Annotated in this window: 46 protein-coding genes, 2 tRNA genes and 2 pseudogenes (1 of these 50 running past the window's edge); 33 read left to right on the top strand and 17 right to left on the bottom strand. The window is 72.3% G+C overall.

The window, feature by feature from the left end; genetic code table 11:
• On the bottom strand, positions 1-1,190 hold the 5' portion of the coding sequence (locus AC0VY3_RS28650) for a DEAD/DEAH box helicase (RefSeq protein WP_475550921.1). It extends 1,078 nt beyond the left edge of the window; 1,190 of the gene's 2,268 nt are visible here — the first part of the coding sequence; the start codon lies at positions 1,188-1,190; its stop codon lies off the left edge, out of view.
• 451 nt (positions 1,191-1,641) lie between these two features.
• Here AC0VY3_RS28650 and AC0VY3_RS28645 point away from each other — a divergent pair, with 451 nt between their 5' ends.
• Positions 1,642-2,388 (top strand): ferritin-like fold-containing protein, encoded by a 747-nt coding sequence (locus AC0VY3_RS28645; RefSeq protein ID WP_103507808.1) that lies wholly within the window; start codon positions 1,642-1,644, stop codon positions 2,386-2,388.
• 7 nt (positions 2,389-2,395) lie between these two features.
• Here AC0VY3_RS28645 and AC0VY3_RS28640 read toward each other — a convergent pair whose 3' ends face one another.
• The 4 genes from AC0VY3_RS28640 to AC0VY3_RS28625 all read right to left on the bottom strand — a co-directional run bounded on the left by AC0VY3_RS28640 (position 2,396) and on the right by AC0VY3_RS28625 (position 4,262).
• Positions 2,396-2,668, bottom strand: coding sequence for a hypothetical protein (locus AC0VY3_RS28640; RefSeq protein ID WP_103507809.1), 273 nt, complete (start codon positions 2,666-2,668; stop codon positions 2,396-2,398).
• A 201-nt stretch (positions 2,669-2,869) separates the two neighbouring features.
• Positions 2,870-3,097, bottom strand: coding sequence for a DUF3107 domain-containing protein (locus AC0VY3_RS28635; protein ID WP_003966467.1), 228 nt, complete (start codon positions 3,095-3,097; stop codon positions 2,870-2,872).
• A gap of 140 nt (positions 3,098-3,237) precedes the next feature.
• Positions 3,238-3,879 (bottom strand): TetR/AcrR family transcriptional regulator, encoded by a 642-nt coding sequence (locus tag AC0VY3_RS28630; RefSeq protein ID WP_010061601.1) that lies wholly within the window; start codon positions 3,877-3,879, stop codon positions 3,238-3,240.
• A 167-nt stretch (positions 3,880-4,046) separates the two neighbouring features.
• Positions 4,047-4,262: a hypothetical protein gene (locus AC0VY3_RS28625; protein ID WP_475550920.1), complete on the bottom strand. Its 216-nt coding sequence runs from the start codon at positions 4,260-4,262 to the stop codon at positions 4,047-4,049.
• A gap of 112 nt (positions 4,263-4,374) precedes the next feature.
• Between AC0VY3_RS28625 and AC0VY3_RS28620 the strand changes: the two genes are divergently transcribed.
• From AC0VY3_RS28620 to moeZ, 8 genes and pseudogenes are all read left to right on the top strand, one after another.
• Positions 4,375-5,340 (top strand): alpha/beta fold hydrolase, encoded by a 966-nt coding sequence (locus AC0VY3_RS28620; protein WP_475550919.1) that lies wholly within the window; start codon positions 4,375-4,377, stop codon positions 5,338-5,340.
• 8 nt (positions 5,341-5,348) lie between these two features.
• Positions 5,349-6,779 carry a DUF3152 domain-containing protein gene (locus AC0VY3_RS28615; RefSeq protein WP_475550918.1) on the top strand — a complete coding sequence of 477 codons (1,431 nt, stop codon included), beginning with the start codon at positions 5,349-5,351 and terminating at the stop codon, positions 6,777-6,779.
• Between the two features lie 43 nt (positions 6,780-6,822).
• Positions 6,823-7,064: pseudogene (locus AC0VY3_RS28610) on the top strand (ABC transporter ATP-binding protein); the annotation flags it as partial.
• A gap of 190 nt (positions 7,065-7,254) precedes the next feature.
• On the top strand, positions 7,255-9,180 hold the full coding sequence (locus tag AC0VY3_RS28605; RefSeq protein ID WP_475550917.1) for a DUF3492 domain-containing protein: 1,926 nt from the start codon (positions 7,255-7,257) through the stop codon (positions 9,178-9,180).
• A 34-nt stretch (positions 9,181-9,214) separates the two neighbouring features.
• On the top strand, positions 9,215-10,384 hold the full coding sequence (locus AC0VY3_RS28600) for a hypothetical protein (RefSeq protein ID WP_475550916.1): 1,170 nt from the start codon (positions 9,215-9,217) through the stop codon (positions 10,382-10,384).
• 175 nt (positions 10,385-10,559) lie between these two features.
• Positions 10,560-11,525 (top strand): NAD-dependent epimerase/dehydratase family protein, encoded by a 966-nt coding sequence (locus tag AC0VY3_RS28595; protein WP_030087305.1) that lies wholly within the window; start codon positions 10,560-10,562, stop codon positions 11,523-11,525.
• A complete protein-coding gene (locus AC0VY3_RS28590; RefSeq protein ID WP_475550915.1) occupies positions 11,513-12,346 on the top strand; it encodes a spherulation-specific family 4 protein in 834 nt (277 codons plus the stop codon). The genes AC0VY3_RS28595 and AC0VY3_RS28590 overlap by 13 nt, the downstream gene beginning before the upstream one ends.
• 100 nt (positions 12,347-12,446) lie before the next feature.
• Positions 12,447-13,625 (top strand): adenylyltransferase/sulfurtransferase MoeZ, encoded by a 1,179-nt coding sequence (moeZ, locus tag AC0VY3_RS28585; RefSeq protein WP_103507873.1) that lies wholly within the window; start codon positions 12,447-12,449, stop codon positions 13,623-13,625.
• A gap of 70 nt (positions 13,626-13,695) precedes the next feature.
• Here moeZ and AC0VY3_RS28580 read toward each other — a convergent pair whose 3' ends face one another.
• The 3 genes from AC0VY3_RS28580 to AC0VY3_RS28570 all read right to left on the bottom strand — a co-directional run bounded on the left by AC0VY3_RS28580 (position 13,696) and on the right by AC0VY3_RS28570 (position 19,885).
• The gene (locus AC0VY3_RS28580) at positions 13,696-15,291 is read right to left on the bottom strand and encodes an alpha/beta hydrolase (protein WP_475550914.1); all 1,596 of its coding nucleotides are present in this window, start codon (positions 15,289-15,291) and stop codon (positions 13,696-13,698) included.
• Between the two features lie 103 nt (positions 15,292-15,394).
• Positions 15,395-16,987 (bottom strand): alpha/beta hydrolase, encoded by a 1,593-nt coding sequence (locus AC0VY3_RS28575; RefSeq protein WP_475550913.1) that lies wholly within the window; start codon positions 16,985-16,987, stop codon positions 15,395-15,397.
• Between the two features lie 141 nt (positions 16,988-17,128).
• The gene (locus AC0VY3_RS28570; protein ID WP_475550912.1) at positions 17,129-19,885 is read right to left on the bottom strand and encodes a lysylphosphatidylglycerol synthase domain-containing protein; all 2,757 of its coding nucleotides are present in this window, start codon (positions 19,883-19,885) and stop codon (positions 17,129-17,131) included.
• Positions 19,886-20,106: 221 nt separating this feature from the next.
• Here AC0VY3_RS28570 and AC0VY3_RS28565 point away from each other — a divergent pair, with 221 nt between their 5' ends.
• The 5 genes from AC0VY3_RS28565 (at position 20,107) to nudC (ending at position 30,149) form a co-directional block, all read left to right on the top strand.
• On the top strand, positions 20,107-20,601 hold the full coding sequence (locus AC0VY3_RS28565) for an MGMT family protein (protein WP_475550911.1): 495 nt from the start codon (positions 20,107-20,109) through the stop codon (positions 20,599-20,601).
• Between the two features lie 227 nt (positions 20,602-20,828).
• Positions 20,829-24,191, top strand: a complete 3,363-nt coding sequence (locus AC0VY3_RS28560) for an ATP-dependent helicase (protein WP_475550910.1) — start codon at positions 20,829-20,831, stop codon at positions 24,189-24,191.
• A 54-nt stretch (positions 24,192-24,245) separates the two neighbouring features.
• Complete coding sequence (locus tag AC0VY3_RS28555; RefSeq protein WP_475550909.1) at positions 24,246-27,722, top strand: UvrD-helicase domain-containing protein; 3,477 nt, start codon at positions 24,246-24,248, stop codon at positions 27,720-27,722.
• Between the two features lie 10 nt (positions 27,723-27,732).
• Positions 27,733-29,130 (top strand): dipeptidase, encoded by a 1,398-nt coding sequence (locus AC0VY3_RS28550; RefSeq protein ID WP_242741222.1) that lies wholly within the window; start codon positions 27,733-27,735, stop codon positions 29,128-29,130.
• 62 nt (positions 29,131-29,192) lie between these two features.
• Positions 29,193-30,149, top strand: coding sequence for an NAD(+) diphosphatase (gene nudC, locus AC0VY3_RS28545; RefSeq protein ID WP_242741221.1), 957 nt, complete (start codon positions 29,193-29,195; stop codon positions 30,147-30,149).
• A 104-nt stretch (positions 30,150-30,253) separates the two neighbouring features.
• Here the strand turns inward: nudC and AC0VY3_RS28540 are convergent, their stop codons facing one another.
• Entirely contained in the window at positions 30,254-30,508 is a 255-nt protein-coding gene (locus tag AC0VY3_RS28540) for a glutaredoxin domain-containing protein (RefSeq protein ID WP_006127421.1), read from the bottom strand.
• Between the two features lie 239 nt (positions 30,509-30,747).
• Here AC0VY3_RS28540 and AC0VY3_RS28535 point away from each other — a divergent pair, with 239 nt between their 5' ends.
• The 5 genes from AC0VY3_RS28535 to AC0VY3_RS28515 all read left to right on the top strand — a co-directional run bounded on the left by AC0VY3_RS28535 (position 30,748) and on the right by AC0VY3_RS28515 (position 34,667).
• Complete coding sequence (locus AC0VY3_RS28535) at positions 30,748-32,967, top strand: ATP-dependent DNA helicase UvrD2 (RefSeq protein WP_242741220.1); 2,220 nt, start codon at positions 30,748-30,750, stop codon at positions 32,965-32,967.
• Positions 32,968-33,134: 167 nt separating this feature from the next.
• Positions 33,135-33,464 (top strand): hypothetical protein, encoded by a 330-nt coding sequence (locus tag AC0VY3_RS28530; protein ID WP_078611275.1) that lies wholly within the window; start codon positions 33,135-33,137, stop codon positions 33,462-33,464.
• Between the two features lie 176 nt (positions 33,465-33,640).
• Positions 33,641-34,009, top strand: a complete 369-nt coding sequence (locus tag AC0VY3_RS28525) for a WhiB family transcriptional regulator (protein WP_006127424.1) — start codon at positions 33,641-33,643, stop codon at positions 34,007-34,009.
• Complete coding sequence (locus AC0VY3_RS28520) at positions 34,006-34,365, top strand: hypothetical protein (protein ID WP_103507863.1); 360 nt, start codon at positions 34,006-34,008, stop codon at positions 34,363-34,365. The genes AC0VY3_RS28525 and AC0VY3_RS28520 overlap by 4 nt, the downstream gene beginning before the upstream one ends.
• 98 nt (positions 34,366-34,463) lie before the next feature.
• Positions 34,464-34,667, top strand: a complete 204-nt coding sequence (locus AC0VY3_RS28515; RefSeq protein ID WP_242741219.1) for a hypothetical protein — start codon at positions 34,464-34,466, stop codon at positions 34,665-34,667.
• A 184-nt stretch (positions 34,668-34,851) separates the two neighbouring features.
• Here the strand turns inward: AC0VY3_RS28515 and AC0VY3_RS28510 are convergent, their stop codons facing one another.
• Both AC0VY3_RS28510 and AC0VY3_RS28505 read right to left on the bottom strand, forming a co-directional pair.
• Positions 34,852-36,312, bottom strand: coding sequence for an ABC1 kinase family protein (locus tag AC0VY3_RS28510; protein WP_475550908.1), 1,461 nt, complete (start codon positions 36,310-36,312; stop codon positions 34,852-34,854).
• Between the two features lie 64 nt (positions 36,313-36,376).
• Positions 36,377-37,615, bottom strand: a complete 1,239-nt coding sequence (locus tag AC0VY3_RS28505; RefSeq protein ID WP_475550907.1) for a ThiF family adenylyltransferase — start codon at positions 37,613-37,615, stop codon at positions 36,377-36,379.
• A 242-nt stretch (positions 37,616-37,857) separates the two neighbouring features.
• Here AC0VY3_RS28505 and AC0VY3_RS28500 point away from each other — a divergent pair, with 242 nt between their 5' ends.
• The 4 genes from AC0VY3_RS28500 to AC0VY3_RS28485 all read left to right on the top strand — a co-directional run bounded on the left by AC0VY3_RS28500 (position 37,858) and on the right by AC0VY3_RS28485 (position 41,715).
• Positions 37,858-38,481 carry a M48 metallopeptidase family protein gene (locus AC0VY3_RS28500; RefSeq protein ID WP_242741216.1) on the top strand — a complete coding sequence of 208 codons (624 nt, stop codon included), beginning with the start codon at positions 37,858-37,860 and terminating at the stop codon, positions 38,479-38,481.
• A gap of 120 nt (positions 38,482-38,601) precedes the next feature.
• Positions 38,602-40,248 (top strand): TerD family protein, encoded by a 1,647-nt coding sequence (locus AC0VY3_RS28495; RefSeq protein WP_475550906.1) that lies wholly within the window; start codon positions 38,602-38,604, stop codon positions 40,246-40,248.
• An 11-nt stretch (positions 40,249-40,259) separates the two neighbouring features.
• On the top strand, positions 40,260-40,940 hold the full coding sequence (locus AC0VY3_RS28490) for an AIM24 family protein (protein WP_103509273.1): 681 nt from the start codon (positions 40,260-40,262) through the stop codon (positions 40,938-40,940).
• Positions 40,941-40,959: 19 nt separating this feature from the next.
• Positions 40,960-41,715: an AIM24 family protein gene (locus tag AC0VY3_RS28485; RefSeq protein WP_103509274.1), complete on the top strand. Its 756-nt coding sequence runs from the start codon at positions 40,960-40,962 to the stop codon at positions 41,713-41,715.
• Positions 41,716-41,801: 86 nt separating this feature from the next.
• Here the strand turns inward: AC0VY3_RS28485 and AC0VY3_RS28480 are convergent, their stop codons facing one another.
• Positions 41,802-42,359, bottom strand: a complete 558-nt coding sequence (locus AC0VY3_RS28480; protein ID WP_475550905.1) for an NUDIX hydrolase — start codon at positions 42,357-42,359, stop codon at positions 41,802-41,804.
• Positions 42,356-43,792 carry a zinc-dependent metalloprotease gene (locus AC0VY3_RS28475; protein WP_475550904.1) on the bottom strand — a complete coding sequence of 479 codons (1,437 nt, stop codon included), beginning with the start codon at positions 43,790-43,792 and terminating at the stop codon, positions 42,356-42,358. The genes AC0VY3_RS28480 and AC0VY3_RS28475 overlap by 4 nt, the downstream gene beginning before the upstream one ends.
• A gap of 190 nt (positions 43,793-43,982) precedes the next feature.
• Here AC0VY3_RS28475 and AC0VY3_RS28470 point away from each other — a divergent pair, with 190 nt between their 5' ends.
• The 4 genes from AC0VY3_RS28470 to AC0VY3_RS28455 all read left to right on the top strand — a co-directional run bounded on the left by AC0VY3_RS28470 (position 43,983) and on the right by AC0VY3_RS28455 (position 47,217).
• Positions 43,983-45,134: an SDR family oxidoreductase gene (locus tag AC0VY3_RS28470; protein WP_098026620.1), complete on the top strand. Its 1,152-nt coding sequence runs from the start codon at positions 43,983-43,985 to the stop codon at positions 45,132-45,134.
• A 107-nt stretch (positions 45,135-45,241) separates the two neighbouring features.
• Positions 45,242-45,703: a molybdenum cofactor biosynthesis protein MoaE gene (locus AC0VY3_RS28465; RefSeq protein WP_030087249.1), complete on the top strand. Its 462-nt coding sequence runs from the start codon at positions 45,242-45,244 to the stop codon at positions 45,701-45,703.
• Between the two features lie 126 nt (positions 45,704-45,829).
• The gene (locus tag AC0VY3_RS28460) at positions 45,830-46,000 is read left to right on the top strand and encodes a hypothetical protein (protein ID WP_015611229.1); all 171 of its coding nucleotides are present in this window, start codon (positions 45,830-45,832) and stop codon (positions 45,998-46,000) included.
• Positions 46,001-46,101: 101 nt separating this feature from the next.
• Positions 46,102-47,217 (top strand): YlbL family protein, encoded by a 1,116-nt coding sequence (locus AC0VY3_RS28455; RefSeq protein WP_103509278.1) that lies wholly within the window; start codon positions 46,102-46,104, stop codon positions 47,215-47,217.
• 48 nt (positions 47,218-47,265) lie between these two features.
• On the opposite strand, the gene AC0VY3_RS28450 is transcribed toward AC0VY3_RS28455, so the two are convergent.
• Positions 47,266-47,826: a PPA1309 family protein gene (locus tag AC0VY3_RS28450; protein WP_240805885.1), complete on the bottom strand. Its 561-nt coding sequence runs from the start codon at positions 47,824-47,826 to the stop codon at positions 47,266-47,268.
• Positions 47,827-47,961: 135 nt separating this feature from the next.
• Between AC0VY3_RS28450 and AC0VY3_RS28445 the strand changes: the two genes are divergently transcribed.
• The 4 genes from AC0VY3_RS28445 to AC0VY3_RS28430 all read left to right on the top strand — a co-directional run bounded on the left by AC0VY3_RS28445 (position 47,962) and on the right by AC0VY3_RS28430 (position 53,650).
• Positions 47,962-50,988 (top strand): UPF0182 family protein, encoded by a 3,027-nt coding sequence (locus AC0VY3_RS28445; RefSeq protein ID WP_103509280.1) that lies wholly within the window; start codon positions 47,962-47,964, stop codon positions 50,986-50,988.
• Between the two features lie 42 nt (positions 50,989-51,030).
• Positions 51,031-51,104: transfer RNA gene (locus tag AC0VY3_RS28440), tRNA-Met, on the top strand.
• Between the two features lie 225 nt (positions 51,105-51,329).
• Entirely contained in the window at positions 51,330-53,432 is a 2,103-nt protein-coding gene (locus AC0VY3_RS28435) for a tetratricopeptide repeat protein (protein WP_475550903.1), read from the top strand.
• A 144-nt stretch (positions 53,433-53,576) separates the two neighbouring features.
• Positions 53,577-53,650 (top strand) — tRNA-Met (locus tag AC0VY3_RS28430).
• Between the two features lie 107 nt (positions 53,651-53,757).
• Here the strand turns inward: AC0VY3_RS28430 and AC0VY3_RS28425 are convergent.
• Positions 53,758-54,177 (bottom strand): Fur family transcriptional regulator, encoded by a 420-nt coding sequence (locus AC0VY3_RS28425; RefSeq protein ID WP_103510554.1) that lies wholly within the window; start codon positions 54,175-54,177, stop codon positions 53,758-53,760.
• A gap of 189 nt (positions 54,178-54,366) precedes the next feature.
• Between AC0VY3_RS28425 and AC0VY3_RS28420 the strand changes: the two genes are divergently transcribed.
• Complete coding sequence (locus tag AC0VY3_RS28420) at positions 54,367-55,818, top strand: catalase (protein ID WP_475550902.1); 1,452 nt, start codon at positions 54,367-54,369, stop codon at positions 55,816-55,818.
• A 79-nt stretch (positions 55,819-55,897) separates the two neighbouring features.
• Here AC0VY3_RS28420 and AC0VY3_RS28415 read toward each other — a convergent pair whose 3' ends face one another.
• Positions 55,898-56,299: a CBS domain-containing protein gene (locus AC0VY3_RS28415; RefSeq protein WP_030087235.1), complete on the bottom strand. Its 402-nt coding sequence runs from the start codon at positions 56,297-56,299 to the stop codon at positions 55,898-55,900.
• Positions 56,300-56,435: 136 nt separating this feature from the next.
• Positions 56,436-57,236 carry a histidinol-phosphatase gene (gene hisN, locus AC0VY3_RS28410; RefSeq protein WP_103510552.1) on the bottom strand — a complete coding sequence of 267 codons (801 nt, stop codon included), beginning with the start codon at positions 57,234-57,236 and terminating at the stop codon, positions 56,436-56,438.
• A 124-nt stretch (positions 57,237-57,360) separates the two neighbouring features.
• On the opposite strand from hisN, the pseudogene AC0VY3_RS28405 reads away from it, so the two are divergent.
• Positions 57,361-57,462 (top strand): annotated as a pseudogene (locus tag AC0VY3_RS28405) (TetR/AcrR family transcriptional regulator); the annotation flags it as partial.
• Between the last annotated feature and the right edge of the window lie 209 nt (positions 57,463-57,671).

Here is a 57,671-nt window from a genome sequence, read left to right as displayed (position 1 = left end):
TCCGCGCGGAGCCCGGCCCGGGTCCGCTCGGCGCGCGGCAGCACACCCTTGGTGCCCGCCGGGATGCCCAGCTCCTCGAAGAGGTGCGGCGAGGTGGAGTACGTCTCCGGCGGGTCCGGGAACTTCAGGTCCAGGGCCTTGTTGATCAGCTGCCAGCGCGGGATGTCGTCCCAGTCGACCAGCGTGATCGCGATGCCCTTGGCGCCCGCGCGGCCGGTTCGGCCGATGCGGTGCAGGTAGGTCTTCTCGTCCTCGGGCGACTGGTAGTTGACGACGTGGGTCACACCCTCGACGTCGATACCGCGCGCGGCGACGTCGGTGCAGACCAGGACGTCGACCTTGCCGTTGCGGAAGGCGCGCAGCGCCTGCTCGCGGGCGCCCTGGCCGAGGTCGCCGTGGACCGCGCCGGAGGCGAATCCGCGCTTCTCCAGCTGCTCGGCGATGTCGGCGGCGGTGCGCTTGGTCCGGCAGAAGATCATCGCGAGCCCGCGGCCGTCGGCCTGGAGGATGCGGGCGAGCATCTCCGGCTTGTCCATGTTGTGGGCGCGGTAGACGTGCTGGACCGTGTTCTTGACGGTCGTGCCCTCGTCGTCGGGCGACGTGGCGTTGATGTGCGTCGGCTGCGACATGTAGCGGCGGGCGAGGCTGATGACGGCACCGGGCATGGTGGCCGAGAACAGCATCGTCTGGCGCTTGGGCGGCAGCATCGTGATGATGCGCTCGACGTCGGGCAGGAAGCCCAGGTCCAGCATCTCGTCGGCCTCGTCGAGGACGAGCCCGCGGATGTGGGAGAGGTCGAGCTTGCGCTGGCCCGCCAGGTCCAGGAGGCGGCCCGGGGTGCCGACGATCACGTCGACGCCCTTCTTGAGGGCCTCGACCTGGGGCTCGTACGCCCGGCCTCCGTAGATCGCGAGAACGCGTACGTTCCGGACCTTGCCGGCGGTCAGCAGGTCGTTGGTGACCTGCTGACAGAGCTCACGGGTGGGGACCACGACGAGCGCCTGCGGCGCGTCGGTCAACTGCTCGGGCGTGGCGCGGCCCGCCTCGACGTCGGCGGGGACGGTCACGCGCTCCAGGAGCGGAAGACCGAAGCCGAGCGTCTTGCCGGTTCCGGTCTTGGCCTGGCCGATGACGTCGGAGCCGGAGAGGGCTACGGGGAGCGTCAGCTCCTGGATGGGGAAGGGGGACATGATGCCGACCGCCTCGAGGGCTTCGGCCGTCTCGGAAAGAATACCGAGGTCGCGGAACGTAGTCAGGGTGCTGCCTCTTCTGTGAGACGCGGCCCGAGGCGAACGCTGGGGGTCGTACCGTGCCGGGGTTGGTCATCCGGCCGTGGATGGGCCGGGTGGCGCGGGACCACTGCCGTCGCTCGAGCGCTCGTGCCGCTGAGGGGGCCCCTCATCTGCAGTCGTACGTGTCGTACGCACCGCGTGGAGGGCTGTCGGGTCGGAGCCGATCGGGCCACCGACCGGGCATCCTCATTCAAAGGGCGCGCCTCTGGCACAGCACAGTGCTCAGTAGACGCATTACCACTGTACCCCGGATTCGCGCATGTGTGTTGGACGAATTCATCGGAACGGTATGAGGTCCCCGGCTGACCAGGCCCTTCCGCCCTGCGCTGAGCGGGCTATCGTTCCGTTCATGGAGACGCCTGACCACGCCACAGAGAACCCCGCCGAAGCTTCCGCAGCCACCGGGATCGCCGCCCAGGACTGGGCCACCGCGGCCGCCGACCCGCAGTACCGCGCCGCGGTCGTGGACCTGCTCGGCGCCCTCGCCTACGGAGAGCTGGCGGCCTTCGAGCGGCTGGCCGAGGACGCGAAGCTCGCACCGACGCTCGGCGACAAGGCGGAGCTGGCGAAGATGGCCGCCGCGGAGTTCCACCACTTCGAGCAGCTGAACCGGCGGCTCACCGAGGTGGACGAGGACCCGACCGCCGCGATGGAGCCGTTCGCCAAGGCGCTCGACGACTTCCACCGCCAGACGGCTCCGTCCGACTGGCTGGAAGGCCTGGTCAAGGCGTACGTCGGCGACTCGATCGCCAGCGACTTCTACCGCGAGGTCGCGGCCCGCCTCGACACCGACACCCGGTCCCTGGTGCTGTCCGTGCTGGACGACACGGGCCACGGGAACTTCGCCGTGGAGAAGGTGCGCGCCGCGATCGAGGCGGACCCGCGGGTCGGCGGGCGGCTCGCGCTGTGGGCGCGCCGGCTGATGGGCGAGGCGCTGTCGCAGGCCCAGCGGGTGGTCGCCGACCGCGACGCACTCTCGACGATGCTGGTGGGCGGCGTCGCGGACGGCTTCGACCTGGCCGAGGTGGGCCGGATGTTCTCCCGGATCACCGAGGCCCACACCAAGCGGATGGCCGCGCTGGGGCTGGCCGCGTAGCACCCCGCTACTGGGCCGCCGCCGACCGGGCGAGGCGGCGGCCGCGTGGGCGGATCAGGAGCGACAGCGTCACCGCCCCGACGGACACGGCTCCGATCAGCGTCGCCAGGACATGGCCGGGACCCAGCGCCGCGTGCGTCAGATACGCGCCGAACAGGGCGCCCAGCGCTCCGGTGAGATAAACCGCACGGCCGGACGGCAGCCGGTCCGGGAGTGATCGCAGGGCCGCCCAGGACAGGGCGAGCCCGAGCAGGGCGGCGGTGAAGGATTCCCAGATCACAGACGATCACCTCGCGGGGGTGTGCGGGGCGGGCAAATCGGTCGTAGGCGGTACTACCCTCCGCCCGCGGAGAACAACCCTCCGGCGGCCCGTTCCGACCCGTACGGGAACGGGAGGAGCGGTCCTCCCGCACACGACACAGGAGCGGCCCGGCGGGGAAACCCCCGCCGGGCCGCTCCTGCGATCAACGCGTCCGGTGGACTACAGCGTCCCGAACCCCACCCGCCGGGTGGTCGGCTCACCGATCTCCACATACGCGATCCGGTCGGCCGGCACCAGAACCTTGCGGCCCTTGTCGTCCGTGAGGCTGAGCAGCTCCGCCTTGCCGCCCAGTGCCGCGGCGACCGCGCTCTCGACGTCCTCGGCGGAAAGCCCGCTCTCCAGAACGATCTCGCGGGGCGTGTGCTGCACCCCGATCTTGACCTCCACGGCTATGTCCCTCCGACGGTCAGTCCTTGCGCGGCGAACCGCGCCGTACGCAGCCACATTAGCCCGGCGGGAGCGGCGCTCAGGGCCCGACCGGCAACGCCCGCAGCGAACACGGCGTCCCCCGCCCCGTCACGGAGGGCTCAGTGCTGCTCGACGCCGTGCAGCGGGAAGCCCGCGATGCCCCGCCAGGCCAGCGAGGTGAGGAGCTGTACGGCGGTGTCGCGCGGGATGGCGGACCGGCTGGAGAGCCAGTAGCGCGCCACCACCTGGGAGACGCCGCCCAGCCCCACCGCCAGCAGCATGGACTCGTCCTTGGACAGCCCGGTGTCACCGGCGATCACGTCGGAGATGGCCTCGGCGCACTGGAGGGAGACCCGGTCGACGCGCTCGCGCACGGCGGGTTCGTTGGTCAGGTCGGACTCGAAGACCAGCCGGAACGCGCCGCCCTCGTCCTCCACGTACGCGAAGTAGGCGTCCATCGTCGCCTCGACGCGCAGCTTGTTGTCCGTCGTCGAGGCCAGCGCCGTGCGCACGGCCTGGAGCAGCGACTCGCAGTGCTGGTCGAGAAGGGCCAGGTAGAGCTCCAGCTTTCCGGGGAAGTGCTGGTAGAGCACCGGCTTGCTGACCCCGGCCCGCTCGGCGATGTCGTCCATCGCGGCGGAGTGGTAGCCCTGCGCGACGAAGACCTCCTGTGCGGCGCCCAGCAGCTGATTGCGTCGGGCGCGGCGGGGCAGCCGTGTGCCCCGCGGGCGCGCCGCCTCTGTCTGCTCGATGGCTGTCACGCCGCCTCCCAAATATGTGTTCCAGCACAGCCGGTCCGTGCACGCTGCGCCGTACAGCCATCGTACTTTTGGGTAACCCTGGTATGCGCGGCGCGGACGCAGAATTTCATGGACCGGACGGCTGTGGAAGCCACAGTTCATTGTGGTCGTGAGCAAACAGGGGCGTATCAGCGGTAATCATCCTCGTCGAAGGGGATCACCCTGCGCTGGTCCGCCACATCGGCCTCATCGGCGGTGGCCAGGTCGGCGCTCTCCACCCGTTCGTCGTCCTCGGGCCGGACGTCCGTCCGCTGCTCGGCGGTGTCCGCCTCGGGGGCCTCGGGCCCCGCATCCGCCGGTTCGGCGTTGTCGAACGTGTCCGGGTCGCTCGGGTCGACCGTCATGGCGCGCTCCCTTCCTTCCCCTAGAGCCTAGGAGTTACCCGTCTACCCCGCGATGCGGGCTTGTGACGGCGAACACATGAATGAGGGCGTGATCGTCTCGTAACATTGCCGCATGTCTTCGACCGAGCTGCCGGGTGTCCAGGCCGCTGCTGCCGCGGTGGCCCCGACGGTCAGTGCCGTCCGGGTCGCCGACGGCGAACGGCTGCGCTCCGTGTCCCTGCCGGGGATCGGTCTGAACGTCCGCTGCCGGCCGGGCGACCGGACCGGACTGCCTCCCGCGCTGTACGTGCACGGGCTGGGCGGATCGTCGCAGAACTGGTCCGCGCTGATGCCGCTGCTGTCCGACCTGGTCGACGGCGAGGCGGTCGACCTGCCCGGATTCGGGGACTCGCCGCCGCCGGACGACGGCAATTACTCGGTGACCGGACACGCCCGTGCGGTGATCCGGCTGCTGGACGCGGAGGAGCGGGGCCCCGTCCACCTGTTCGGCAATTCGCTGGGCGGCGCGATCGCCACCCGGGTCGCCGCCGTCCGCCCCGACCTGGTGCGCACCCTCACCCTGATCTCGCCCGCCCTGCCGGAGTGGCGGGTGCAGCGGCCTGCCGTCCCGACCGGTCTGCTGGCCGTGCCGGGGGTCGCCTCCCTGTTCGCCCGGCTCACGAAGGACTGGACGGCGGAACAGCGGACGCGTGGAGTCATGGCACTCTGTTACGGCGATCCGGCACGGGTCTCCGACGAAGCCTTCCGTCATGCGGTGGCCGAGATGGAGCGCCGGCTGGAGCTGCCGTACTTCTGGGACGCGATGACGCGTTCGGCCCGGGGCATCGTGGACGCGTACACCCTGGGCGGCCAGCACGGACTGTGGCGCCAGGCCGAGCGGGTGCTCGCACCGACACAGCTCGTGTACGGCGGACGGGACCAGCTCGTCTCGTACCGGATGGCACGCAGGGCGTCCGCGGCCTTCCGCGACGCCCGGCTGCTGACCCTGCCCGACGCGGGGCACGTGGCGATGATGGAGTACCCGGAGGCGGTCGCCCAGGCGTTCCGGGAACTGCTGGACGATAGCGGCGGGAGCTGATCCGGGGCGTGGGACGACACAGTCGAAAGGGCTCCGGGGCGATCCGCCCGGACGCGGCGGAACCCGGCGGCGAACGCGCCGCGGCGAGGCCCGCGTCCGGCGCCGGCCGGCGCAGGCGGACCGGGTCCCCGACCGGTGACGGGCGGGGCCCGTTCACCGCGGACGCCCCGCAGGTGCGCGGCGGCCACCCCGAACAGCGTGAGCAGGGCGGCGGCTGGGGGACCGGACCTGTGCCCCGCTACGGCCAGGGCCACGACGCCCCCGCACCGCACGGCGCCCCCCAGCAGCAGCATCCGTACGCCGGTCCGGGCGGCCATCCCGCCGACGCCCGGCCGTACGACACCGGGCCGGGCGGACCCGGCGGGCCCCAGGACGCCGCCCGCCGGCAGGCCGTGGCCCGTCAGGTGTCCGCCCAGCGCGCGGCCCAGCGCGCCGCGGACGGCCGGGCGGCCCAGCAGTCGACGCTCGACGGCCCCCCGGTGCCCGGCCCGCGCCGGGAGTTCCTGGACGCCTTCGACGCCGAGGCCCCCGGCGCCGCCCCCGCCGCGCCGCCCGCCGGGCCCTCCGACGGTGCGGACGACGCCGAGGCCGGTGAGCCGGACGAACGCCCCGCGCCCCGGGGCTCCAAGGGCCGCACGTTCACCGGGATCGCCGCCGCCGCGGTGACCACCGTGCTCGCGGTCGTGGTGGCCGGACAGGTCGCCGAGGACTCCGGCGACCGTGCCGCAGCCGCCCGCGCCGCCGAGGTGGAACGGCAGGGCCAGGACGAGGATGCCTCCCGCTCCGACGCCCGCCCGACCCCGGAGCAGCCCTCGGCCAAGCCCGAGGTCAAGCCCCTCTCGTACGCCGCGAAGATGGCGCAGCCGTATCCGCTCGCCGCGGATCTGAAGGCGAGCGGCGCGTTCGAGGCCGTGCCCGGTCTGGCGAAGGCCCCCGGAAAGGGGCAGAAGCACCGCTATCGCATCGATGTGGAGAAGGGTCTCGGTCTCGACGCCGGACTTTTCGCCGAAGCCGTGCAGAAGACGCTCAACGACAACCGGAGTTGGGCGCACAACGGCGCGATGACCTTCGAGCGGATCTCGTCGGGCGCCCCGGACTTCGTGATCACGCTCGCCAGTCCCGGGACCACCGGCGACTGGTGCGCCAAATCCGGTCTGGACACCACGATCGACAATGTCTCCTGCGATTCCGCCTCGACCGACCGCATCATGATCAACGCATATCGCTGGGCGCAGGGCGCCGCCACCTTCGGCCCGGACCGGTTGCTGGCCTACCGTCAGATGCTCATCAATCACGAGGTCGGCCACCGGCTGGGTCACAACCATGTGAGCTGCCGCACTCCCGGCGCCCCGGCTCCGGTCATGCAGCAGCAGACCAAGACCCTTGAGCTGGAAGGCATCAAGTGCAAGCCCAACCCCTGGGTGCACCCCACCGGCTGACCCCTCGTACGTCTGCATGATGAGACGGCCGTCTTGTTCCGCACTCCAGCGCGAGCTGGGCATCGGCTGGTCTTCGGCGCCCATGACCTCGCCGTGGTCCGGCAGGTCGGCGACGAGGTCGCGGTGATGCGCCGGGGCGTGATCGTCGAGCAGGGCGGCGCCGACGAGGTCGACGGAAATCCGCGGGACCCGTACGCCCGGCAGCTGTCGGCGGCCGTTCCCGCCCCCGATCCCGGCCTCGCTGACCCCCGCAGGGCCGTCCGCAAGGGCCTGGCCCGGGCCTGACCCTCCGTAACAACCGACCGCTGTATCGCGACGGAACGCGACCGGGGCGGGAAAGTTACGACGGTTCACCCCTTTCGGTGGTGCGACGGACAACCGTCCGTCGCGCCACCGGCGTATCCGCTTACGGTCGTCCCGCTGCGAGTCGCCGTTTCAACGGCGGCCGCCCACAAGGGAGATCGGGGGTGTACTCGTGCGGATCGGACTGCTCACCGAAGGTGGTTATCCGTATGCGACCGGTGAGTCCAGACTCTGGTGCGACCGACTGGTGCGCGGGCTGCCGCAGCACGAGTTCGACCTGTTCGCCCTGAGCCGCTCCGCCCACCAGGAGGACCAGGGCTGGGTCCGGCTGCCGCACCAGGTCAGCCGGGTGCGCACCGCACCGCTGTGGACAACCGACGACGGCACCCTGCGCGGCAGCGGCGAACGCGGCCTGCTGGCCCGGCTGGTGACCGGCGGCGAACAGTCCTACGGACGACGCGACCGCGGACGCTTCACCGAGCACTTCACCGCCCTCGCCACCGCGATCTGCACCTCCGACGAGGCCGGTACGGAAGCGGGCACCGGCCCCGGCGCGGAACTCTTCGCCGAAGGGCTCTACGGCCTCGCCGAGCTCGCCCGCGAACGCGGCGGACTCCACCTCGCCCTGCGCTCCGAGACGACCGTCCGGATCCTGGAGGCCGCCTCCCGCGCCCACGGCACCGGCCGCACCGTGCAGAGCGCCACCGTCCCCGACCACCTCGCCCTCGCCGCCGAGCTGGAACGCGCGCTGCGCCCGCTCTCGCTGGACTGGTACGACCAGGAGAGCCTCGGCGCGGTCGACCTCTGCCACGCGGCCTCCGGCGGGGCGGCCGCCCTTCCGGGGCTCCTGGCCAAACGCTTCTTCGGAGTGCCGCTGCTGGTCACCGAGCACGGCGTCCCGCTGCGCGCACACTTCCTGGCCGCCTCCGACACCCCGTACGGCACCTCCGTGCGCGCCCTCCTCGCCGGCTTCCACGGCCGCCTCGCCACCGAGGTCTACCGCCAGGCCGCGCTCGTCACCCCCGGCAACACCCACGTCCGCCGCTGGCAGCAGCGCTGCGGAGCCGACCCCGCCAAGCAGCGCACGGTCTACCCGGGCATGGCCGCCGAGCGCTTCGGCCCGGTCGGCGAGAACGCCGAACGCCTCGGCGCGGCGGGCGGGGACGACGGACCGGGCGGCCCCGACACCCTGGTCTGGGTCGGCCGGATCGAGCCCGCCAAGGACCTGATCGCCCTCCTCCACGCCTTCGCCGAGGTCCGCCGCGCCGAGCCCGCCGCCCGGCTGCGGGTCTTCGGCGCACCGGCCGAGAGCGAGGAGGCCACCACCTACCTCGCCCACTGCGAGGCCCTGGCCGCCCAGCTCTTCCCGGACGAGGCCACCGGCGCGCACACCGAGGGCGTCAGCCCGGTCACCTTCGAGGAGATCGGCGGCCCCGAGATCCCCGACCTCGCCGAGGCCTACGGCGCGGGCGGCGTGATCGTGCTCTCCAGTGTCGTCGAGGGCTTCCCGGTCAGCCTCGTCGAAGCCATGTTCTGCGGCCGGGCCACCGTCTCCACCGATGTGGGCGCGGTCGTCGAAGTCATCGGAGGCACCGGCCTGGTGGTGCCCCCGCGCAACCCCAAGGCGCTCGCCGACGCCTGCGTAGCGCTGCTGCGCGACCCCGAGCGCCGGGCCCGGCTGGGCGCCGCCGCACGGGCCCGCGCGCTCGAACTCTTCACCGTCGAACAGAACCTCGCGGCATTTCGCGGCATTTACCTGGAGCTGATGTCGCACACCCCGGTGCGCCGGGAGTCCGACACGGTGGACGCCCACGGCGACCCGCTGCCCTTCGCCACCCCGCCGGAGGCCCGCCTCCTCGGCCACTGGACCCAGTCCGGGGCACACCTTCGGCCGGCGGCGGACCCGGACGGTTCGGGGCGGCCCGGTGCCGGTGCTGACGCAGTCGCCGCCGTCGCGGCCGCGCCGAGCTGGGCCGCCGCGCCCGGGGTCCGGCTGCCGGACCGGCCGGGCGAGCCCGAGCCGCAGCACACCCGGGAGCCGGAGCCCGAGGGCGTCTGCGCGGTCGCGGCGGGACCGGTGGGGGACGGCGATGCGTGACCACCCGACCCACCACGACCACGGAGACCACTCGATGACCCGTCCGGACGACCCGGCGGCCTTCGCCTCCGTCCCGGAGCGCCCCGCCGAGATCCTGCCCCGCTCCACGGCACGCCGGGCGCAGTCCGGCGCCGCCCGCCGCGGCCCGGCCGACCCGGTGAAGTCCCTGCTGCACCACCACCGCGACCTGTGCGAACGGGCCGTGGACCCGCTGGAGATCGCCGCCGGTCTGGAGGCGCACGGCCTCACCGACCGCACCGCCGCCCGCTACCGCCACCGGGACGTCTTCGCCCTCGCCGAGGAGCTGTACGCCCGGATGCCGCCCCGTACGCGGGAGCCCGCCGCCGGCGGGCCGCCCGGCCCCGGGCCCGACACCGACGCGCGGGCCGCCTGGACGCTCCTCGCCCTGCTGCCCGGGGCCGCCGCGCTGGCCACCGCCGGGGTGCTCCGGGTCACCGAGGGCGTCTTCGGCGACGGCACCCGGGCCCTGGTCACCGTCGTCGGCACCGTCCTGGCCTGCCTGGGACTGAGGGCCTGCCTCGGCCGGGGGCCCCTGCGCGCCCCCGAAGGAGCGGGCCGGGCCGGGATGTACGCCTGCTGGCTGCTCAGCTACGCGGTGTACGGCGAGGGGCTGCTGGGCCAGGTGATGACCGGCGGCCCGGACGGCCCCTGGGTCGGCACCCCCGGCCCGCTGCTCGGACTCGCCGCCGCCGTCGCCCCGGCCGCCTGGTGCGCCCACCTCTTCACCGTCCAGGCCCACCGCAAACTGGCCGGCAGCCGCGCCCTGGAGGAGTTCGGCGCGGGCGTGCGCCCCCTGCTGCTGGCGGCCGTCACCCTCTTCCTCGCCGCACTGCTGCCCCTGCTGTACCTGGCCGGCCTCGGCCTCGGCGGGAGCGGCACGCCCGTCGCGGCGGTCGCCCTCGGGCTGCTGTTCTTCGTGGCCCGGCTGCTCGCCGCTCACGGGCTGCCCGAGCCGGGCACCGTCGCGCTGGCCGGCGCGTGTGCCGTCGAGGCCGGCGCCCCGGCCCTCGTCCTCGCCGCCCGGCTGCCCGGACTCGAACCCCTCGCCCGGCCCGTGGGCGCCCTCGTCTCGGCAGGCGGGACGGGCGCCGTGTCCGCGCTGGCCTGCGGCGGGGCCGCCATCGGACTGCTGCTGCACGCGGCCCTCGCGCTCTCCCGGGCCTCCGCCCACACCCGGACCTGAGAGACCCGAGAACCCACGCCGCCCCACCCACGTACCACCGCACCACTCCCGCGGAGCCGACGCCGCGGGCCCTGCCCCAGCACCGTACGACCGACTGACTGACCTAGGAGAACCCCGCCATGACCCCCCAATCCCCCGCACCGGCAGCCCGCCGTCGGCACCGAGGCGGTGCGCGATGAGGGTGCTGCTGCTCGGAGCCAACGGATTCCTCGGCCGCTTCGTCGCCGACCGTCTGCTGGCCGACCCCGCCGTCCACCTCACGGCCCTCGGCCGCGGCGACGACGCCGACGTCCGGTTCGACCTCGCGGGCGGCAGCCCCGGGGCCCTCACCCGATTCCTGGACGCCGTCCACCCCGGCGTCGTCGTCAACTGCGCGGGCGCCACCCGCGGCGGCGCCCGGGACCTCACCCGGCACAACACCGTCGCCGTCGCCACCGTCTGCGAGGCGCTGCGCCGCAGCGGCTGCGGGGCCCGGCTCGTCCAGGTCGGCTGCGCCTCGGAGTACGGGCCCTCGCAGCCCGGCTCCTCCACCGCCGAGGACGCCGTGCCGCGCCCCGGCGGCCCGTACGGCGTCAGCAAGCTCGCCGCCACCGAACTGGTCCTCGGCTCCGGCCTCGACGCCGTCGTGCTGCGGGTCTTCTCGCCCGTCGGCCCCGGCACCCCGGCCGGCTCACCGCTCGGCCGGCTGGCCGAGGCGATGCGCCGGGCCATGCAGATGGGCGACGGCGAGCTGAAGCTCAGCGGGCTCGGCGTGCAGCGGGACTTCGTCGACGTACGGGATGTGGCGCGGGCCGTCCACGCCGCCTCGCTCTCCGCCGCGCAGGGCGTCGTCAACATCGGCACCGGGCGGGCCGTCCGGCTCCGCGACGCCGCCGCCGTCCTGGCCCGGGTCGCCGGGTACGCGGGCGCGCTCCACGAGCTGGACTCGCCGCCTCCGCGGCTGCCCATCGGCGCCCCGCGCACCTCCGCCGAGTCCGTCATGGAACACCTCTCCGCCACCCCGTCCCCGTATCCGGACGGCTGCGGGGCCTGGCAGCAGGCCGATGTCCGCACCGCCCGGGACCGGCTCGGCTGGCGGCCCCGGATCAATCTGGAGGAGTCCCTCGCGGACATCTGGATGGAGGCGGCGTGCCGCATCTGACCGCACCCGCCGACGCCCGCCGGACCGCGGGCGGCGAACAGCTCGGCTTCGGCGTCCCGGGCTACGCCCACCCGCTGCTCGCCCCCGCCGAATGGGCCGAGCTGGCCCGCCCCGGCACCCCGCTGCACTGGGCCGTCCTCAACATCGCCGACGGCCCAGGCACCCGGCCCGACCCGCACTGCCTGGAGGCGGCCGGCCGGCTGCGCAACGCCCGCGAGCGCGCCCTGCACGGCGAGGCCCCGGACGACACCGTCCGGGCCTCCGGCGGCCGGCTGCTCGGCCATCTCGACCTGGCCCACGGCGAGCGTCCCTTCGGCGAACTGATCGCGGACGCCCGGTCCTTCATCGACTGGTACCGCATCGGCGGCTTCTATCTCGCCCGCTGCCCCACCGAGCGGGCCGAACTGCCCGCCGTCCGCCGCCTCACCGGCACGCTCCACGCCCTGCTGGCGGAGAGCGACAGCGCGGACGGCGGAGGCCGCCTGGTGCTGGGCCACGGCGCCCACCCGTATCCCGGATACGCGGAGGCGGCCGACCAGCTGGTCACCTTCCAGGGCCCCTGGACCGACTACCGCTGGTCACAGGTGGCCGAATGGACGGCCGACTATCCACCGGAGCGGTTCGCCCACTTCGTCCACGGGGTGCCGCGCACCCATCTGGAGGAGGCCATGCGGATCGCCCGTTGGCAGGGCGCCGGGACGATCTTCTTCACCGACCGGAACGATCGCGACGACCGAAACGGACAAAGCGATCCATTTGCGACGCTGCCCAGGTACTGGGACGAAATCATCTCGCGGATCGGACCGGGTATCTCGGAATGAGAAGGGGCGTGGCAGTGTTACGGGGAGAACAACCGTACGTAGTCGACCGTAAGAAGCCGGTCTACGTAGAAATCCGACCACCTGCATTGTTGAGGTTCCTGTGTCGCTGCCACCCCTGGTCGAGCCAGCTGCTGAGCTCACCGTCGACGAGGTCCGCAGGTACTCCCGCCACCTGATCATCCCGGATGTCGGGATGGACGGACAGAAGCGCCTGAAGAACGCCAAGGTGCTGTGCGTCGGCGCCGGCGGCCTCGGCTCGCCGGCCCTGATGTACCTGGCCGCGGCCGGTGTCGGCACGCTCGGCATCGTGGAGTTCGACGAGGTCGACGAGTCGAACCTGCAGCGCCAGATCATCCACAGCCAGGCCGACATCGGCCGGTCCAAGGCGGAGTCCGCCAAGGACTCGGTGCTGGGCATCAACCCGTACGTCAACGTGGTCCTTCACGAAGAGCGGCTCGAAGCCGAGAACGTGATGGAGATCTTCGCGCAGTACGACCTGATCGTGGACGGCACGGACAACTTCGCCACCCGCTATCTCGTCAACGACGCCGCGGTGCTGCTGAACAAGCCGTACGTCTGGGGCTCGATCTACCGCTTCGACGGCCAGGCCTCCGTGTTCTGGTCCGAGCACGGGCCCTGCTACCGCTGCCTCTACCCGGAGCCCCCGCCGCCGGGCATGGTCCCCTCCTGCGCCGAGGGCGGCGTGCTGGGCGTGCTCTGCGCGTCCGTCGGCTCCATCCAGGTCACCGAGGCCATCAAGCTGCTCGCCGGGGTCGGCGACCCGCTGGTCGGCCGGCTGATGATCTACGACGCCCTGGAGATGCAGTACCGCCAGGTCAAGGTCCGCAAGGACCCCGACTGCGCGGTCTGCGGCGAGAACCCCACCGTCACCGAACTCATCGACTACGAGGCCTTCTGCGGCGTCGTGTCCGAGGAGGCGCAGGAGGCGGCGCTCGGCGCGACGATCACTCCCAAGCAGCTCAAGGAGTGGATCGACGGGGACGAGAAGATCGAGATCATCGACGTCCGTGAGAAGAACGAGTACGAGATCGTCTCGATCCCCGGCGCGAAGCTGATCCCGAAGAACGAGTTCCTCATGGGCACCGCCCTCCAGGACCTCCCGCAGGACAGGCGCATCGTCCTGCACTGCAAGACGGGGGTCCGCAGCGCCGAGGTCCTCGCGGTCCTCAAGTCCGCGGGCTTCGCCGACGCGGTGCACGTGGGTGGCGGCGTGATCGGCTGGGTCAACCAGATCGAGCCCGAGAAGCCCGTGTACTAGAGCATTCGGTACGGGCGGGGGCCCGGTCCGCGCACCGCGGTCCGGGCCCCTTTCCCGTGCGCGCGTCCGGTCACCCGCAGGTCCTGCCGTCCGCCGGGACCTTGCCGTCCAGGAAGTATTCGTCGATCGTCGAGGTCACACAGTCGTTGGAGCCGTAGGCCCCGTGGCCCTCGCCCTTGTTGGTCAGCAGGACGCCGACGCCCTCGCCCAGCTCGTCCGCCATCCGCCGCGCCCCCTCGTACGGGGTCGCCGGGTCGCCGGTCGTCCCGACGACCAGGACCGGCCCCGCGCCCGGCGCACTGGTCTCCGGCGTCTCGTGCTCGCCCTCCACGGGCCACCGGGCACACCAGCCCGCGGTGTCCCAGGCCAGGAACGGGCCGAAGACCGGCGACAGCTTGCGGAACTCCGGCAGCAGCGCACGGGCCTCGTCCACGGTGGGACGTGACGTCGAGTCGGCGCAGGAGATCGCCCGCTGGGAGTGGCTCTGGGTGTCGTAACGGCCCTGCTCGTCCCGGCCGTTGTACGAGTCGGCGAGCCGGAGCAGACCGTTGCCCGTGCCGTTGTTCTCCGCCTCGTCGAGGGCGGCGGTCAGGGCGGGCCAGGACGACTCGGAGTACAGCGGGGTGACGATGCCGGTGATGGCGAGCGACTCGCTCAGCTCGCGGCCCGAGTCGGTCGGCAGCGGGCTCCGGTCGATCCGGGCCAGCAGCCGGGCGATGCGCTCGGAGCCCTCCTTCGGTTTCTGGCCCCGGTCCTTCAGGTAGTTCTCCAGGGCGCGCTGGAAGCCCATGGCCTGGTTCCGGGCGTGCCCGATCCCGTCGGCCGTCGGGTCGACAGCAGCGTCCAGCACGGTGCGCCCCACCGCGTGCGGGAAGAGGTGCGCGTACGTCCCGCCCAGCTCCGTACCGTAGGAGAAGCCGAAGTAGGACAGCTTCTCGTCGCCCAGGACCTGGCGGATCAGGTCCAGGTCGCGGGCGGCGTTGCCGGTGCCGACGTGCGGCAGGACCGTGCCCGAGCGGCGTTCGCAGCCGGCGCCGAACGCCGCGGCGTCCTCGATGAAGGCCGCCTCCTCCGCCGCCGTGTCCGGGGTCATGTCGACGTTGCGATGGGCCTGTTCCTGCTCCTTGTCGGAGCGGCAGCGCACCCCGGAGCTGGCGGCGACCCCGCGCGGATCGAAACTCACCAGGTCGTAGCGGGTGTTGAGCTTCGCGTACGACCGGGCAGCGCGCGGCAGGGTCTCGACGCCGGACCCGCCGGGGCCGCCGAAGTTGAACAGCAGCGAGCCGAGCCGCCGCCCCTTGTCACGGGCCTCCTTGCGGATCAGCGCGACGGACAGCGTCTCCCCGGACGGATCCGCGTAGTCCAGCGGTACGTCCACCCGTGCGCAACGCCAGGCGGAGCCGGGGGCGCTGCCGCCGCGCGGGGCCGTGCAGCGCTTCCAGTCCAGGCGCTGGGAGGTGAGTTCCGAGGGCAGCTCCGGCGTCTTGGGGGAGTCCTCGAGGCCGGTCGGCGCGGGCGCGGCCGAGGCGTCGCCGGGGCGGCCGTCGGCGGGCGCGTCCACATCCGGCTCCGAGCTCAACAGCCCGCAGCCGGCGAGCAGTCCCGCCGCGAGCAGGGCCGCTCCTGTCGTGACGGCGGTCCGCTGGGCACGACGGTGCGCACGCATGATCCGGCTTCCCTCTCTCGGAGGCCCGGTGGCGAAGCGTCGGGCGGCTGTGGTGTGCGGCCATGCTAACCGCCTTGCGTGGTACGGGAGTCGGGCCCCTGGGTCAGCCGCAGACCGTTCCGGACTCGGGTACCTTCCCGTTCAACAGATAGCCGTCCACCGCCCGTTGCACGCAGGCGTCCTTGCTGTTGTACGCCCCGTGCCCCTCGCCCTTGTAGGTGAGCTCGACGCCGACGACCTTGCCCAGCTTCTCCACCATCGCCTTCGCGCCCGCGTACGGGGTCGCCGGGTCGCCGGTGTTGCCGATGACCAGGATCGGGGCGGCGCCCGGGGCGCTGACGTCCGGGGTCTGCCAGGCGCCCGCGACCGGCCAGCCGGTGCAGCTCATCAGGCCCCAGCCCAGATAGTCCCCGAACAACGGGGACGCCTCGCGGAACGCGGGCAGGGCCGCCTTCGTCTGCTCCAGCGAGAACCGCTGCTTGCTGTCGGCGCAGTTGATGGCGATGTTGGCGGCGTTGGAGTTGTCGTAACGCCCGTCCTCCGAGCGGCCGTTGAGTGAGTCGGCCAGCGCCAGCAGCAGCCCGCCGTTCTTGCCGTCCGCCTCGTCCAGCCCCTGCTCCAGCAGCGGCCAGGTCTCCTTGGAGTAGAGCGCGGACGCGATACCGGTGGTCGCCAGCGTCTGGGTCAGCGCCCGGTCGCCCAGCCCGTCGATGGGCTGCTCCTCCAGCTCGGCCAGCAGATCGGCGATGAACTGCTCGACCTCCTCCTGGGTGGCCCCGGGCAGTGCGCAGTCGTCGCGCTCCGCGCAGTCCTCGGTGAAGTTGTCCAGGGCGAGCTGGAAGCCCTCGGCCTGGCCGAGGGAGGACTGCTCGGCGTTCTTCGTGGGGTCGACCACCGCGTCGAAGACCGCCCGCCCGACCTTGTCCGGGAAGAGGTGGGCGTACACGCCGCCCAGCTCGGTGCCGTACGAGATGCCGAAGTAGTGCAGCTTCTCGTCGCCCAGCACCGTGCGCATCAGGTCCATGTCGCGGGCGGCGTTCGTCGTGCCCACGAAGGGGAGTTCGGCACCGGAGTTCTCCTCGCAGGCCGCGATGTAGTCCTTCTGCCCCTGGACGAACTGCTTCTCCTCCGCCGCGTCGTCCGGGGTGGCGTCCTCCTGGTAGAAGGCGTCCAGCTGGGCATCGTCCGCGCATTGGACCCCCTCGCTGCGGCCCACCCCGCGCGGGTCGAAGCTCACCAGGTCGTAGCGGGTGCGGAGCTTGTCGTACTCGGTGCCGAACGCGGGCAGCGTCGCCACCCCTGACGCCCCGGGCCCGCCGAAGTTGAACACCAGCGAGCCGATCCGCCGCTGCTGGTCCTCGGCCTTCGCCCGCACCAGCGCCAGCTCGATCGTGCGGCCGTCAGGCTTCGCGTAGTCCAGAGGGGCGTCCATGAAGGAGCACTCCCACACCACACCGCCGGGCAGCGGTGACGGCGACTCCCCGCCGCCCTGGGACGTGTTCGGCGGCGGACAGGGGGACCACTCCAGCTTCTGCGAGGCCAGGTCCTCGGCGGTGGCGGTCGGCGAGGCGGTCGAGGCACCGGTGGGCGTCGAGGACCCCTCCCCGTCGCCGTCGTCCGAACAGGCGGCCAGCGGCAGCAGCACGGTGGCGGTGGCGGCGAGGGCGGCGGCACGCAGAGCGGGGGAAGTCCTCATGCCCCCATCGTGCGGTGGGGCGCCGGGGAGCGCGGCCGGGCGCGGTCCATGCGGGTGGCGGCGGGGCCGGTACGGGCGGCCGGCCCCGCCCGCCCGGACCTGGCGGCTACCGCTCGCCCGGCCACCGGATGTGCGTGCGGATCACAGCTCGCCCTTGCGGGTCAGCTGGTTGAAGGCGAGCCACCCCGGCAGCACCGGCAGCCACAGCGTCATCACGCGGTACAGCAGCACCGCCGGAGCCGCGACCTCCTTCGGTAGCCCGACCGCGATCAGGCCCAGCGTCAGAGCGCCCTCGACCGCGCCCATACCGCCCGGCGTCGGGGCGGCCGAGCCGAGCGCGTTCCCGGCGAGGAAGACCACCGCGATGCTCGCGTAGCTCAGCTGCGGCACGTCCGGGCCGCTGAACGCCCTGATCGAGGCGTCCAGGCAGAGCACGAACAGACCGGTCAGCAGCAGCATGCCGCCGATGCCGGTGAGCAGCTTCTGCGGCCGCTGCACCACGTCCAGCATGCGCGGCACGACCCCGGCGAACAGCGAGCGCACCCGGGTCACCACGAACTTCCGCAGGAACGGAATCGCCGTCACCACCAGCACCAGCACCGCGACCGTCAGCAGACCCGCGATCACGGTCCGGGACGGGGTCAGCGAGTCCGGGGTCTTCTCCGTGCCCGTGAGATAGCCGAACAGCGCCAGCAGCATGATGTGGGCGCCAAGACCGAACAGCTGCGAGGCCCCGACGCTCGCCACCGCCAGACCGGGGCGCACCCCGGCCCGCTGGAGGAAGCGGGTGTTCAGCGCCACGCCCCCGACCGCGGCGGGCGCCACGATCTTCACGAACGAGCCGGCCACCTGCGCCTGGACCGTCTTCAGGAACGACACCCGCTCCGGCACGAAGCCCAGGAGGCTCATCGCCGCCGCCACGTAACTCAGCGCCGAGAAGCCGAGGGCGGCCGCCACCCAGCCCCACTCCGCCTGCTCCACGACCGCACCGAAGTCGGCCTGGGTGACCTGCGAGATCAGGAAGTACGCGGCGATGGCGCCGGCGATGAAGCTGAACAGGGTGCGCGGCTTGATGCGCTCCAGACGGACCGGTTCGACCGGGGCCTGCGGGCGGATCAGCAGCACCTGGCGGCGGATCTGGGCGAGCAGATCCTCCTCGCGGGCCTCCTCCAGCGCATCGTCCATGGCGCGCTTCTCGGCCTGCTTCTCGGTCCGCAGCGACTTGCGCTCCGCCTTGGAAGCCGCCTTGCCGTCCGTCCCGGGGGCGGCCAGCTCGGCCCTCGCCTGCTTGGCCGCGTGGGAGGCCTCCAGCACCGCCTCCCGCTCGCGCTGCGAACGCTCGCGGGCGATCCGGCGCAGCGTCGCCCGGGTGGAGCGGCTCAGCGCGATCGGCTGGAGCAGCGGCAGACAGTCCGCCACCGCGTCCGGGCCGAGCACGGCCAGCGCCCCGGTCACCGACCGCTCGGCGCCCACCCGCAGCCCCAGCGTGGTCAGCAGCTGGGCCACGTCCATCCGCAGCACCAGATCACCGGCGGCGATCTCACCGCCGCGCAGATCCGTCACGAACGCCCTGCCGGAACGATCCACCAGGAGGGCGTCACCGGTCAGCCTGCGGTGCGCGATCCGCCGCGACTGGAGGGCCTTCACCTGACGCCAGGCGCTGCGCACCAGATCGTCGGTGATCTCCTCGTCCTCCATCGAGTCCAGCGACCGGCCGCCGATGTGCTCGTAGACGAGCATCACCGCGTCCGGGCCCAGCTCCGACGTGGCGATCAGCTTGGGCGCGTTCGCCCCGGCGGCGATGGCCGCGTACGCGAGCAGCGCCTCCTGCTCCAGCGCCTGGCGCAACGACTGGATGGAGCGCCGCTGGGTGATCCCGCGCAGCGTGAGCCGCCGCCAGGCCCGGTAGTAGAACCCCTGGGCCTGCTGCTCCCGGTCGACGACGGTGACGTCCAGCGGCGGCCCGTCCTCCAGGGTGACCAGATAGCGCCGTCCCCGGTCGCCCTGGTCGGTGCCGTCCTTGTCCGGGGCGTCCTCGGTGCGCATCGCCGCGACCGGGCGGAAGCCCACGTGCCGCAGACCGGCCATCAGGTGCTGGCCGGTGGGGCGGACGTTCGGCGAGCCGACCGCGTACAGCGTTCCGTACGCCACCGTCCAGCCGATCAGCACGGTGAGGATGATCGAGAACGGGGTGGTGTACCCGCCGACGAGCATCGCGAACGCGTCGAGCAGCAGCACCACCCACAGCACCACGCGCCAGCGCGGCCGCCGGGCCATGCCGACCGCCGTCATGTACGCGATGACCGGTGCGAGATAGCCGTGCACCGGGTCGGTCAGCCCGCCGGCCGTCTGCGGCTGGGTCAGCGCGTCCTGGATGGTGCCGGGAGCGGTCCGCGACACCCACAGATCGGTGGCGAGCGTCACCCCGTGGGCGAGCACGGCGGCGAGCACCCCGTCCGCGATCCGCAGCCCGTCGCGTTTGATCAGGCGTTCGATGGCGAAGGCGACCGGCACCAGCAGCACGGCGATGCTGGAGACCAGACCGGCGATCTTGATCAGCAGATCGGGCGCCTGCTCGGTGCCCTTGGAGATGTCGTCCTCGAGACCGGTGGTGGTGCCCTGGGCGAACGCGGCGATCGAGAACAGGACCGCGATCGCGAGCACCCCGATGAGCAGCCGCATCAGGTCGGAGGGGCGGTGCACCCGGGCGGGGAGCAGCGGTTCGTCGCCGGAGACGCGGTCGGTCAGGGCGGCCTCGGCGGAGGCGAGCGTCGAGCCCGCCAGATGTCCGGTGGTGGACGTCGTGGGGCCGTCGGCGCGGGGGGCTCCGGGGGACTCGGGACCGCCCTGCGGGCGCTCCCCGGCATCGGAGGCGTTCGCCGCCTTCGGTGGCTGCACGCCCTGCTCCTTCGTCGCCTCTGGTTCGTCTTCGTGTTCTGGTATCACCGGTCACCGCCCGCATGATGGTGGCACGGCCCGTTGACGGAGGAGGGCATCAGGGTGCATCGCACGGGCGCGGGAAGCGCAACATACGCCCCTTTGCACCCGCACGCACGCTGTGTGCGCGGACGGACACCGTTTCGGCCGGGCTGTCGGTGGCGTACGGCAGGATGGGCCGGATGAGCCAGCACCAGACGGACGGGGGCGGCCCCGGCACCGCCCCGGCCGGCGGCGGTCCGCCGGAGTACGCGGAGCTGCCGGAGTACGCGGAGCGCGTCCTCGACGTGGCCGATCTCATCCCGCCCGGCCGGGTGATGACGTACGGCGACATCGCGGAGTGGCTGGGCGAGGGCGGGCCCCGCCAGGTCGGCCGGGTCATGGCGCTGTACGGATCGGCCGTGCCGTGGTGGCGCGTCGTCCGCGCCGACGGGACGCTGCTGCCCGCCCACGAGCTGAGGGCACTGGACCACTACCGCGCGGAGGGCACCCCGCTGCGCGAGGCGTCGCGCCAGGCGGAGGGGCACATCCCGCGGATCGACATGCGCCGCGCCCGCTGGGACGGGCACGCGCGTGGCGACGGGGGCGGTCCGGGCGCTTCCGCTGACCCGGTCGGTCCCGGCGGTCCGGTCGGTCCCGGCGGTCCGGGCGGTCCGGGCGAGAAAGCTCACACCTGACAGCTTCCGCCATCGGCCCGCCGAGGCGGCGCCCCGACGCGGCAGCGCACGTGACGAGGGACGCAGCGCGGCCGCCGCCTCCCGCGCCGTCGCTGGCGTAGCGTCGTCATCGCGCGGCACGCTCCGCCCCTTCCTCTTCCCCGTCTGCACCGACCCTGATCCTCTTCACCCGTACACCCACGCACACCCACGCACACCCACGCATATCCACAGGACCGGCGATCCACGTGAGTTCCTCCTCCACCCGGCACAGTCCGCACCGTGAGTCACGGCCGCGGACCACGGGTGCGTACCGGCTGGTGCGCACTCCGCCGGGTTCGGTGGATCCTCCTCTGCTGGACGCAGGCCAGCGCGCGGTGGTTGACCACCCGGGCGGCCCGCTGCTGGTCCTCGCCGGCCCCGGCACCGGCAAGACCACCACCCTCGTCGAGTCCGTCGCCGCCCGGGTGAACCGGGGCGCCGACCCGGCCCGCATCCTCGTCCTCACCTTCAGCCGCAAGGCCGCCGTCGAACTGCGGGACCGGATGGCCGCCCGTCTCGGCGCGGCGCGGGGCCCGCAGGCCACCACGTTCCACTCGTACTGCTACGCCCTGGTCCGGGCCCACCAGGACGCCGATCTCTTCGCCGATCCGCTGCGGCTCCTCTCCGGGCCCGAGCAGGACGTCACCGTCCGCGAACTGCTCGCGGGCCAGCTCGACCTGGAGAAGGAGGGCCTGGCCCATGTCCGCTGGCCGGACGAGCTGCGGTCCTGCCTGACCACCCGCGGCTTCGCCGACGAGGTGCGCGCCGTGCTGGCCCGCAGCCGTGAGCTGGGCCTCGGCCCGGACGCGCTGGCCGCCTTCGCCCGCCGCACCGGCCGCCCGGACTGGAGCGCGGCGGCCCAGTTCCTCGCCGAGTACCTCGACATCCTCGACGCCCAGGGCGTCCTGGACTACGCGGAGCTGGTGCACCGCGCGGTGCTGCTCGCCGAGCGCCCGGAGGTGGCGGCGCAGCTCGCGGGGAACTACGACGCGGTGTACGTCGACGAGTACCAGGACACCGACCCCGCCCAGGTGCGCCTGCTGCACGCGCTGGCCGGGAACCGGGGGCGCGGCGAGGACCCGAGCGGCGGGCGGACGCTGATCGCCTTCGGCGACCCCGACCAGTCGATCTACACCTTCCGGGGCGCCGATGTGAACGGCATCCTCGACTTCCCGGACACCTTCCGCCGGGCGGACGGGGGCCCCGCGCCGGTGGGCGTCCTCACCACCTCCCGCCGCTCCGGGGCCGAACTTCTGGCGGCGACCCGGCTGCTCACGCGCCGGATGCCGCTGACCCGGCTGCCCGGCGACACGGTCCGCGCCCACCGCGACCTCCATGCCGTCCGGGACGGCGGCCGCGTCGAGACGTACACCTACCCGACCGCGTCCACGGAGCTGGAGAACATCGCGGACCTGCTGCGCCGCGCCCACCTGGAGGACGGGGTGCCGTGGCAGGAGATGGCCGTGCTGGTACGGGCCGGAGGCCGCTCGCTGCCCGCCGTCCGCCGCGCCCTCACCTCCGCCGGCGTCCCCCTGGAGGTCGACGGCGACGATCTCCCGCTGCGCCACGAACCGGCCGTCGCCCCGCTGCTGACGGCCCTGCGGACGGTGGCGACGGCGGCACTGCGACGCCTCCCCGACCTCCCCGACCTCCCCGACCTCCCCGAGGGAGACCCGGGGGAGGCCGGAGCGCCGTCCTGGCTCGACACCGAGACCGCCCTCACCCTCCTCACCTCCCCGCTCGGCGCCGTGGACGCCGCCGACCTGCGCCGCCTCGGCCGGGCCCTGCGCGACGAGGAACGCGCCGCCGGAATCCGGGTGCCCGCGCCCTCCGACGACCTGCTGGCCCGCGCGCTGGCCGAGCCCGAGCGGCTCGTCACGCACGACCCGGCGTACGCCCACGGAGCGCAGCGCCTCGGCGCGCTCCTGCGCAAGGCCCGCGAGCTCCTCGAAGGCGGCGGCACCGCCGAGGAGGCCCTGTGGATCCTGTGGAACGGCACCCCCTGGCCGGGCAGGCTGGCGCGGGCCGCGCTGCGCGGCGGTGCGGGCGGGCGCAACGCCGACCGTGATCTCGACGCGGTGTGCGCCCTGTTCGACACGGCCGCCCGCGCCGAGGAGCGCACCGGCGGGCGCGGGGCGCTCAACTTCCTGGAAGAGGTCGACGCCCAGGACATCGCCGCCGACACCCTCTCCCGGCGGACCGCCCGCCCCGACGCCGTACGCCTGATGACCGCCCACCGTTCCAAGGGCCTTGAGTGGCGGCTCGTCGTCCTCGCCGGGGTCCAGGAGGGCCTCTGGCCCGACCTGCGCCGCCGGGGCTCGCTCCTGGAGGCGGACCGGATCGGCCGCGACGGACTCGCCGAACCCCTCTCGCCCGGGGCCCTCCTCGCCGAGGAGCGCCGGCTCTTCTACGTCGCCGCCACCCGCGCCCGCGACCGCCTGATCGTCACCGCCGTGAAGGCCCCCGCCGACGACGGCGACCAGCCCTCCCGCTTCCTCACCGAGCTCGGCGTCGAACCCCGCGACGTCACGGGCCGCCCGCGCCGCCCGCTCGCCGTGGCCGCGCTCGTCGCCGAACTGCGCGCTACCACGGTCGACCCGGCAGCCTCCGACGCGCTGCGCGAGGCCGCCGCCCACCGCCTCGCCCGGCTCGCCGCGCTCACCGACGACGAGGGGCAGCCGCTGGTGCCGGCGGCCCACCCGTACCGCTGGTGGGGTCTGGAGGAACCGACCCGCTCCGCCGTCCCGCTGCGCGACCGCGACCAGCCCGTCACCCTCTCCGGCAGCGCGCTGGACCAGCTCGCCAACACCTGCGCCCTCCAGTGGTTCCTGGGCCGCGAGGTGAAGGCCGACGCCCCGGCCACCGCCGCCCAGGGGTTCGGAAACGTCGTCCACGTCCTCGCCGACGAGGTCGCCTCCGGCCGCACGCCCGCCGACCTCGACGTCCTCATGGAACGCCTGGACTCCGTGTGGAACGGCCTCGCCTTCGACGCCCCCTGGAAGTCCGAGCAGGAGAAGGACCAGGCCCGCGCCGCCCTGGAACGCTTCCTGCACTGGCACGTCCTGGACCGCGGCGGCCGCACCCCCACCGCGAGCGAGCACGACTTCGACGTGACTCTGGAGGCGGGCGCGTACGCCGTGCGCATCCGGGGCTCGATGGACCGGGTCGAACAGGACGCCGAGGGCCGGGCGTACGTCGTCGACTTCAAGACCGGCAAGGGCGCGCCCACCAAGGACGAGGTCGCCGCCCACCCCCAGCTCGCCGTCTACCAGCTCGCCGTCCGGGAGGGCGCGGTCGACGAGGTCTTCGACGGAAGGCGCCCCGAGCCGGGCGGCGCCGAACTGGTCCAGCTCCGTCAGCCCGCCCCCAAGAAGGAGGGCGGCGACGCCTTCCCCAAGGTCCAGGCCCAGGAACCGCTGGCGGGGGAGTGGGTCTCCGACCTGCTCGCCACCGCCGCCGGAAAGGTCCTGGACGAACGCTTCACGCCCACCACCGGCGCCCACTGCGCCCACTGCGCCTTCCGCGCCTCGTGCAGCGCACAGCCGGAGGGGCGGCAGGTGGTGGAGTAGCCGTCGCATCCGGTTCGTGCCGGGTTGTCAGTGGCTCCGGTTACCGTTTCTCACGTGTCCCCACGCATCACCGATCCCGAGCAGCTCAAGGAGCTCCTCGGGATCCCGTTCACCCCGGAGCAGACGGCCTGCATCATCGCGCCGCCCGCCCCGCAGGTGATCGTGGCCGGAGCCGGGTCGGGCAAGACCACGGTGATGGCCGCCCGCGTGGTCTGGCTGGTGGGCACCGGACAGGTCGCGCCCGAGCAGGTCCTCGGCCTCACCTTCACCAACAAGGCGGCGGGCGAGCTGGCCGAGCGCGTCCGCAAGGCGCTGATCGCCGCCGGGGTCACCGACCCCGAGGCCATCGACCCGGACAACCCCCCGGGCGAGCCCACCATCTCCACGTACCACGCCTTCGCCGGCCGTCTCCTCACCGAGCACGGCCTGCGCATCGGCCTGGAGCCGACCACACGCCTCCTCGCCGACGCCACCCGCTACCAGCTCGCGGCCAAGGTGCTGCGCGAGGCCCCGGGCCCGTATCCGGCGCTCACCCGCTCCTTCTCCACCCTGGTCAGCGATCTGCTCGCGCTCGACGGGGAGCTGTCCGAACACCTCGTACGCCCGCAGACGCTGGAGACGTACGACACCGAGCTGCTGCACGAACTGGCCACCGCCAAGCTCAGCAACGCCGAGCTGCGCAAGATCCCCGAGACCGCCGAGGCCCGCCGCTCCCTCCTCGGCCTCACCGAGCGCTACCGATCCGCCAAGCGCGGCCGCGACCTCATGGACTTCGGCGACCAGATCGCCCTCTCCGCCGAGCTGGCCCTCACCCGGCCCGAGGTGGGGGCGATCCTGCGCGAGGAGTTCCGGGTCGTCCTCCTCGACGAGTACCAGGACACGTCGGTGGCCCAGCGGCTGCTGCTCTCGGCGCTGTTCGGCAGTGGTACGGAGTCCGGAGCGGGCGGCCACCCGCCTCCCACCGGCCACGCGGTGACCGCCGTGGGCGATCCCTGCCAGGCGATCTACGGCTGGCGCGGCGCGTCCGTCGCCAACCTCGACGACTTCCCCGAGCACTTCCCGCACGCCGACGGCACCCCCGCCACGCGCTACAGCCTCAGCGAGAACCGCCGCAGCGGCGGCCGCCTCCTCCAGCTCGCCAACGGCCTCGCCGCACCGCTGCGCGCGATGCACGAGGGCGTCGAGGCGCTGCGCCCCGCCCCGGGCGCCGAGCGGGACGGCACGGTCCGCTGCGCCCTGCTGAGCACGCACACCGAGGAGATCGACTGGCTCGCCGACTCGCTCGCCCACCTCGTGCGCACCGGCACCCCGCCCGGCGAGATCGCCGTCCTGTGCCGCACCGCAGGGGACTTCCCCGAGATCCAGGCGGCCCTGGTCGCCCGGGACATCCCGGTCGAGGTCGTCGGCCTCGCCGGGCTGCTGCATCTGCCCGAGGTCGCGGACCTGGTCGCCGTCTGCGAGGTCCTCCAGGACCCGGGGGCCAACGCCTCGCTGGTCCGCCTCCTCACCGGACCGCGCTGGCGCATCGGCCCCCGTGACCTCGCGCTGCTCGGCCGCCGTGCCCGCCTCCTCGTGCACCGGGCGGGCCACGCGGACGAGGCCGACGCGGACCAGCGGCTCGCGGACGCCGTCGAGGGCACGGACCCGGCCGAGGTGATATCGCTCGCCGACGCGCTGGACACCTTCCTGGTCGCGGGGGACGAGGGCGACGACGGGCTGCCGTTCTCCGCCGAGGCCCGCGTCCGCTTCGCCCGCCTCGCCCGGGAGCTGCGCGACCTGCGCCGCTCGCTCGCCGACCCCCTGATGGACGTGCTGCACCGGGTCCTGGCCACCACCGGCCTGGAGGTCGAGCTGTCCGCATCCCCACAGGCGCTGGCCGCCCGCCGGCGCGAGACCCTTGCCAACTTCCTGGACACAGCGGCCCGGTTCGCCTCGCTGGACGGCGAGGCGTCGCTGCTCGCCTTCCTCGGCTTCCTGCGGACCGCCGCGCAGTACGAGAAGGGCCTGGACAACGCGCTGCCCGGCGGTGAGAACACCGTCAAGGTCCTCACCGCCCACAAGTCCAAGGGCCTGGAGTGGGACGTCGTCGCCGTGCCCGGACTGGTCACCGGCCAGTTCCCCGGCGACCGCTCCCGGGACGCCTGGACCGCCCAGGCCAAGGTGCTCCCGCACGCCCTGCGCGGCGACGCGGCGACGCTCCCGGCCGTCGACAGCTTCGACGCCAAGGGTCTGAAGGCGTTCAAGGAGGCGATGAAGGAGCACCAGCACACGGAGGAACTGCGCCTCGGCTACGTCACCTTCACGCGCCCCCGCTCCCTGCTCCTCGGCTCCGGCCACTGGTGGGGCCCGTCCCAGAAGCGGACGCGCGGCCCGTCCGCCTTCCTGGACGCGCTGTACGAGCACTGCGCCGCGGGCCACGGCGAGATCGAGGCCTGGGCGGACGAGCCCGCCGAGGACGAGGAGAACCCGGCCCTCGCGGAACGGGACGCCGACCTGGCCTGGCCGCTCCCACTGGACGCCGACGCCCTCGCCCGCCGCCGCGCCGCCCGCGACACGGTGCTGGCCCACCTGGAACGCCTGGCCGTCCGGGGGGACGAGCAGCCACCGGCGTACGCCCCCGGACCCGACGACGTACCGGCGCACGATCCCTGGGACGACGGGCCACCGGTCGACGAGCCCCCGGCCGACGAGGACTGGGACTGGGACGCCCTCCCCACCGAGCGACCTGAGGGCGCCCCGGACACCTCGGCCACGGCCCCGGAGCCCGTACGGGACCCGGCACCGCACATCCCCGCCGCCCGCCACCCGCAGGAAGAACCGGCGGACCACCTCACCCCCGAGGAGGCCCGCACCCTCGCCTCCTGGGACCGGGACCTGGACGCGCTGGCCGGGGAGCTGCGCCGTGCCCGCGCCACCGTGCGCGAGGTCCACATCCCCGCCGCGCTCTCCGCCACCCAGCTGCTCCGCCTGGCCGAGGACCCCGACGCCTTCGCCCAGGAGCTGGCCCGGCCCATGCCCCGTCCGCCCGGTGCCGCCGCCCGCCGGGGCACCCGCTTCCACGCCTGGGTGGAGTCGCGCTACGAGGAGCTGCCGCTGCCCCTGCTCGGCCCCGACGAGCTGCCCGGGGGCGACGAGAACGACACGGAGATCGCCGACGAGCGCGACCTCGCCGAGCTGAAGGAGGCGTTCGAGCGCACCGCGTACGCCCGGCGCACGCCGTACCGCGTGGAGACCCCCTTCCAGATCACCCTGGCGGGCCGGGTGATCCGGGGCCGGATCGACGCGGTGTACCGCACGGGCGACACCTACGAGATCGTCGACTGGAAGACCACCCGCCACCGCACCGCCGACCCGCTCCAGCTCGCCGTCTACCGCCTGGCCTGGGCCGAACTGCACGATCTGCCGCTCGACGCGGTCACCGCCACCTTCCTCTACGTACGCAGCGGGGAGACCGTCCGACCGCGGCGGCTGCCCGGCCGGGCCGAGCTGGAGCGGATCCTGCTGGACGAGCCCGCCCCCGAGGGCGGATAGGCTCAAGAGCATGAGCGAGACCCCGGACAGCGCCGTCCGTACGTACACCGAACAGCACCGTGCAGCCTTCCTCGACGACCTCGCCGAGTGGCTGCGCATCCCGTCCGTATCCGCGCAGCCGGAGCACGCGGGGGACGTACGGCGCAGTGCCGAATGGCTGAGCGCCAAGCTCAAGGAGACCGGCTTCCCGGTCGCCGAGATCTGGGAGACCCCCGGCGCCCCGGCGGTCTTCGCCGAGTGGCCCAGCGAGGACCCCGGCGCCCCGACCGTCCTGGTCTACGGCCACCACGACGTGCAGCCCGCCGCCCGCGAGGACGGCTGGACGACCGACCCGTTCGAGCCGGTGATCCGGGACGGCCGGATGTACGGACGCGGCGCGGCCGACGACAAGGGCCAGGTGTTCTTCCACACCCTCGGCGTCCGCGCCCACCTCGCCGCGACCGGCCGCACCACCCCCGCCGTGAACCTCAAGCTGCTGATCGAGGGCGAGGAGGAGTCCGGCTCGCCGAACTTCCGCGCCCTGGCCGAGCAGCACGCCGACCGGCTCGCCGCCGACGCGGTGATCGTCTCCGACACCGGCATGTGGGACGAGGACACCCCGACCGTCTGCACCGGCATGCGCGGCCTCGCCGAATGCGAGATCCAGCTGTACGGGCCCGCCCAGGACATCCACTCCGGATCGTTCGGCGGCGCCGTCCCCAACCCCGCCACCGAGATCGCCCGCCTGGTCGCCGCCCTGCACGACGCGGACGGCAAGGTCGCGATCCCCGGCTTCTACGACGGGGTCACCGACCTCACCGACACCGAGCGGGCCCTCTTCGCCGAGCTGCCCTTCGACGAGGCCACCTGGCTGCGCACCGCCAAGTCGGGTGCCGCCTCCGGTGAGGCCGGATACTCCACGCTGGAGCGCGTCTGGGCCCGCCCCACCGCCGAGGTCAACGGCATCGGCGGCGGCTACCAGGGCGCCGGCAGCAAGACGATCATCCCCTCCTCCGCCCTGGTGAAGATCAGCTTCCGGCTGGTCGACGGCCAGGACCCCGACCACGTACAGCAGGCCGTCCGGGGCTGGGCCGAGTCCCGTATCCCGGCGGGCATCCGCCACCGGATCACCTTCCAGCCCGCCACCCGCCCCTGCCTGACCCCGCTGGACCACCCCGCCCTCCAGGCCGTGGCCCGCGCGATGGGCCGGGCATTCGGAAGCAAGATCCTCTTCACCCGCGAAGGAGGCTCGGGCCCCGCCGCCGACCTCAGGGACGTGCTCGGCGCCCCCGTCCTCTTCCTCGGCATCTCCGTACCCTCCGACGGCTGGCACGCCCCCGACGAGAAGGTCGAACTGGACCTCCTCCTCAAGGGCGTGGAGACGACCGCCCACCTGTGGGGCGACATGGCCACGGCGCTGGGCCGATGAATCCGGCGCACCTCCACGTACCTCCGCACACCCGATCCACCCAGGGGGAGTAGGAAGCACCTGTGAGCACCTTCGACAACGCCACCGCAGACCGCCCGATCGGCCTCACCGCGCCGAGCGGCATCGACCGCGCGGCACACCACCGCCTCGACGAGGCGTGGCTGGCCGTGGCGTGGAGCCACCCGACGACCCGCGTCTTCGTCGTCTCCGGCGGGCAGGTGCTGATCGACGACACCCCCGACGGGGGCACCGAGATCGTCATGACCCCGGCCTTCGAGGCCCCGGTCACCGAGACCCACCGGTATTTCCTCGGCACCGATGAGGACGGCGTCAGCTACTTCGCGCTCCAGAAGGACTCGCTGCCCGGCCGCATGGACCAGTCGGCCCGGCCCGCCGGACTCCGCGAAGCGGGCCTGCTCCTCGGCCCCCGCGACGCGGGCCTGATGGTGCACGCCGTCGCCCTGGAGAACTGGCAGCGCCTGCACCGCTTCTGCTCCCGCTGCGGCGAGCGCACCGTCATCGCGGCGGCCGGCCACATCCGCCGCTGCCAGGCCTGCGGGGCCGAGCACTACCCGCGCACCGACCCGGCGGTCATCATGCTGGTCACCGACGACCGGGACCGGGCCCTGCTGGGACGCCAGGTGCACTGGCCGGAGGGCCGCTTCTCCACGCTCGCCGGGTTCGTCGAGCCGGGGGAGTCGATCGAGCAGTCCGTGGCCCGCGAGGTGTACGAGGAGGCCGGGATCACCGTCGGCGAGGTCGAGTACATCGCCAGCCAGCCGTGGCCCTTCCCCTCCAGCCTGATGCTCGGCTTCATGGCCCGGGCGACCTCCTTCGACATCAACGTCGACGGCGAGGAGATCGAGGAGGCCCGCTGGTTCTCCCGCGAGGACCTCACCGCAGCCTTCGAGTCCGGCGAGGTCATGCCCCCGTTCGGCATCTCGATCGCGGCCCGCCTGATCGAGCTCTGGTACGGCAAGCCGCTCCCGAGGCCGGGCGCCGTGCGGCGGACCGCCTGAGGTCCGCACCCCCGGACACACGACTGCCCCCGGCGGTGCCGGGGGCAGTCGTACGCGCGACGGGCGGTGGCTCCACGCGACGAACGGTCGGTCTCTCCGCCGGATCAGGCGGCGAGCGCCTGCTTCACCTGGGCGAGAGACGGGTTCGTCATGACCGACTCGGTGCCCGAGGGGGCCACGATCAGCAGCGTCGGGACCGTCTGGTTTCCGCCATTCGCCTTCTCGACGAACGCCGCCGACTCCGGGTCGTGCTCGATGTTGACCTCGTTGTACGCGATGCCCTCGCGGTCCATCTGGCTCTTCAGCCGACGGCAGTAACCGCACCAGGTGGTGCTGTACATCGTCACAGTGCCCGCCATGTCGCTGGCGCTCCTTCGTCTCGTCCGTCCGCTGCGCGGCCGGCAGCGTCACTCGCGGTTCCGGCCACCGTCCGCGGCCGTCCCGCACCATCAAGGAACGTACGGGACGCCGCCACCATTCCCACACCGCCGGTACCGGGCCGGTACCGGACCCCGCACCGCACCGGCCGGTACGACGAATACCTCACCCCTGTGGACAACCGCCGCATCCGCCCCCTGGGACCTGGCAGCATGGCGGGGTGACAGCAGCAACGCACTCCACTCTCTTCCCTCAGGTTCCCGAGACCCCGGACGCCGTGCTCGACGGGCTCGACCCCGAGCAGCGCGAGGTGGCTCTCGCCCTGCACGGACCGGTGTGCGTGCTGGCCGGAGCCGGTACGGGCAAGACCCGCGCGATCACCCACCGCATCGCGTACGGGGTGCGGGCGGGCATCCTCCAGCCGGCCACCGTGCTCGCCGTCACCTTCACCAACCGGGCCGCTGGAGAGATGCGCGGCCGCCTCCGTCAGCTCGGCGCGACCGGCGTCCAGGCGCGGACCTTCCACTCCGCCGCCCTCCGGCAGCTCCAGTATTTCTGGCCGAAAGCAGTCGGTGGCGAACTGCCCCGGCTGCTGGAGCGGAAGGTGCAGCTGGTCGCCGAGTCCGCCGCCCGCTGCCAGCTCCGGCTCGACCGCAACGAGCTGCGGGACGTCACCAGCGAGATCGAGTGGGCCAAGGTCACCCAGACCGTCCCCGCCGACTATCCGGCCGCCGTCGCCAAGACCCAGCGTGACGCCCCCCGCGACCCGGCGGAGCTCTCCCAGATCTACTCCACGTACGAACAGCTCAAGCGCGACCGGTCGGTGATCGACTTCGAGGACGTGCTGCTGCTCACCGTCGGCATCCTCCAGGACCGGAGCGACATCGCCGAGCATGTGCGCGGTCAGTACCAGCACTTCGTCGTCGACGAGTACCAGGACGTGAGCCCGCTCCAGCAGCGGCTGCTCGATCTCTGGGTCGGCGACCGGGAAGACCTCTGCGTCGTCGGCGACGCCAGCCAGACGATCTACTCCTTCACCGGGGCCACCCCCGACCACCTGCTGAACTTCCGCACCCGCCACCCCGGGGCGACCGTGGTCAAGCTGGTGCGCGACTACCGCTCCACCCCCCAGGTCGTCCACCTCGCCAACGGCCTGCTGAGCCACGCCCACGGCAAGGCCGCCGACCACCGTCTGGAGCTGGTCTCGCAGCGCGACAAGGGCCCCGAGCCGGTCTACGCGGAGTATTCCGACGAGCCCACCGAAGCCGAGGGCACCGCCCGGCGCATCCGCGACCTCATCGCCGCAGGCGTGCCGGCCGGCGAGATCGCCGTGCTCTACCGCGTCAACTCCCAGTCCGAGGTCTACGAACAGGCCCTGGCGGACGCCGGGGTGCCCTACCAGCTGCGGGGCGCCGAGCGGTTCTTCGAGCGGGCCGAGGTCCGCGAGGCGGGCACCGCCCTGCGCGGCGCGGCCCGCGCCGGGCGCAACGACTCCCTGCTCGACGGTGCCGAGGACCTGGCCTCCCAGGTGCGGGCGGTCCTCTCCACCAAGGGCTGGACCACCCGGCCGCCCGCCGGATCGGGGGCCGTGCGCGACCGCTGGGAGTCGCTGGCCGCGCTGGTGCGCCTCGCGGAGGACTTCGAGACGGCGAAGCCCGGGGCGACCCTGACCGACCTGGTCCGTGAGCTGGACGAGCGGGCGGCCGCCCAGCACGCCCCGACGGTCCAGGGGGTGACCCTGGCGTCGCTGCACTCCGCGAAGGGCCTGGAGTGGGACGCGGTGTTCCTGGTCGGCCTGACCGAGGGCATGATGCCGATCGCCTACGCCAAGACCGACGAGCAGGTCGAGGAGGAGCGGCGCCTGATGTACGTGGGGATCACTCGCGCCCGCGTCCACCTCTCGCTCTCCTGGGCGCTGTCCCGGTCGCCGGGCGGCCGGGCGAGCCGACGGCCGACCCGCTTCCTGAACGGGCTGCGGCCGGGCTCGGCGGCCTCGGGCGGGCGCGGCGGGGCGGGTGGCGGCGGAGGGATCGACCGGGGCACCGGCCGGGCCGCGACGGCCGGGCGGACCCCGGCCGTCGAGCGCAAACCCCGGAGCCCGGTGCGCTGCCGGGTCTGCGGACGGACGCTCACCGACGCGGGCGAGATGAAGCTGATGCGTTGCGAGGAGTGCCCCTCGGACATGGACGAGGCGCTGTACGAGCGGCTGTACGACTGGCGGGCCGCCCAGGCGGCTCTGCTGGGACAGCCGGACTTCTGCGTGTTCACCGAGAAGACCCTCATGGCCATCGCCGAGGCCGTGCCGTCCACCGAGGGTGAGCTCGTCGTCATCGCCGGCGTCGGCAACCGGAAGTTGAGCCGCTTCGGCACCGACGTTCTGGCCATCTGCGCAGGTGAGACGGTTGATGACGAGTCCGAGCAGGGCGTCGGGGAGACCTGAGAAAAACTCGTCCAGAAAATAGTTTGCGCCCGCACCAGTCGTCACCATAGGTTCTTAACCACGGGAACAGCGACTTCTCTGAAGCCCTGATTCCGTGCTGTACTTATCCGAATACGCAGGACCGGTCCCGGCCGGTCCCCCTGAGACGCCGAGAGGAGGCGATTGAAGTGATCAGCATCATCGAAACCCAGAAAATGACCGATCTCTCGGTCGTCTCCGCCTGCTCGCTCGGCCTCACCCGCTCCTCGGCTGCCTCGCTCCGTGCCACCGGTCTGTCCGGCATCTCTGCCGCCCGTCCGCTGTCCCTGGCGAGCCTCCCCGTGACGCGGGAGCGCAATGAGCGACCGACCGAGGCACCGGCGGCAGCAGTAGCGAAGGCAGCACAGGCTCAGGCCTATGCCTTTGCGGCAGCCGGTGCCGGATTCACGAAGCAGACGCAGCACCACCACGAGATGTGGGCCTTCCGTGGGCCTGAACCCTGGAGTGATCCAGCCTGATCCAGCATCAGGCCGGCGCCTTCAGGGCCGCGGAACCCCACTCGGGATCCGCGGCCCTTTTGTTTTGTCCGAACGGACGAGACGGAACGAAGGAGCCTCGGGACAAGCAGGACCTGGTACCAGAAGCCGCCAACCGGCCAACAGGCCGGCACGACCAGACGAGGACACCACCCACCGTGCACATCGAAACGCACGCCCCGTCAGTACCGCTTTCCACCCCGATCTCGCCGCCCGGCTCCACGGAGGACTCCACCTTGACCCCGCTCACCACGCTCACCGCGCTCGACGACGCCATCGAGAACCTCGGCGTCCCCGTCCCGTGTCGCTCCTACGACCCGGAGGTCTTCTTCGCCGAGTCGCCCGCCGACGTCGAGTACGCCAAGTCCCTCTGCCGTACCTGCCCGCTCGTGGAGGCCTGCCTCGCCGGCGCGAAGGACCGCCGCGAGCCCTGGGGTGTCTGGGGTGGCGAGCTCTTCGTCCAGGGTGTCGTCGTGGCACGCAAGCGTCCCCGTGGCCGTCCGCGCAAGAACCCGGTCGCAGCGTGACCGCGACCTGTGGGGTCCCCGCCCCCACACGCAGACTCCGCCCCGGAACGATCGACCGCCCCCAGACCCATGACCCCCGGAATCAGGCACCAATGATCACCCCCACGAATGAGCCCGTCGGCTCCGCAACCCCCGACGTCACCATCATCGGCGCGAACGACTCGCGTCAGAACAGGACCCGCGAGATGCAACTCATCCCAGAAGCCCTGGCCCGTGCGCATATGCACGACCGCCTGCGGGAGGCCCAGGGGGACCGCCAGTCGGTCCGCCTGATCACCGCCCGCCGGATGCAGCGCCGGGCGGAGCGCGCCTCGCTGCGCGCCCGCCGCGCGCTGGCCATGGCGGTCATGCACTGACCGTGCAGCCATCACCCCACCGCGGGGCCGTCCGGACACGGACGGCCCCGCGGTGCGTTGTGCCGTCACTCGTTCGGTCACGGGGATATCGTCAGGAGGTGGACGAGGAGACCCATCCCCCCGAACAACCCGCCGAGGGACGCGTGGTGTGCGCCCGCTGCGGCACCGCCGCCGAAGGCGAGACGGCCCCTCCGACCTGGCTCTGCTCCGTGGAGGACGGACGCCGCCTCCATTTCTGCGAGGGCTGCGCACGCCTTCACATCCGCGCGATCGAGAGCCGCCTCGACTCACTCTGGTGGTGACAGCGCGCCGGCGACCGCGCCGGCGATCGCGCGCCGATGACAGCGCGCCGATGACCGCGCGCCGGGGACCGCGCGCCGGGGACCGCGCGCCGGGGACCGCGCGCCGGGGACCGCGCGCCGGGGACCACCTGACGGCGGCCGCGCAACGGGGACCACCTGACGACGGCCGCCCCCCCGGCCCGCTCTACGCCTGGACGGTCTCGCCCTCCGGCTCCGGTTCGTCCTCCTCCTCGGCGTGCTCCGTCGTCCCGGCGTACTCCGCCTCCGGGGGCTGCGCCTCCGCGTCCTGCGTCTCCATGTCCTCCGCGAGGAACCCCGGCAGCCACGCTTCGAGCTCCTCGCGCAGCCGGACCGTCGCGCCGAGCTGGCACAGCACCCCGATCGTGCTGAGTGTGACCCGGTGTATCAGGACGTAGGACGGAGGGAGGTTCAGCTGCCTGCCGAGCTGATGGGCGGGGGAGCGCGGATCGGCTATCCGGGCCGCCTGCTCACGGATCCAGCCCCGACCGAAGGTGAACTCCTCCACCTGTGTGGGCTCGATGATCGGGAGCAGATAGTCGAGCACCTCGTCCGGGTCCAGGTCGATCGACTCCTTGACGAAGCCCTCCTGGCGCAGCTTCGCGTACACCCCCGCCGCGTCGCCCTCCAGCGTCAGCCGCAGGGAGTCGCCGATGTTTCTCGGCAGCCCGCCCGGAAGCCGGTCCACCGTGCCGAAGTCCAGCACCCCCAGCCGCCACGAGCCGGTCGCGCCGCCCTCCTCCTCGTTCTCCTCCGGCAGCAGCCGGAAGTTGCCCGGATGCGGGTCGGCGTGCAGCAACCCGGTGCGCGCCGGACCGGAGAAGAGGAAGCGGGCCAGCAACTGCCCCGCACGGTCGCGCTGTTCCGGCGTGCCGTCAGCGATGATCCCGGACAGCGGGATCCCGTCGATCCACTCCGTCACCAGCACCTGGTCGGACTGGTGCACCACCTGAGGGATCACCACATCCGGGTCGCCCGCGAACTCCGCCGCGTGTTCCCGCTGCGCCTGCGCCTCCAGCTCGTAGTCCAGCTCCTCCGACACCCGGTCGCGCAGCTCCTTGATCAGCGGCTTGACGTCCACCCCCGGCACCAGCGGGCCGAGCAGCCGGGCGAAACGGCTGAGTTGGGCGAGGTCGGAGAGCAACGCCTCGCCCGCGCCGGGATACTGCACCTTCACGGCGACCTCCCGGCCGTCGTGCCACACCGCCCGGTGCACCTGACCGATCGAGGCGGCAGCGGCCGGGGTGTCCTCGAACTGCAGGAAATACTCCCGCCAGTCCTCCCCGATCCGTGTCGCGAGCACTTCGTGGACCGTGCGCGCGGGCAGCGGTGGCGCGGCCTCCTGGAGCTTGGTCAACGCCGCCCGGTAGGGGCCGGCGACCTCCTCGGGCAGGGCCGACTCGAAGACGGAGAGGGCCTGGCCCAGCTTCATGGCCCCGCCCTTCAGCTCGCCCAGGGTCTTGAACAGCTGGTCCGCCGTGCGCTGCTGCACCTCTCGGGCCACCAGCTCGGCCGACTTCCCGCCGATCCGCTTGCCCAGCCCCCAGGTGGCACGGCCGGCGAAGCCGAGCGGAAGCGCGGCCAGCTTGGCCGTACGCGTAACCGCCTTCCGGGGAAGATCAGACATGTGCCCCTCCAGTTCCCAGACTGCCGTGCCGCTCGGGCCTCCGGTGTCACTCCGGCGACGGCGGTCACCCAGCCATTGTCTCCTGTGCCGGAACACCACCGGAGGCCCGTTCTCCCGTAGCGCCCCCGGCCGCCCCGCAGGAGCAGTCCGCATGCGGGCCGATCGGCTCGGAACGCCAGTCCAGCAACGGCAGAGCGGCCTCCCAGCGCGTTCCGGTACTTGTCGGGAGGTCCCCGTCCAGAAACGCGAGGGCGTGCGCCGCGGCGAGACCGGCGACCGCCGTAGCGAGCCCCAGATCGCAGGCGGGCACCGCTCCCCGCCGTCCGGAACGCCACTGCGCCAGCATCCGGGGCCACTGCGGATCCCGGTCCGCGCGGTGCAGTTCCAGGCAGCCCGCACAGCCGGTGCCCCCGGGCAGGACCAGAGGCCCGACCACCCCCGTGGCCTCGATCACCCCCGCATAGAGATGAGGAGTACCCGACGCGATCCAGGGACCGGCCGTGTCCACGACCGGTGCGTACACCGAGAGGCCGTCCCGGGGAGCGACGACGATCAGGGACAGACCGGGCGGCTGCCCGGCACCCCCCGCCAGGCCGGCCTCCGCCAGGCCGGCCCTTGCCGGATCGGCGCCCGCCCTGTCGGTTCCGGGCCGGTCAGCTTCCGTCCGGTCGGCCGCCGTCCCGGTCCCCTTCGCCGACCGGGGCGCGGGCCCGGGTGCGGACCGGTGGACGAGCCGGCGGGCCGCCACATCGCGCCGTTCCCCCACGGCTGCCGGAGGAAGGCCCCCGGGAGCCACGTCCCAGGGCTCGGCCCGGCCTCCGTCTAGCACCTCCACCTGTCCCACCCCCGCACCGGACAGCACCGAGGCGATGGCCGCCCCGACCCGCCCTGCTCCCCGCACCTGGACCCGCATCGCCCGCCGGGCCGCCATCCGGCGCAGTCCGCCGCCCGGTTCGGGACGGACGACCGACAGCGAGGCCACATCGGGACGCTGGCGGTCCATCACCTCGGCGCGTCGGCGCAGCGTGTCGGCTCCCGGTCCGGCCGACCTCGGATCGTCGAGGAGCCCCGCCTCCGCCAACCGACTCAGCAGAACGTCCACATGATGTTCCGACAGGTCCAGCGCACGGGCCTCCTCACGCAGCAGCGGCAGACCGCGCGTGCCGTCGAGCAGCTCCAGGAAGCTCCCCGTCGCGATGTCCACCGGACCCAGCGTCACGGCGTGCGCGGGTGTCACACCGAACTGCACGGTGTTCCGTCCGCGCCAGGCGCGACGCAGTGCGGGCTTCAGCATCGGATACATCGGATACCTGACCTTCCCCCGAGCGGAGTCGCGAGCACGGGTGTGCTCGCGGACCGGTGATCCGCGGAGCTCTTTCCGCAGGACCTCCGCCAGAATGCGGGCCCGCGTCGAACCGTGCGCCGAGTTGTCCACAGGCCCGGGCTGTTAATCGTGCAATCCAGGAATCGCGCAATCCCGCGGATCGTCGCGGAACCGTCACCCGGGACGGGACTTCTCCCGTGGACAGCGGGTAACGTCGTGGCGTGCCCGCCGACCCGTCGTCCGGCCTCGCCGGGGAGATCCCCGCGCGCAGCGCCGGAACCCATCAGCGCAGCGCGGAGGCCCGCCCGCCCCGCGCTTCGGCGACGAGCGCCGTCGAGGTCCGCAGAAGCACCCGCCGCAGGAAGTCGGTCACCGCGTACCGGGAGGGCGACCGCACGATCGTGCTCATCCCGGCCCGGATGTCGGCGGCGGAGGAGCGGCGCTGGGTGGGAGTGATGCTCGACAAGCTCGCCGCCCAGGAGAGCAAGCGGGTCCTGGGCGACACCGAGCTGGAGGAGCGGGCCGTACGGCTGTCCGCCCAGTATTTCGACGGCCGCGCCCGGCCCGCCTCGGTGCGCTGGGTGACCAACCAGAACACCCGCTGGGGCTCGTGCACCCCGGCCGAGGGCAGTATCAGGCTCTCGCACCGACTGCAGGGCATGCCGGAGTACGTCGTCGACTACGTGCTCCTCCACGAGCTGGCGCATCTGCTCGTTCCCGGACACGGTCCGGGGTTCTGGCGGCTGCTGGAGGCGTACCCGCGGACCGAGCGCGCCCGCGGATATCTGGAGGGCGTGGTGGCCGCCGAGCAGCTGCCCCATCTGCCCGCCGCCCGCGAGGAGTGACCGGGCCCGGTCGCGTTCGCCGATTCTGTACCGGGTGTGTACCGGCTTGGTCCGTTGTCCTTGTTTGCGGTTAGCCTGACGCGACGCATTTACCTTCGGGATGGGGGACGGTCGTTACGCATGGCCAGGGAATTCCAACGCGGCCACAAGGCCAAGATCAGTGATCTCACGCCAGGGACGGATCTGTACGTAGGCGTGCAGATCGCAGCCCCGGGGCTGACCTTCGACATCAGCTGCTTCGGTCTCGATGCCAACGAGCAGCTCTCCGACGACCGGTACTTCATCTTCTTCAATCAGCCGAAATCGCCCGAGGAGTCCATCCAGCTCCTCGGTGCGCAGTCCGGTGACACCGAGTCGTTCCGCGTCACGCTCGACCGCATTCCGGCCGCCATCCAGAAGCTCTCCTTCACCGCGACGCTCGACGGCGCCGGGCAGATGTCCCAGATCGGTCCGGGGTACATCCGGATCGTCGCGGGCGGCGAGGAAGTGGTGAGGTACGCCTTCACCGGGTCGGAGTTCACCACCGAGCGAGCGGTGATGCTCGGCGACTTCTATCTGAAGGACGTCTGGCGCTTCGCCGCCGTCGGCCAGGGTTTCGACGGCGGTCTCGAAGCGCTCCTGAAGAACTTCGGCGGCGAGGTCGCCGAGGAAGAGCCGCCGCCCGCCGCCGCGCCCGCCGCCGTCCCGGGCTTCGCCCCGCCGGCCCAGGCCGCCGCGCCCCCGGCCTTCGGCGCCCCGCCCGCGCCCCCGGCCCCGCAGCCCGCACCGTCCTTCGGCGCCCCGGCCGCGCCCACGCCGCCGCCCGCGCCGCAGCAGCCGATGCACGCGGCGCCGACGATCGCGGCCCCGCTGGCCCCCCAGACGCCGCATGCCCCCGTGGCCCCGCAGGCTCCCCAAGCGCCCCAGGCCCCGTCCCCGTACGGCCAGCCGCAGCAGCCGCAGTTCGGCCAGGTGCCCGGTCAGGGCGCGCCGCCCGCCGCCCCCTTCGGTCAGCCGGCCCCCGCCCCCTACGGTCAGCCCGCGCCGGCCCCGTACGGTCAGCAGCCCCCCGGCGGTATGCCTCCGGGCGTCCCGCAGGGTGTGCCTCAGGGCGTGCCGGCCGCGGGTGCGGGTCTGCAGGCGGCACTGCAGCCGTACAAGGAGACCGCGACCGGGCAGCGCTGGACCCCGCAGAACCAGCAGCTCATGCGGGTCGACCTGACCATGGGCGGCGCCGGAGTGCTGGCCCGGCAGGGCAGCATGGTGATGTATCAGGGCAAGGTGGACTTCGGCTACAAGAGCGCCGGCTTCGTCGGCCGCGCCGTGGGCAACGCCACCGGCCAGGAGATGCAGCTGATGCGCTGTACCGGCCGGGGTCAGGTCTTCCTCGCCGAGGAGGGTTCGCACCTGCACCCGATCGAGCTCCAGGGCGACGGCATCTGCGTCTCCGCCGAGAACGTCCTCGCCTTCGACGAGTCCCTCCAGTACGAGGTGCGCAGGGTCGAGGGCCACGGCATCCCCGGCGGCGCGCTGTTCACCATGCTGTTCCAGGGCACCGGCACCGTGGTCGTGAAGACCCACGGCACCCCGGTCGTCCTGCCGGTCACGCCCACCACGTTCGCCGACTGCAACGCCGTCGTCGCCTGGTCGGCCGCTTCCCAGGTGATCGTCTCCAGCCAGGTCCGGCTGCGCCGCAACGCGTACCCCGGACACAGCGGGGAGACCGTGAACCTCCAGTTCCGGGGCGCCCCCGGCAACTTCATCGTCGTCCAGCCCTACGAGGTCTGAGGGAGCCCGTCATGAACCAGCAACTCGCGGGCTACGCCCCGACCCCCGTCACGGCCCGGATGGAGAACCACGGCAAGACCATGCTCAAGGTCGCCATGGCCTCCGGGCAGGATCTCTTCGCGCGCACCGGCTCGATGGTGGCGTACGAGGGCTTCATCCAGTACGAGCCCAACCCGCCCGCCGTCCGGCAGATCGCCTCCCAGTGGATCACCGGCGAGGGCGCGCCCGTCATGAAGTGCAGCGGCGACGGGCTGCTCTATCTCGCCGACTACGGCGCCGACGTGGTCGTCATCAACCTCGACAACGACTCGCTCTCCGTCAACGGCACCAATCTCCTCGCCTTCGACGCTCACCTCACCTGGGGCGTCGAGAAGGTCAAGGGGATGGCCAAGTTCGCCGGGCAGGGCCTGTGGAACGTCGTCGTCCAGGGCACCGGATGGGTGGCCATCACCTCCCGGGGAACCCCGATCGTCGTCGACTGCGGACGCGGCGAGGACGAGACGTACGTCGACCCGGACGCGCTCGTCGCCTGGTCCCCGAACCTCAAGGTGAAGGGCAAGCGCAGCTTCAAGGCCGGCTCGCTGATCGGCCGCGGCAGCGGCGAGGCGTACCAGATGGCCTTCTCCGGCCAGGGCATCGTCGTCGTCCAGCCGAGCGAGGACAGCACGGACCGCCTGCGGATCCGGGACTGAGGGGGAGGGGGAACACATCATGCAGAGTCCGCTTTTCAGCTACACCGAGCAGCAGACCCAGGACCGGTACGCGGTCCAGAACCCGCAGCTCCTGCGGGTCTCGCTGACCGGCCAGGACGACGTCCTCGCCCGTAAGGGCGCGATGGTCGCCTACCAGGGCCTGATGGACTTCGACGGGGAGTACCAGCCCCAGGGCCAGCGGCGTGCCCGGGCGCACACCGGCGAGGGCCTGGACCTCATGCGGGTGTCCGGCCAGGGCACCGTCTATCTCGCCAACCTCGCGCAGTACATCCACGTCGTGGACGTCGACCGCGAGGGGATGACCGTGGACAGCTCCTACGTCCTCGCGCTCGACTCCTCGCTGCACACCGAGGTCATCGCGGTGGACAGCCAGTACGGGATCTCCGGCAGCGGCAAGTACCAGCTCAACATCTCCGGCTCGGGCAAGGTCGCCCTCATGACTTCGGGCCAGCCGCTGATGATGCAGGTCACGCCCGAGAAGTACGTCAACGCCGACGCGGACGCGATCGTCGCCTGGTCCAGCTCCCTGCGGGTGCAGATGCAGGCCCAGACGCACTCCTCCGGTGTCTTCCGGCGGCGCGGCAACACCGGCGAGGGCTGGGAGCTGAGCTTCCTCGGCCAGGGCTTCGCGCTGGTCCAGCCGAGCGAGGTCATGCCTCCGCAGAACGCCCAGATCGGCCAGGGCGCCCGCGCCCAGTTCGGCATGGGGCAGCAGGGTGCGCACGGCCAGAACCAGAACAACGCCTGGAACTGACCGGCACCCACAGAGCACTGCGGTGGACAGCGGTAAGGGGCGGCCTCCATGGAGGCCGCCCCTTACGCATGTCGTTCGGCCCGCCGCTACAGCCGGGCCCGCGTCTTCTCCACCAGCCGTACGACCGAGGTGTCGGCGACCCCGGGTACATCCGCGTAGTCGAACCAGCGCAGCTCCAGGGACTCCTCGCTGATCCGCTCCGCCGCGCCGGCCGGAGCCAGGGCGGCGTACTGCACGTCGAGGTGCCAGTTGCACGGGGACGGAATCGGGTGGCGGTCCAGCCGGACCGGTCCGCCGGGCAGCAGGGTGAGCCCCGTGATGCCGGACTCCTCCGTCGCCTCGCGGAGCGCCGCCGCCGCCAGGGTGGCGTCCTGCTCCTCGCAGTGGCCGCCCATCTGGAGCCACATCCGGAGCTTGCGGTGCAGGGTCAGCAGTACCTTGCCGCGCTCCGGATCGATCACCAGGGCGCTGGCCGTCACATGCCCGGCCTCGCACGCCTTCCACATGCCGTCGTCGTGGAGCGCCAGGTGGTCCAGGTATACCCGGCGCAGCTCCGCCTGGTCGCCGTGCGTGTCCTCGGGGCCGTCGGGGCCGTCGGGGGCGTAACCCTTCAGTACGAGGGTGGCGTCGTCATGCAGGCTCACTGGGCGGGGCCGCCCTTGCCGTCCTCGTCGTCCTTGTCGGCGTCGGCCTCGGGGGCCTTCGGCTTGCCGGGGCCCTTCGCCGCCTCGCCGAGCATCTTGTCCAGCTCGGAGAAGTCGGCCTGCTCGTGATGGACGAAGCCGTCCGGATCGTCCAGGTCATGGGCCGTCGGCAGCATGTCCGGGTGGGACCAGAGCGCGTCACGGCCCTCCAGACCCCGGGCGTCCGTGAGCGAGGCCCACAGGCGCGAGGCGTCCCGCAGCCGGCGCGGACGCAGCTGGAGACCGATGAGCGTGGCGAACGTCTGCTCGGCGGGTCCGCCGGACGCCCGGCGCCTGCGCATCGTCTCGCGCAGCGCGTCGGACGAGGTCAGCCGGGACTTCGCGGCCTCGTGGACCACCGCGTCCACCCAGCCCTCCACCAGCGCGAGAGCGGTCTCCAACCGGGCCAGGGACGCCTTCTGCTCGGGCGTGTCCTCGGGCTGGAACATGCCCTGCTGAAGGGCGTCCTGCAGCTGCTCCGGCTGCGAGGGGTCGAACTGGCCGACGACGTCCTCCAGCTTGCTGGTGTCGACCTTGATGCCCCGGGCGTACGCCTCGACCGCGCCGAACAGATGCGACCGCAGCCACGGCACATGGGCGAAGAGCCGCTGGTGAGCGGCCTCGCGCAGGGCCAGATACAGCCGGACCTCGTCCTGCGGGACGCTGAGGTCCTTGCCGAACCGCTCCACGTTCAGCGGGAGCAGCGCTGCCTTGCCCGCCGGGCCCAGCGGCAGTCCGATGTCGGTGGAGCCCACGACCTCACCGGCCAGCACGCCCACGGCCTGCCCGATCTGCTGCCCGAACATGGCGCCGCCCATCGACCGCATCATGCCGATCAGCGGGCCCGCCATGGCCTGCATCTCCTCGGGCAGCACATCGCCCATCGCCAGACCCACCCGCTCGGCCACCGGGTCGACCAGCTGCTGCCAGGCCGGCAGCGAGGCCTCGACCCACTCCGCGCGGCTCCACGCCACGGTGGAGACCGAACCGGAGGGCATCGAGGTGACGCCGTCCAGCCAGAGGTCCGCCAGCCGCAGCGCCTCGTCGACCGCCGTGCGCTCGGACGGGCCGACGCTGGCGTCCTTGGTGCCGTCCGGGGTGCCCTGCGAGACCGTCTGGCGGGCGATCTGCTTGGCCATGTCCCAGTTCACGGGACCGCCCTCGTAGCTCAGCATCTGGCCGAGCTGCTGGAAGGCCGCGCCGAGATCGTTCGGATTCATCGAGCCGAACATTGCGGCGAACGGGTTGTCCCCGCCCGCCCCCGGCCCGAATCCGAACGGGCCGCCGGGCCCGCCCGCGCTCTGCCCACCTTCGGTGGGGTCCTTCTTCTTGCCCTCGTCGCCGTTCTCCGGCTCCTCCGGCGGAAGGCCGAATCCGAATGGGGTGTCACTCACGGGTTTCCTCGGCTCGTAGGGCCGCCGGCTCGAACCGACGGCGACTGCCCGACATCACCATCCAGCGTAGACACCACGCCCGCTTCGGGCCTCAGTGCTCCGCCGACTCCCGGCCTGCGGCAGGATGGACGCCACCTGGTACGTACGCGTCATTCGGGTACGTACTGAAGACAACCGCTGGAGACGCCCGGTGAGTTCCCCAGATCCGCAGGTTCGCGCAGCGCGAAACCTGACCGACCCCTCGCCCGAGAACGCGCCTGAAGAGAAACGCCCCAGGGCCCCCAGAAACCGGGGCCCCGTCGTCGCGGTCACCGGCGCCGCCACCGGCATCGGCGAACTGTTGACCGCCCATCTCGCCGCTTCCGACGCGATCAAGCAGGTCATCGCGATCGACGAGCGCCGTGGCGAGGTCTCCGAGGCGACCTGGCACATCCTGGACGTACGGGATCCGGCGATCGCCGAGAAGCTGCGCGGCGCGGACGTCGTCGTGCACCTGGCCCTCGACCTCGACCTGGAGACCGACCCTGCCGCCCGCACCGCGTACAACGTACGCGGCACCCAGACCGTGCTCACCGCCGCGGCCGCCGTCGGGGTCCACCGGGTCGTGCTGTGCACCTCGGCGATGGTCTACGGGGCGCTCGCCGACAACGACGTACCGCTCTCCGAGGACGCCGAGCTGCGCGCCACCGCCGAGGCCACCGGCGTCGGCGACCTCCTGGAGATCGAGCGGCTCGGCCGTCGGGCCCCGCGCGCCCACCCCGGGCTCAACGTCACCGTCGTGCGCCCCACCGTCCTGGTCGGCGGCACCGACACCGCCCTGACCCGCTACTTCGAGTCCCCGCGTCTCCTGGTGGTCGCCGGATCGCGTCCCACCTGGCAGTTCTGCCATGTCGAGGACCTGGTGACGGCCCTGGAGTACGCCGCCCTGGAGAAGATCGACGGCGAGTTCGCGGTCGGCTGCGACGGCTGGCTGGAGCAGGAGGAGGTCGAGGAGCTCAGCGGCGTACGCCGGATGGAGCTGCCCTCCGCCGTCGCGCTCGGGGCCGCCGCCCGGCTGCACCGGATCGGTCTCACCCCGTCCCCGGCGGGCGACCTGGCCTACACGATGCACCCCTGGGTGGTCAGCGTCAGCCGACTGCACGATGTGGGCTGGCGGCCGAAGTGGACGAACGAGGAAGTGCTCGGCGCCCTCCTCGAAGAGGTCGAGGGCCGCCACACGCTCGCCGGACGCCGCCTCGGCCGCAAGGACGCCACCGCCGCCGGAGCCGCCGGAGCCACGGTCGCCCTGCTCGGCGCCGCCGCCGTGGTCCGCCGCGCCCGCAAGGCCCGCCGCAGGATCTGACCGCCCACCGCTCCCGCGCGGGCCTGTAGAAGGCTCCAAACCGGTCGGTCGGCCGCCGGTAGAAGAGGCAATTCCAGGATGTCGGTGCCGTACGGCACGATGGGAGCATGGCACGCACCCACGACCACCCCGGCGAGCACGCGGCAGCCGACCCCGTCCGGCTGCTGGCGATCCGGGACACAGCGCTCTCCGTCGACGAGGTCTTCCGCGCCGTCGGCGACGACGCGGCGGGCGGCATCGCGCTCTTCGTCGGCACCGTGCGCAACCACGACGGCGGACAGGACGTCGGCGCGCTCGGCTATTCCTGTCACCCCTCGGCCGAGGACGAGATGCGCCGAGTGGCGGAGAAGGTCGTCGCGGACTTCCCGGTCCGCGCCCTGGCGGCCGTCCACCGAGTGGGTGAACTGGAGGTGGGCGATCTGGCGGTGGTCGTCGCCGTCGCCTGCCCGCACCGAGCCGAGGCCTTCGAGGCCTGCCGCAAGCTCATCGACGACCTCAAGCACGAGGTTCCGATCTGGAAGCACCAGCGCTTCTCGGACGGCACGGAGGAGTGGGTCGGAGCCTGCTGAGCGCAAACCGCCCCGGGGCGCATCGGCCCCGATTTGCGTAACCGCACCCCCGCCACGAGCGTTGGTCTTCCGGATCGTTAATCTGCTGATCGGGCATCCGGTCGCTCATGGGGTAGGGAGGTCGTGATGGCGGCACTCGCTTGGCTGTTGATTCCACTTTTCGCTGCTGTCGGCGGTGCGATATGGGCGAGTTGGGCTGCCCGCAATCGCACGACCGGCGATGTCACCGAACTCGCCGGCTACGCCAGATTCCGTGACGCGATGGAGAAATCGCACTCCGGTTCCGAGGCTCTCTGAGACCGCCGCACGCCGCGTGATCACCTGCCGCCGCGTTCCGGTCGCCCCGTACGGACCGGCCCCGGCGGTGCACTGACAGGCCCTTCCCGTACTGTCGTTCCATGCCACGCCGCACCGCGACGATGCTCGCCTCCACCCTCGTCCTCATCGCGCTGCTCTGCGCAGGCGTGCTGATCAAAGTGCCGTACGCGGAGATGTCTCCCGGACCGACGGTCAACACCCTCGGCGAAGCGCGTGGCGAGCCCGTCCTGCAGATCTCCGGTCGCAAGACGTACCCGGCCTCCGGGCATCTCAACATGACGACGGTCCGCGTCACCGGAGCGGACTATCGGATGAACATCGTCGAGGCCGTCTACGGCTGGCTGGCCCACGACAGCGTCGTGGTGCCGCACGACACGCTCTACCCGGACGGCAAGACCGAGGAGCAGTCCACCCAGGAGAACGCCGAGGAGTTCAGCCAGTCCCAGGAGAGTGCCAAGGTGGCCGCCCTCAAGGAGCTGAACATCCCGGTCTCCACACAGGTCGTGGTCTCCTCGGTGGTCAAGGGCAGCCCCTCCGAGGGCAAGCTGCACGCGGGCGACGTGATCAAGGCCGTCGACGGCACGGCGGTCACGGAACCCGGCGACGTGGCGAAGCTCGTCACCAAGCACCAGCCGGGCGAGAACGTCACCTTCACCATCGTTCCCGCCAAGGAGGCCGCGGCGGCGGAGAAGGCCGGCCGCGAACCCGAGGGCGGCGAGAAGATCACCATCAGGACCGCGAAGGCTCCCGCCGCCGAGGACGGCGCCGGGGAGGGCGGGAAGAGCCGGGCGATCGTCGGGATCAAGGCCGGGACCGACCACACGTTCCCGTTCGAGATCGACATCAAGCTCGCGGACGTCGGCGGACCGAGTGCCGGACTGATGTTCTCCCTCGGCATCATCGACAAGCTCACCCCGGGCGATCTGACCGGCGGCACGTTCGTCGCGGGCACCGGCACCATCGACGACGCGGGCACGGTCGGCCCGATCGGCGGCATCACCATGAAGCTGGTCGGCGCCCGCAACGCCGGCGCACGCTACTTCCTCACCCCCGACGACAACTGCGCCTCGGCCGCCGCCGACACACCGGACGGGCTCACCCTGGTGCGGGTCAAGACCATCGAGGACGCCACGAAGTCGCTGGAGCAGATCAAGGCGGGGAAGCCCGCCGGCCTGCCGAGCTGCTCGACCGGCTGACGGCCGCGCCGCCCGGGAACCGCGGAGCGGCCCCGGGCAGCGGCCGGATCAGGACTCGAACGTCGCGGCGAGCGCCTCGGCGAGACCGGGCACCAGACCGGCGCCGGTCAGCACCTCGGTGGGGGAGTCCTTCTCGCGCAGCCGTACGGCGGACTCGCGGGCCCCGTCCCGCAGGACGGCCACGGTCATCCGCACCTCCTGCCGGTCCGGGTGCTTGGCCACCCACTGGGTCAGCTTCTTGTCGCTGAGCCCTTCCGGCACGGAGGCCTCCGCGGACGGCGGCAGCATCAGCCGCTCCACCGTCATGGCGCAGCCGACCACGGCGTCGGGCCAGGCGATCGTGCCGAGGAAGTCGTCGAGCGCGGTGCCCGGGGGAAGTTCGTCCTGCTCGATCGGGGTGAGCGCGGCGACGGACGAGCTGGGGTCCTCAAGGCCCAGCTGAGCGGCGAGACCGGGCTCCTGGACCCGCAGCTGTGCGGTGTCGACCAGGGCGAACAGCCGGGCGGGCTGGTCCCAGCCGAGGTTGGAGGCATAGGCGTCGATTTCGAGGACGGCGACGGTGAGCGGACTCGCGGCCATCGGGGGTCCTGCGGGGGAAACGTTGGGCATGGGCAATATCCTGCCTCCTTCCGCCCCGGGAACGGGAACTAGGTAAAGCTTCAGTAAGTTGCATAGGTGGGCTCTAGGATCGCTGGGCCTGTCCACACGACCGCGAACTTCGAGGTGCGCACGTTGGCTTTCCAGATGCCGGACCGCGGCGGAGGCCCGACCGGGCCACGGATCAGAGTCGGCCGCCCGTCCCGGCGCGCCCGTACCCTGCTCATGACTTTGGGTGTCCTGGCGGTTCTCGCCATGGCCTTCGTCATGTTCGCCGGGTTCTGGACGGACTGGCTCTGGTACAGGTCGGTCGCGTATTCATCCGTCTTCACCACCACCCTGTGGACCAAGATCGGGCTGTTCCTCGTCTTCGGACTGCTGATGGCGCTCGCCATCGGTGTGAACATCTGGCTCGCGCACCGGCTCCGGCCGCCGCTGAGCGCGATGTCGCTGGAGCAGCAGAGCCTGGACCGCTACCGCATGAGCATCGCCCCCTACAAGAAGTGGGTGCTGCTCGCCGTCACGGCGCTCGTCGCGCTGATCGCCGGAGCGTCCGCCTCCGGCCAGTGGCGCACGTGGCTGATGTACGTCAACGGCGTGGCGTTCGGGCAGAAGGACCCCCAGTTCCAGCTGGACGTCTCCTTCTACGCCTTCGACCTGCCGTGGTACCGCTTCCTGCTGGGCTTCGGCTTCGCGGCGACCGTGCTGTCGCTGATCGCCGCCGCGCTGACCCACTACCTGTACGGCGGGCTGCGCATCACCAGCCCCGGCGCCCGCGCCACCGGGGCGGCCACCGGCCACCTCTCGGTGCTGCTCGGCATCTTCGTCTCCCTGAAGGCCGTGGCGTACTGGCTCGACCGGTACGGACTGGCCGTGAAGTCCAGTGACTTCAAGGCCACGGACAACTGGACGGGCCTGCGGTACGTCGACGCCAATGCCTATCTCCCGGCGAAGACCATCCTGTTCTGCATCGCCGCGATCTGCGCGGTGCTGTTCTTCGCGACGCTGTGGCGCCGCACCTGGCAGCTCCCGGTCATCGGCTTCGGCCTGATGGTGCTCTCGGCGATCCTGATCGGCGGGCTGTACCCGGCGATCGTGCAGAAGTTCCAGGTCCAGCCGAACGAGCAGGCCAAGGAAGCGCCGTTCATCAAGAAGAACATCAATGCCACACGCGACGCGTACGACATCGATGACGCCGAGGTGGACGACTACGACGGCCAGTCGACCACGAAGGACGACACCAAGCTGCGGGCCGCGGCCAACACCGCCGCCAGCTACCGGGTGATGGACCCGAACGTCGTCTCCCCGGCCTTCCAGCAGCTCCAGCAGAAGAGGAACTACTACCAGTTCCCCAAGACGCTGGACGTCGACCGCTACAAGGACAAGGACGGCAAGGAGCAGGACACGATCATCGGTCTGCGTGAGCTGAACATCCAGGGCCTGCCCAAGCGGAACTGGATCAACGACCACTTCACGTACACCCACGGCTACGGCGCCATCGCGGCCCGCGGCACCACCACCGGCACCAACCCGACGGGGTCTCCGGACTTCACCGAGTCGGGTCTGCCCTCCACCGGTGAGTTCGGGAAGTACGAGCAGCGGGTCTACTACGGCGAGAAGACCGAGCAGTACTCCATCGTCGGCGGGCCCCAGAAGGAGCTCGACTACGAGGAGGACGGCGAGAAGACCACCAGTTACCAGGGTGACAGCGGGGTCAGTCTCTCCAACGCCTTCAACCGAGCCGCGTACGCGGTCTCCTTCAGCGAGCCGCAGATCATGTATTCGGGAGCCATCGGTGACGGCTCGCGGATCCTGTACAACCGCACGCCCAAGGAGCGCGTCGAGGCGGTCGCCCCGTGGCTGACCATCGACGGCGACGCCTACCCGGCGGTCGTCGACGGCCGGATCCAGTGGATCGTCGACGCGTACACCACGAGCAACGGCTATCCGTACGCCTCCCGGACGACGCTCGGCGACACCACGGCCGACTCGCTGACCACCAACCAGCGCGCGGTCGTCGCCCAGCAGAACCAGGTCAACTACATCCGCAACTCGGTGAAGGCCACCGTCGACGCGTACGACGGCAAGGTCAGGCTGTACGAGTGGGACACCGAGGACCCGGTCCTCAAGACCTGGCGCAAGGCGTTCCCGGGCACGGTCAAGGCCCGTACGGACATCCCGCAGGACCTGATGGACCACCTGCGGTATCCGCAGGACCTCTTCAAGGTCCAGCGCGAGCTGCTCACCCGCTATCACGTCGAGGACCCGGCGCAGTTCTACAGCGGCAGTGACGCCTGGCAGGTGCCGGACGACCCGACCAACAAGGAGCCGGGATCCGTTCCGCCGTACTACCTGAGCATGAAGATGCCGGGCGAGGAGGCGCAGCAGTTCTCCCTGACCACCACGTTCACTCCACGGGGGCGGCCCAACCTGGGCGCCTTCATGGCGGTGAACGCGGACGCGGCCAGCAAGGACTACGGCACCATGCGGCTGCTACGGGTCACCTCCACGGTGAAGGGCCCGGGCCAGGTACAGAGTGAGCTCAACGGCAACGACGACGTCGCCGAGTTCGTGAGGAACCTCAAGGGCACCGACTCGGACATCGAGTACGGAAACCTGCTGACGGTTCCGCTGGAGGGCGGGTTCCTCTACATCGAGCCGGTCTACACGCGCGGTGGCAACCAGAACTACCCGCTGCTGCGCAAGGTCGCCGCCTCGTACGGTTCGAAGATCGTCTTCGAGAACAACCTCAAGGACGCGCTCAACGCCGTCTTCGGGGTCGAGGACGACGGGGCCACGACACCGCCCGACACCGATGATCCGCCGGGCGAGACCGACGAGCCCCCGGCCACCGGCAGCGCCGCGCTCAAGAAGGCCATCGCGGACGCCCAGAAGGCCTACGCCGACGGCGAGAAGGCGCTGAAGGAGCAGGACTGGCCGGCTTACGGCAAGGCCCAGGAGGCTCTTCAGGAGGCCCTGGAACGTGCCGCCGCCGCGCAGCCCAAGGCGGGCAGCGAGGGGGACAAGGCCGACAACGCCGAGAAGCCGGCGGGCGACGCCAAGCCGGAGAGTTCGGCCGAGCCCGCGAGCGCCGCGAAGCCCGCGGGCGTGGACAGAGCGGATCCGGCGCGGGAGCCCGACGGAGCCGAGAAGGGCTCCGACCAGGGCAGCTGAGCAGAGTCCACCCCGCGTCGTGGTACGGTTTGAACACAACGACGCGGGGTGGAGCAGCTCGGTAGCTCGCTGGGCTCATAACCCAGAGGTCGCAGGTTCAAATCCTGTCCCCGCTACTGAAAAGACGAAGGCCCGGATCCCAAGGGATCCGGGCCTTCGTCATGTCTGTCGTGGGTGAGGCCGTGTCGATCCCAAGCTCTGGGCGTGAAGTGCGGTTCGCTGGGCAGCAGTTGCCTCCAGGCGTGTTTGACTTGTCTCCCTGTGGGCATGTCGACAAAACGCTGTAGTGACCTCACTGGCCGCGATATACCAGGTGTACGCGGGTTACAGGTGGTGCGACGATGGTATTTATGGGGGACAGGGCAACTCTGTTGGAGACAGGGCGGTTTGTGCAGCAGCGCGGCCAAGATGCGGAAAGCGCGGTAGACGCGGCTTTCGCCGCTGCCATCGCCGGGACGGGCGCACCGGTCCAGCGGACCGGCGCCACCGACCCGAGCCCTGCCGCGAGCATCTCCGACGAGGACACCACGGACGCGGTCGACGCCGCGGACAGCGCCGAGAGTGAGGCGCGCCACCGGCGTGCCGCCGACGCGGGCGACACCGCGTCCATGAGCGTCCTGGGCGCGCTGCTGCTGCGCCGGGGCGAGCTGGACGGCGCCGAGCGGTATCTGCGCGCCGCCACCGCCGACGGGGACCGGGCCGCCGCGAACAACCTGGGCGTCCTGCTGCACCAGCGCGGCTACCCGGACGAGGCCGCGGGCTGGTGGCGCATCGCCGCCGTGGCCGGATCCGCCGCCGCCGCGCACGCGCTCGGCCGGCACTTCCGTGAGCGCGGCGACGAGCCCGGCGCGGAGTACTGGCTGCGCCAGTCCGCCGAGCAGGGCCACGCGCTGGGCGCGTACGCACTGGCCGACCTCCTGGAGCACCGCAGCGACGTCGGTGCCGAGCGCTGGCTGCGCGCCGCCGCCGAACAGGGCCACCGCGAGGCCGCCTACCGACTGGCCCGCACCCTGGAGCGGAAGGCTGTCGAGGACCCGCACGACGCCTTCGGCCTGGGCCGGAGCGCCGGTTCCGGACGAACCGGAACGGGCCTCGGCCTGCCCGCCGGCCCGCCCGTGCCCGCTCCCGACGCACGTGAGCCCGGCGCGCAGGAGTCCGGCGCCAAGGGCAGGGCCAAGGGCACGGCCAAGGGCGCGGCCGAGGGCGACGGTCCCGTGGCGGGTCCCGCCGCGGGCCGGGTCGGCGAGGCCGAGCAGTGGTACCGCCAGGCCGCCGCCCGTGGCCACCGGCGGGCCGCCCTGCACCTCGGCGCGATCCTGGAGCAGCGCGGCGAGCTCAAGGAGGCCGGACGCTGGTATCTCACCTCCGCCAAGGACGGCGAGCCGCGCGCCGCGTGCGCGCTGGGCTTCCTGCTGCGCGACGCCGGTGACGAGGAGAGCGCCGCCGTGTGGTGGCTGCGCGCAGCCCAGGACGGTGACGGCAACGCCGCCAACGCGCTCGGCGCGCTGCACGCCGCACGCGGTGAGCAGCAGACCGCCGAGCGCTGGTACCGGGCCGCCATGGACGCCGGTGACGTCAACGGCGCGTACAACCTCGGGCTGCTCTGCGCCGCCCAGGACCGTGTCCCGCAGGCCGAGCAGTGGTACCGCCGTGCCGCGTACGCCGGACACCGCGAGGCCGCCAACGCGCTCGCCGTGCTGCTGCTCCAGGCGGGCGACCACACCGGGGCCGAGCCCTGGTTCTCCAAGGCGGCCGAGGCGGGCAGCGTCGACGCGGCCTTCAACCTCGGCATCCTGCACGCCGGTCGCGACGAGGACCGTACGGCGCTGGGCTGGTACGAGCGCGCCGCGGCGGCCGGGCACACCGACGCGGCGCTCCAGGTCGGCATGGCCCTGCTGCGGGACGGCGACGACCGCGAGGCCGAGCGGCATCTGCGCTGTGCCGCGGGCGGCGGCAGCGCCGAGGCCGCGTTCCGGCTGGCCGGAGTGCTGGACGCGCGCCAGCCGCCGCCGGGGCCGCCCGCACTGGGCGAGCCGATGCCGGAGAAGACCGAGTGCGAGGAGTGGTACGAGCGGGCCGCCCAGCAGGGTCACCGCCGTGCCCAGGTCCGGGTCGGCATGCTCGCGGCGGCGCGCGGGGACGTGGAGAGCGCCGCCCACTGGTACCGGGAGGCGGCCGAGGCGGGCAGCCGCAACGGGGCGTTCAACCTCGGCCTGCTGCTGGCCCGCGAGGGCAGTGAGCGCGAGGCGGCCCTGTGGTGGACCCGTGCGGCCGGCGCCGGACACGGCCGGGCCGCGCTGCGCCTGGCGCTTCTCGCCGCCCGGCGGGGCGAGCTCACCGAGGGGCAGCGCTGGTGCGCGCGGGCGGTGGAGCTGGGCCCCGCCGAGGTGGCCGAGCGGGCCGCGAGGCTGCGCGAGGCGCTGCACCAGGAGCTGACCGCGTAACACCGCGACGGGCCGGACGCCGGCCACGGCCGCCGGTCACAGCCGCCCCGGACGTCGGCCCCGGCCCCGGGGCGCCGGGCCGCCGGGGCCGACGTGAATGAATTTGCGCCGTTCGACCCGCTGGCGTAATGTTGCATTCACCGACGCGGGGTGGAGCAGCTCGGTAGCTCGCTGGGCTCATAACCCAGAGGTCGCAGGTTCAAATCCTGTCCCCGCTACTGAAGACGAGGGCCCGGATCTCATCGAGATCCGGGCCCTCGTCATGTCCGGTGACTGCGAAGCCGGGCCCGCCTGTTCGACAGGCGGGCCCGGCTTCGCAGTGGGCTCAGGCGGTGGCGGCGCAGTTCGGGCAGATGCCGCGGTACGTCACCTCGACGCCGGAGACCGTGAAGCCGTAGCGCTCGTCCGCCGGCAGGTCCGCGAGCGGGTTGCCCGCCGGGTGCACGTCCCTGATGGCGCCGCACCGCGCGCACACCAGGTGGTGGTGCGGGCGGTGCGCGTTCGGGTCATAGCGTTTGGCCCGGCGGTCGGTGGAGACCTCCAGCACCTCGCCGAGCGACACCATCTCGCCGAGGGTGTTGTAGACGGTGGCGCGCGAGATCTCGGGCAGCCGGGAAACGGCCCTCGCGTGGACCTCGTCCGCCGTCAGGTGTACGTGGTCCCCGTCGAGGACCTCGGCCACGACACGCCGCTGCGCCGTCATGCGCCAGCCACGTCCACGAAGTCGTTCCAGCAGGTCGCTCATGCAGCCCAGCCTAACAGTGGAGGGATTCGAGTCCCGATCGAGTGTGACTTTGGATGCTTACTTGACTTAGACAATGTCCATTGTAGGATCGGCACCGGCATACGCCAAGGGACAGGCTGTGCGGAACATCGGCCCGGCGAACCAGGCCGGTCGATCACCGAAGTGCAGGACATGACGCAGGAGGCGCACGTGACGCAGGGACCGCTCACCACGGAGGCCGGGGCTCCGGTCGCCGACAACCAGAACAGTGAGACCGCGGGCGCCGGCGGTCCGGTCCTCGTCCAGGACCAGGCGCTGCTGGAGAAGCTCGCCCACTTCAACCGTGAGCGCATTCCGGAGCGCATCGTGCACGCCCGCGGCGCCGGCGCGTACGGCACGTTCACGCTGACCCGCGACGTCTCGCGGTGGACCCGGGCGAAGTTCCTCTCCGAGGTCGGCAAGCAGACCGAGACGTTCCTGCGCTTCTCCACGGTGGCGGGCAACCTCGGCTCCGCCGACGCCGTGCGCGACCCCCGCGGCTTCGCGCTGAAGTTCTACACCGAAGAGGGCAACTACGACCTCGTCGGCAACAACACCCCGGTGTTCTTCATCAAGGACGCCATCAAGTTCCCCGACTTCATCCACACCCAGAAGCGCGACCCGTACACCGGCTCGCAGGAGGCGGACAACGTCTGGGACTTCTGGGGTCTGTCGCCCGAGTCGACGCACCAGGTGACCTGGCTCTTCGGCGACCGCGGCATTCCCGCCACGCTGCGCCACATGAACGGGTACGGCTCGCACACCTACCAGTGGAACAACGAGGCCGGCGAGGTCTTCTGGGTCAAGTACCACTTCAAGACCGACCAGGGCATCAAGAACCTCACCCAGGACGAGGCCAACAAGCTCGCCGGTGAGGACCCCGACAGCCACCAGCGCGATCTGCGCGAGGCGATCGAACGCGGTGACTTCCCGTCCTGGACGGTGCAGGTCCAGATCATGCCCGCGGCGGACGCGGCCGGCTACCGCTTCAACCCGTTCGACCTCACCAAGGTGTGGCCGCACGCGGACTACCCGCCGATCGAGATCGGCAAGCTGGAGCTCAACCGCAACCCGGACAACATCTTCGCCGAGGTCGAGCAGTCGATCTTCAGCCCCGCGCACTTCGTGCCGGGCATCGGCCCGTCCCCGGACAAGATGCTCCAGGGCCGCCTCTTCGCGTACGGTGACGCCCACCGCTACCGAGTCGGCATCAACGCCGACCACCTGCCGGTGAACCGCCCGCACGCCACCGAGGCGCGGACCAACAGCCGGGACGGCTTCCTCTACGACGGCCGTCACAAGGGCGCCAAGAACTACGAGCCGAACAGCTTCGGCGGCCCCTTCCAGACCGACCGGCCGCTGTGGCAGCCGCTCCCGGTCACCGGTGCCACCGGCAACACCGAGGCTCCCTCCCACGCCGAGGACAACGACTTCGTGCAGGCGGGCGACCTCTACCGGCTCCTCTCCGAGGACGAGAAGGTCCGGCTGATCGAGAACCTCGCCGGGTTCATCGCCAAGGTCTCGCGCGACGACATCGCCGAGCGCGCGATCAACAACTTCCGCCAGGCGGACGGCGACTTCGGCAAGCGGCTGGAAACCGCGGTCCAGGCCCTTCGCGGCTGACCGGACGCCTGTCGTCGACGGTGGGCCGGATCCTCTGACGGGGGTCCGGCCCACCGGTCGTTCCGGCCCCCGGCGGGCCTCAGCCGGCGGCCGCGACCGTACGGCGGCGGGCGGGCGCCCAGCAGCGGATGATGTCGCGCACCGAGACGATGCCCACCGGGCCGTCGCCGTCCAGCACGATCAGGTGCCGGAACCCACCGTGCGTCATGGCCTCGGCGGCCTCCTCCAGGGTCCAGGCCGGGGCGGCGAACACCACGTCGGTGGTGGTGTGGGCGGACGCGGTCTCCCGGTCGGGGTCCAGCCCCGATCCGACCGCGTCGAGGATGTCGCGCTCGGTGATGATGCCGAGCCCGCAGGTGTCCGGGTCGTGGACGACAGCTGCCCCGATGCGGCGGGCCGACATCAGCCGGGCCGCCTGGCGGAGCGTATGGGTGGGGCCGATGGTGAGGACCACCGTGCTCATGGCATCACGGACGAGCATGAATCGAGCCACCTCCTCGGTGAGCCGACTCTGTGAGTCGGTTCACAAGTTCACAAGTGGGGGGACTCTCAGAGTTGCACCCTCGGGGCGGGTCGACAAGGGGTGGGTGGGCGCGCGCCGGGGGAGTGCGCGTAGCTCAGTAGCGCTGGTTGAGATAGCCCAGCAGTTCGTCGTGGAGCGGCCCGTTCGAGGCCGCCGCGTTTCCGCCGCCCGGTCCGTCCACCCCGTCCAGCGAGGTGAACCGGCCGCCCGCCTCCTGCACGATGATCGCGGTCGCCGCCATGTCCCACAGCGACAGCTCGGGCTCCGCGCAGATGTCCACGGAACCCTCCGCGACCATCATGTACGGCCAGAAGTCCCCGTACCCCCGCGTCCGCCAGCAGGCCCGGGTGAGGTCCAGGAGGCCGTCGAGGCGGCCCTGCTCCTCCCAGCCGGACAGCGAGGAGAACGCGAACGAGGCGTCGGCGATCCGCGCCACCTTCGACACCTGCATCCGGGTCGCGGAGGTGAGGCTGCGGCCGGTGAACGCGCCCGCGCCCTTCGCCGCCCACCAGCGCCGGCTCAGCGCGGGCGCGGAGACCACGCCCATCACCGGCTGGAAGCCGTCCTCGCCGGCCTCCATCAGCGAGATCAGCGTGGCCCACACCGGCACCCCGCGCACATAGTTCTTGGTCCCGTCGATCGGGTCGATCACCCAGCGCCGCGGTCCGCTGCCCTCGATCCCGTACTCCTCGCCCAGGATCGCGTCCCTCGGGCGGGCCCGATGCAGGTGGCCCCGGATCAGCTCCTCGGCGGCCTTGTCCGCCTCGCTCACCGGCGTCATGTCCGGCTTGGTCTCCACCTTCAGGTCGAGAGCCTTGAACCGGTCCATCGTCGCCGCGTCGGCGGCGTCCGCCAGTACGTGGGCCAGGCGCAGATCATCGTGGTAGTCGGGCATGCCGTCACAGTATCCAGCGCCGCGGGCCGCGGGCTACAGCGCCCCTGCCGCCGCCCGGAACCCTTGACAGCCCCCGGGAGCGCGTCAACTCTGAACCGCAGGATCCGGGGCGGGGGAGGCGACGATGCCGACAGCGCGGCAGGCCCTGCTGGACGCCGCCCTCCGGGCGCTGGACGGCGGGCCCTGGTGCGCCGTGCGCATGGTCGACGTCGCCGCCCTGGCGGGTGTCTCGCGGCAGACCCTCCACAACGAGTTCGGCACCAAGGACGGACTGGCCGAGGCCCTGCTGCGACGGGCCGCCGACGGCTATCTCGCCGGGGTGGACCGCGCCCTGAACGCCCCAGCGCCCGACCGTCCGGCCGCCGTCGCGCTCTGGACCGTACGGGCCGCCCGCCGGGACGCGCTGGTCAAGGCGCTGCTCACCGGGCACTGGGC

This window comes from Streptomyces sp. iso_384, assembly GCF_056172905.1.
The sequence above is the reverse complement of the archived record's forward strand: the minus strand, read 5'-3'. Positions and strand labels throughout refer to the sequence as shown.

Coding starts and splice junctions, on each gene's coding strand:
- AC0VY3_RS28645 (WP_103507808.1), top strand. CDS start 1,642: ATGGAGACGCCTGACCACGCCACAGAGAACCCCGCCGAAGCTTCCGCA.
- AC0VY3_RS28465 (WP_030087249.1), top strand. CDS start 45,242: ATGGCACGCACCCACGACCACCCCGGCGAGCACGCGGCAGCCGACCCC.
- AC0VY3_RS28485 (WP_103509274.1), top strand. CDS start 40,960: ATGCAGAGTCCGCTTTTCAGCTACACCGAGCAGCAGACCCAGGACCGG.
- AC0VY3_RS28595 (WP_030087305.1), top strand. CDS start 10,560: ATGAGGGTGCTGCTGCTCGGAGCCAACGGATTCCTCGGCCGCTTCGTC.
- AC0VY3_RS28445 (WP_103509280.1), top strand. CDS start 47,962: ATGCCGGACCGCGGCGGAGGCCCGACCGGGCCACGGATCAGAGTCGGC.
- AC0VY3_RS28460 (WP_015611229.1), top strand. CDS start 45,830: ATGGCGGCACTCGCTTGGCTGTTGATTCCACTTTTCGCTGCTGTCGGC.
- AC0VY3_RS28450 (WP_240805885.1), bottom strand. CDS start 47,826: ATGCCCAACGTTTCCCCCGCAGGACCCCCGATGGCCGCGAGTCCGCTC.
- AC0VY3_RS28575 (WP_475550913.1), bottom strand. CDS start 16,987: ATGAGGACTTCCCCCGCTCTGCGTGCCGCCGCCCTCGCCGCCACCGCC.
- AC0VY3_RS28490 (WP_103509273.1), top strand. CDS start 40,260: ATGAACCAGCAACTCGCGGGCTACGCCCCGACCCCCGTCACGGCCCGG.
- AC0VY3_RS28550 (WP_242741222.1), top strand. CDS start 27,733: ATGAGCGAGACCCCGGACAGCGCCGTCCGTACGTACACCGAACAGCAC.
- AC0VY3_RS28435 (WP_475550903.1), top strand. CDS start 51,330: ATGGTATTTATGGGGGACAGGGCAACTCTGTTGGAGACAGGGCGGTTT.
- AC0VY3_RS28580 (WP_475550914.1), bottom strand. CDS start 15,291: ATGCGTGCGCACCGTCGTGCCCAGCGGACCGCCGTCACGACAGGAGCG.
- AC0VY3_RS28540 (WP_006127421.1), bottom strand. CDS start 30,508: ATGGCGGGCACTGTGACGATGTACAGCACCACCTGGTGCGGTTACTGC.
- hisN (WP_103510552.1), bottom strand. CDS start 57,236: ATGCCCGACTACCACGATGATCTGCGCCTGGCCCACGTACTGGCGGAC.
- AC0VY3_RS28625 (WP_475550920.1), bottom strand. CDS start 4,262: ATGACGGTCGACCCGAGCGACCCGGACACGTTCGACAACGCCGAACCG.
- AC0VY3_RS28425 (WP_103510554.1), bottom strand. CDS start 54,177: ATGAGCGACCTGCTGGAACGACTTCGTGGACGTGGCTGGCGCATGACG.
- AC0VY3_RS28510 (WP_475550908.1), bottom strand. CDS start 36,312: ATGTCTGATCTTCCCCGGAAGGCGGTTACGCGTACGGCCAAGCTGGCC.
- AC0VY3_RS28600 (WP_475550916.1), top strand. CDS start 9,215: ATGACCCGTCCGGACGACCCGGCGGCCTTCGCCTCCGTCCCGGAGCGC.
- AC0VY3_RS28455 (WP_103509278.1), top strand. CDS start 46,102: ATGCCACGCCGCACCGCGACGATGCTCGCCTCCACCCTCGTCCTCATC.
- AC0VY3_RS28565 (WP_475550911.1), top strand. CDS start 20,107: ATGAGCCAGCACCAGACGGACGGGGGCGGCCCCGGCACCGCCCCGGCC.
- AC0VY3_RS28415 (WP_030087235.1), bottom strand. CDS start 56,299: ATGCTCGTCCGTGATGCCATGAGCACGGTGGTCCTCACCATCGGCCCC.
- AC0VY3_RS28505 (WP_475550907.1), bottom strand. CDS start 37,615: ATGTATCCGATGCTGAAGCCCGCACTGCGTCGCGCCTGGCGCGGACGG.
- AC0VY3_RS28620 (WP_475550919.1), top strand. CDS start 4,375: ATGTCTTCGACCGAGCTGCCGGGTGTCCAGGCCGCTGCTGCCGCGGTG.
- AC0VY3_RS28495 (WP_475550906.1), top strand. CDS start 38,602: ATGGCCAGGGAATTCCAACGCGGCCACAAGGCCAAGATCAGTGATCTC.